The 51,763-nt window shown below is 35.1% G+C and carries 53 protein-coding genes and 1 riboswitch (1 of these 54 running past the window's edge); of the genes, 43 read left to right on the top strand and 10 right to left on the bottom strand.

The features are described 5' to 3' along the window. Positions 1 to 189: 189 nt before the first annotated feature. From aroA to FC97_RS08750, 12 genes are all read left to right on the top strand, one after another. Positions 190 to 1,497, top strand: a complete 1,308-nt coding sequence (aroA, locus tag FC97_RS08805; RefSeq protein WP_054642344.1) for a 3-phosphoshikimate 1-carboxyvinyltransferase — start codon at positions 190 to 192, stop codon at positions 1,495 to 1,497. Between the two features lie 219 nt (positions 1,498 to 1,716). Then, positions 1,717 to 2,538, top strand: coding sequence for a Cof-type HAD-IIB family hydrolase (locus FC97_RS13285; RefSeq protein WP_082397489.1), 822 nt, complete (start codon positions 1,717 to 1,719; stop codon positions 2,536 to 2,538). A gap of 244 nt (positions 2,539 to 2,782) precedes the next feature. Beyond that, positions 2,783 to 3,091 carry a PTS sugar transporter subunit IIB gene (locus tag FC97_RS08795; RefSeq protein WP_025085508.1) on the top strand — a complete coding sequence of 103 codons (309 nt, stop codon included), beginning with the start codon at positions 2,783 to 2,785 and terminating at the stop codon, positions 3,089 to 3,091. A 113-nt stretch (positions 3,092 to 3,204) separates the two neighbouring features. After that, positions 3,205 to 3,540, top strand: a complete 336-nt coding sequence (locus tag FC97_RS08790; RefSeq protein ID WP_002819703.1) for a PTS lactose/cellobiose transporter subunit IIA — start codon at positions 3,205 to 3,207, stop codon at positions 3,538 to 3,540. Positions 3,541 to 3,546: 6 nt separating this feature from the next. Continuing rightward, complete coding sequence (locus FC97_RS08785) at positions 3,547 to 4,992, top strand: 6-phospho-beta-glucosidase (RefSeq protein ID WP_054642343.1); 1,446 nt, start codon at positions 3,547 to 3,549, stop codon at positions 4,990 to 4,992. A gap of 17 nt (positions 4,993 to 5,009) precedes the next feature. Further along, on the top strand, positions 5,010 to 6,467 hold the full coding sequence (locus tag FC97_RS08780) for a 6-phospho-beta-glucosidase (protein WP_054642342.1): 1,458 nt from the start codon (positions 5,010 to 5,012) through the stop codon (positions 6,465 to 6,467). Positions 6,468 to 6,606: 139 nt separating this feature from the next. Continuing rightward, positions 6,607 to 7,380: a MurR/RpiR family transcriptional regulator gene (locus FC97_RS08775; protein WP_054642341.1), complete on the top strand. Its 774-nt coding sequence runs from the start codon at positions 6,607 to 6,609 to the stop codon at positions 7,378 to 7,380. A 141-nt stretch (positions 7,381 to 7,521) separates the two neighbouring features. After that, positions 7,522 to 8,823, top strand: coding sequence for a PTS cellobiose transporter subunit IIC (gene celB, locus FC97_RS08770; RefSeq protein WP_054642340.1), 1,302 nt, complete (start codon positions 7,522 to 7,524; stop codon positions 8,821 to 8,823). Positions 8,824 to 8,846: 23 nt separating this feature from the next. Further along, positions 8,847 to 9,932, top strand: a complete 1,086-nt coding sequence (locus FC97_RS08765) for a DUF871 domain-containing protein (RefSeq protein WP_054642339.1) — start codon at positions 8,847 to 8,849, stop codon at positions 9,930 to 9,932. Positions 9,933 to 9,984: 52 nt separating this feature from the next. Further along, on the top strand, positions 9,985 to 11,148 hold the full coding sequence (locus FC97_RS08760) for a GNAT family N-acetyltransferase (protein WP_054642338.1): 1,164 nt from the start codon (positions 9,985 to 9,987) through the stop codon (positions 11,146 to 11,148). 149 nt (positions 11,149 to 11,297) lie between these two features. Next, positions 11,298 to 12,425 (top strand): GGDEF domain-containing protein, encoded by a 1,128-nt coding sequence (locus FC97_RS08755; protein ID WP_056968095.1) that lies wholly within the window; start codon positions 11,298 to 11,300, stop codon positions 12,423 to 12,425. Between the two features lie 302 nt (positions 12,426 to 12,727). Further along, positions 12,728 to 13,687 (top strand): GGDEF domain-containing protein, encoded by a 960-nt coding sequence (locus FC97_RS08750; protein WP_225868681.1) that lies wholly within the window; start codon positions 12,728 to 12,730, stop codon positions 13,685 to 13,687. A gap of 66 nt (positions 13,688 to 13,753) precedes the next feature. Here the strand turns inward: FC97_RS08750 and FC97_RS08745 are convergent, their stop codons facing one another. Further along, a complete protein-coding gene (locus tag FC97_RS08745) occupies positions 13,754 to 15,103 on the bottom strand; it encodes a uracil-xanthine permease family protein (RefSeq protein ID WP_054642336.1) in 1,350 nt (449 codons plus the stop codon). Beyond that, on the bottom strand, positions 15,093 to 16,430 hold the full coding sequence (gene guaD / locus FC97_RS08740; RefSeq protein ID WP_054642335.1) for a guanine deaminase: 1,338 nt from the start codon (positions 16,428 to 16,430) through the stop codon (positions 15,093 to 15,095). The genes FC97_RS08745 and guaD overlap by 11 nt, the downstream gene beginning before the upstream one ends. 379 nt (positions 16,431 to 16,809) lie before the next feature. Between guaD and FC97_RS08735 the strand changes: the two genes are divergently transcribed. From FC97_RS08735 to ribH, 15 genes are all read left to right on the top strand, one after another. Next, on the top strand, positions 16,810 to 17,763 hold the full coding sequence (locus FC97_RS08735; RefSeq protein ID WP_056968093.1) for a glycosylasparaginase: 954 nt from the start codon (positions 16,810 to 16,812) through the stop codon (positions 17,761 to 17,763). A gap of 13 nt (positions 17,764 to 17,776) precedes the next feature. Continuing rightward, a complete protein-coding gene (locus FC97_RS08730) occupies positions 17,777 to 18,493 on the top strand; it encodes a GntR family transcriptional regulator, LSA1692 subfamily (protein ID WP_054642334.1) in 717 nt (238 codons plus the stop codon). Between the two features lie 16 nt (positions 18,494 to 18,509). Continuing rightward, on the top strand, positions 18,510 to 19,034 hold the full coding sequence (locus FC97_RS08725; RefSeq protein ID WP_054642333.1) for a GrdB-related putative oxidoreductase: 525 nt from the start codon (positions 18,510 to 18,512) through the stop codon (positions 19,032 to 19,034). Between the two features lie 15 nt (positions 19,035 to 19,049). Further along, complete coding sequence (locus FC97_RS08720) at positions 19,050 to 20,366, top strand: PTS sugar transporter subunit IIC (RefSeq protein ID WP_054642332.1); 1,317 nt, start codon at positions 19,050 to 19,052, stop codon at positions 20,364 to 20,366. 11 nt (positions 20,367 to 20,377) lie between these two features. Beyond that, a complete protein-coding gene (locus FC97_RS08715) occupies positions 20,378 to 21,688 on the top strand; it encodes a Sapep family Mn(2+)-dependent dipeptidase (protein WP_082397487.1) in 1,311 nt (436 codons plus the stop codon). A gap of 123 nt (positions 21,689 to 21,811) precedes the next feature. Beyond that, complete coding sequence (locus tag FC97_RS08710) at positions 21,812 to 22,573, top strand: Cof-type HAD-IIB family hydrolase (protein WP_054642331.1); 762 nt, start codon at positions 21,812 to 21,814, stop codon at positions 22,571 to 22,573. Positions 22,574 to 22,584: 11 nt separating this feature from the next. Then, a complete protein-coding gene (locus tag FC97_RS08705; protein WP_054642330.1) occupies positions 22,585 to 23,397 on the top strand; it encodes a Cof-type HAD-IIB family hydrolase in 813 nt (270 codons plus the stop codon). A gap of 99 nt (positions 23,398 to 23,496) precedes the next feature. Next, the gene (dhaK, locus tag FC97_RS08700; RefSeq protein ID WP_054642329.1) at positions 23,497 to 24,489 is read left to right on the top strand and encodes a dihydroxyacetone kinase subunit DhaK; all 993 of its coding nucleotides are present in this window, start codon (positions 23,497 to 23,499) and stop codon (positions 24,487 to 24,489) included. 15 nt (positions 24,490 to 24,504) lie between these two features. Next, positions 24,505 to 25,089, top strand: a complete 585-nt coding sequence (gene dhaL / locus FC97_RS08695) for a dihydroxyacetone kinase subunit DhaL (RefSeq protein WP_054642328.1) — start codon at positions 24,505 to 24,507, stop codon at positions 25,087 to 25,089. Between the two features lie 2 nt (positions 25,090 to 25,091). After that, the gene (dhaM, locus tag FC97_RS08690) at positions 25,092 to 25,460 is read left to right on the top strand and encodes a dihydroxyacetone kinase phosphoryl donor subunit DhaM (RefSeq protein ID WP_025086021.1); all 369 of its coding nucleotides are present in this window, start codon (positions 25,092 to 25,094) and stop codon (positions 25,458 to 25,460) included. A 273-nt stretch (positions 25,461 to 25,733) separates the two neighbouring features. Beyond that, the gene (locus tag FC97_RS08685) at positions 25,734 to 26,480 is read left to right on the top strand and encodes a gamma-glutamyl-gamma-aminobutyrate hydrolase family protein (RefSeq protein ID WP_054642327.1); all 747 of its coding nucleotides are present in this window, start codon (positions 25,734 to 25,736) and stop codon (positions 26,478 to 26,480) included. A 102-nt stretch (positions 26,481 to 26,582) separates the two neighbouring features. Beyond that, positions 26,583 to 26,717, top strand: a riboswitch (FMN riboswitch). 117 nt (positions 26,718 to 26,834) lie between these two features. Then, positions 26,835 to 27,866, top strand: a complete 1,032-nt coding sequence (gene ribD, locus FC97_RS08680) for a bifunctional diaminohydroxyphosphoribosylaminopyrimidine deaminase/5-amino-6-(5-phosphoribosylamino)uracil reductase RibD (protein WP_199800795.1) — start codon at positions 26,835 to 26,837, stop codon at positions 27,864 to 27,866. Continuing rightward, positions 27,866 to 28,465, top strand: coding sequence for a riboflavin synthase (gene ribE, locus FC97_RS08675; protein WP_054642326.1), 600 nt, complete (start codon positions 27,866 to 27,868; stop codon positions 28,463 to 28,465). Before ribD ends, ribE begins: the two co-directional genes overlap by 1 nt. Further along, the gene (locus FC97_RS08670; protein WP_054642325.1) at positions 28,455 to 29,657 is read left to right on the top strand and encodes a bifunctional 3,4-dihydroxy-2-butanone-4-phosphate synthase/GTP cyclohydrolase II; all 1,203 of its coding nucleotides are present in this window, start codon (positions 28,455 to 28,457) and stop codon (positions 29,655 to 29,657) included. Before ribE ends, FC97_RS08670 begins: the two co-directional genes overlap by 11 nt. 1 nt (position 29,658) lies before the next feature. Then, entirely contained in the window at positions 29,659 to 30,138 is a 480-nt protein-coding gene (gene ribH / locus FC97_RS08665; RefSeq protein ID WP_054642324.1) for a 6,7-dimethyl-8-ribityllumazine synthase, read from the top strand. An 18-nt stretch (positions 30,139 to 30,156) separates the two neighbouring features. Here ribH and FC97_RS08660 read toward each other — a convergent pair whose 3' ends face one another. The 3 genes from FC97_RS08660 to FC97_RS08650 form a co-directional block, all read right to left on the bottom strand. Next, positions 30,157 to 31,002 (bottom strand): aldo/keto reductase, encoded by an 846-nt coding sequence (locus tag FC97_RS08660; protein WP_054642323.1) that lies wholly within the window; start codon positions 31,000 to 31,002, stop codon positions 30,157 to 30,159. A 147-nt stretch (positions 31,003 to 31,149) separates the two neighbouring features. Further along, positions 31,150 to 31,875 carry an alpha/beta hydrolase gene (locus FC97_RS08655; RefSeq protein WP_054642322.1) on the bottom strand — a complete coding sequence of 242 codons (726 nt, stop codon included), beginning with the start codon at positions 31,873 to 31,875 and terminating at the stop codon, positions 31,150 to 31,152. Between the two features lie 93 nt (positions 31,876 to 31,968). Further along, positions 31,969 to 33,009: a CdaR family transcriptional regulator gene (locus tag FC97_RS08650; RefSeq protein WP_054642321.1), complete on the bottom strand. Its 1,041-nt coding sequence runs from the start codon at positions 33,007 to 33,009 to the stop codon at positions 31,969 to 31,971. A gap of 254 nt (positions 33,010 to 33,263) precedes the next feature. Between FC97_RS08650 and FC97_RS08645 the strand changes: the two genes are divergently transcribed. Next, positions 33,264 to 34,454 (top strand): GntP family permease, encoded by a 1,191-nt coding sequence (locus FC97_RS08645; protein ID WP_054642320.1) that lies wholly within the window; start codon positions 33,264 to 33,266, stop codon positions 34,452 to 34,454. A gap of 12 nt (positions 34,455 to 34,466) precedes the next feature. Further along, positions 34,467 to 35,606 (top strand): glycerate kinase family protein, encoded by a 1,140-nt coding sequence (locus tag FC97_RS08640; protein WP_056968103.1) that lies wholly within the window; start codon positions 34,467 to 34,469, stop codon positions 35,604 to 35,606. Positions 35,607 to 35,685: 79 nt separating this feature from the next. Here FC97_RS08640 and FC97_RS08635 read toward each other — a convergent pair whose 3' ends face one another. Then, positions 35,686 to 36,120, bottom strand: coding sequence for a GNAT family N-acetyltransferase (locus FC97_RS08635; RefSeq protein ID WP_056968091.1), 435 nt, complete (start codon positions 36,118 to 36,120; stop codon positions 35,686 to 35,688). An 84-nt stretch (positions 36,121 to 36,204) separates the two neighbouring features. Between FC97_RS08635 and FC97_RS08630 the strand changes: the two genes are divergently transcribed. The 5 genes from FC97_RS08630 to FC97_RS08610 all read left to right on the top strand — a co-directional run bounded on the left by FC97_RS08630 (position 36,205) and on the right by FC97_RS08610 (position 39,532). Next, entirely contained in the window at positions 36,205 to 37,056 is an 852-nt protein-coding gene (locus FC97_RS08630) for a fructosamine kinase family protein (protein WP_054642319.1), read from the top strand. Between the two features lie 82 nt (positions 37,057 to 37,138). Next, entirely contained in the window at positions 37,139 to 37,471 is a 333-nt protein-coding gene (locus FC97_RS08625; protein ID WP_054642318.1) for a hypothetical protein, read from the top strand. Between the two features lie 179 nt (positions 37,472 to 37,650). Then, positions 37,651 to 37,959 (top strand): PTS sugar transporter subunit IIB, encoded by a 309-nt coding sequence (locus FC97_RS08620; RefSeq protein ID WP_054642317.1) that lies wholly within the window; start codon positions 37,651 to 37,653, stop codon positions 37,957 to 37,959. 39 nt (positions 37,960 to 37,998) lie between these two features. Beyond that, entirely contained in the window at positions 37,999 to 39,204 is a 1,206-nt protein-coding gene (locus tag FC97_RS08615) for a PTS sugar transporter subunit IIC (RefSeq protein ID WP_235628561.1), read from the top strand. Position 39,205: 1 nt separating this feature from the next. Beyond that, positions 39,206 to 39,532 carry a PTS lactose/cellobiose transporter subunit IIA gene (locus FC97_RS08610; protein ID WP_056968087.1) on the top strand — a complete coding sequence of 109 codons (327 nt, stop codon included), beginning with the start codon at positions 39,206 to 39,208 and terminating at the stop codon, positions 39,530 to 39,532. 160 nt (positions 39,533 to 39,692) lie between these two features. On the opposite strand, the gene FC97_RS08605 is transcribed toward FC97_RS08610, so the two are convergent. Together FC97_RS08605 and FC97_RS08600 are read right to left on the bottom strand one after the other, a co-directional pair. Beyond that, positions 39,693 to 40,658, bottom strand: a complete 966-nt coding sequence (locus FC97_RS08605) for an AEC family transporter (RefSeq protein WP_054642316.1) — start codon at positions 40,656 to 40,658, stop codon at positions 39,693 to 39,695. A 34-nt stretch (positions 40,659 to 40,692) separates the two neighbouring features. Next, entirely contained in the window at positions 40,693 to 42,315 is a 1,623-nt protein-coding gene (locus FC97_RS08600; RefSeq protein WP_054642315.1) for a malolactic enzyme, read from the bottom strand. A 232-nt stretch (positions 42,316 to 42,547) separates the two neighbouring features. Here FC97_RS08600 and FC97_RS08595 point away from each other — a divergent pair, with 232 nt between their 5' ends. From FC97_RS08595 to FC97_RS08570, 6 genes are all read left to right on the top strand, one after another. Beyond that, on the top strand, positions 42,548 to 43,417 hold the full coding sequence (locus FC97_RS08595) for a LysR substrate-binding domain-containing protein (RefSeq protein WP_054642314.1): 870 nt from the start codon (positions 42,548 to 42,550) through the stop codon (positions 43,415 to 43,417). A 544-nt stretch (positions 43,418 to 43,961) separates the two neighbouring features. After that, complete coding sequence (locus FC97_RS08590; protein ID WP_054642313.1) at positions 43,962 to 44,243, top strand: helix-turn-helix domain-containing protein; 282 nt, start codon at positions 43,962 to 43,964, stop codon at positions 44,241 to 44,243. A gap of 2 nt (positions 44,244 to 44,245) precedes the next feature. Beyond that, on the top strand, positions 44,246 to 44,698 hold the full coding sequence (locus tag FC97_RS08585) for a low molecular weight protein-tyrosine-phosphatase (protein WP_054642312.1): 453 nt from the start codon (positions 44,246 to 44,248) through the stop codon (positions 44,696 to 44,698). Between the two features lie 47 nt (positions 44,699 to 44,745). Then, the gene (locus FC97_RS08580) at positions 44,746 to 45,330 is read left to right on the top strand and encodes a PTS sugar transporter subunit IIA (protein WP_082397483.1); all 585 of its coding nucleotides are present in this window, start codon (positions 44,746 to 44,748) and stop codon (positions 45,328 to 45,330) included. Between the two features lie 62 nt (positions 45,331 to 45,392). Beyond that, positions 45,393 to 46,094, top strand: coding sequence for an MgtC/SapB family protein (locus FC97_RS08575; RefSeq protein ID WP_054642310.1), 702 nt, complete (start codon positions 45,393 to 45,395; stop codon positions 46,092 to 46,094). Positions 46,095 to 46,232: 138 nt separating this feature from the next. Next, on the top strand, positions 46,233 to 46,742 hold the full coding sequence (locus FC97_RS08570) for a hypothetical protein (RefSeq protein ID WP_054642309.1): 510 nt from the start codon (positions 46,233 to 46,235) through the stop codon (positions 46,740 to 46,742). Positions 46,743 to 47,097: 355 nt separating this feature from the next. On the opposite strand, the gene FC97_RS13530 is transcribed toward FC97_RS08570, so the two are convergent. Both FC97_RS13530 and FC97_RS08565 read right to left on the bottom strand, forming a co-directional pair. Further along, the gene (locus FC97_RS13530) at positions 47,098 to 47,244 is read right to left on the bottom strand and encodes an SPJ_0845 family protein (protein ID WP_167593944.1); all 147 of its coding nucleotides are present in this window, start codon (positions 47,242 to 47,244) and stop codon (positions 47,098 to 47,100) included. Between the two features lie 86 nt (positions 47,245 to 47,330). Then, positions 47,331 to 47,891, bottom strand: coding sequence for a hypothetical protein (locus tag FC97_RS08565; RefSeq protein WP_082397482.1), 561 nt, complete (start codon positions 47,889 to 47,891; stop codon positions 47,331 to 47,333). A gap of 177 nt (positions 47,892 to 48,068) precedes the next feature. Here FC97_RS08565 and uvrC point away from each other — a divergent pair, with 177 nt between their 5' ends. The 3 genes from uvrC to FC97_RS08550 form a co-directional block, all read left to right on the top strand. Continuing rightward, positions 48,069 to 49,886, top strand: coding sequence for an excinuclease ABC subunit UvrC (gene uvrC / locus FC97_RS08560; RefSeq protein WP_054642308.1), 1,818 nt, complete (start codon positions 48,069 to 48,071; stop codon positions 49,884 to 49,886). 14 nt (positions 49,887 to 49,900) lie between these two features. Then, complete coding sequence (gene map / locus FC97_RS08555; protein WP_054642307.1) at positions 49,901 to 50,740, top strand: type I methionyl aminopeptidase; 840 nt, start codon at positions 49,901 to 49,903, stop codon at positions 50,738 to 50,740. A gap of 145 nt (positions 50,741 to 50,885) precedes the next feature. Next, positions 50,886 to 51,763, top strand: partial view of a magnesium transporter CorA family protein gene (locus tag FC97_RS08550; RefSeq protein WP_054642306.1) — the 5' portion only. 64 nt of this gene lie beyond the right edge of the window; only the first 878 of its 942 coding nucleotides appear in the window; its start codon is at positions 50,886 to 50,888; its stop codon lies off the right edge, out of view.

Genomic DNA, 51,763 nt, shown 5'->3' with positions numbered 1-51,763 from the left:
CAATCCATGATTTTTTAAAACCTATAAAAATGTCTAACTTTTTTATTGCACTTCATATGTTGTGGACTCTAGTAAGTGTCTTTTTTTATTTTTAGGACAAAAAAATTGTTTTATGTGGGAAAATTAGGTAGCGTAGCATTAAGAAGAGGTTATGAAAATAATCTTTAGACATATTGAGGTGTAATAAAAATGTTTGATTATAATACACGAGCAGCAAAGTTTAAATTTCAAGGTGAAGTTATCGTTCCAGGTGATAAAAGCATTGCTCATCGGGCGATTACTTTTGGTGCATTAGCAGACGGAGTTACACAGATTAGCAATTTTTCCTACTCTGATGATTTGGCCGTAACAACAAAAGTTTTTAAAGAACTTGGAGCCAAAATTCATACGGAGATGAGTAACAATGACATGATTATTAAAGGTGTCAATCACCAACTCAAGTCATTGGATCATCCATTAAATATTGAGAATGTTGGAACTCTGGAAAGTCTTTTATTGGGTGTTCTAACGACGAGTAATAATGAATATACAATTAATGGTGGCAACTATTTAAAGCAGCGTTCGATCGATAGACTGGTTGTTTTATTGCAACAGATGGGGGCCGACTTTCAAAAATTATCAGATGATTATTTACCAATCAAAATGCAGGGCAGTGATAAGTTGCAGGGAATTACTTATCAACAAGATATTTCCAGTGCTCAAATCAAAAGTGGTTTGGTAATGGCAGGTATTTATGCTAAAACGCCTACCACAATTATTCGAAAATTGCCTACAAGAGATCATACAGAAGTTTTGGCAAATTATTTTGGTGCGGATGTTGATGCTAAACCAGATATTATTACGATTGATCCCCAAAAAACTCATTTGACTGGACAAAGCTTGATGATACCGGGTGATTTCTCTTCAGCAGCACCATACATTGCTGGTGCTTTGCTATCTAAGGGTAGTGAGGTCAGACTACCTAAAGTGGGACTAAATTCTACAAGAATTGGTTTGTTGAACGTTGCTCAAGAAATGGGTGCCAATATTATGTTAGAGAGTCATTCGATAAATGTTGTAGAACCATATGGAGATTTAGTGATTAAATCTAAGAAATTACATGGAACGACAGTTACTGCTAAACAGGTTCCGTTTATTGTTGATGAAATCCCTTTGATTGCCTTGTTAGCCTCTCAGGCGGAAGGGCAAACCGTAATAGAGGGGATTCACGATGTGCATTTGCAACTAAGTGATCGTATTCGAAATATGCGAGTGGAATTAGCTAAATTGGGAATAATTATGCAGGTCAATGATGATTCAATTGTAATTAATGGTGGTCAATCAATTAAGGTTAAAGATGATGTTGATAGTCACAATGATCATCGGATAGCTATGATGCTTTGTGTAGCTTCGATCCTCACTGCAACTTCTTTTAAAATAAAAAATATTGAATCAATTGATATTTCGTATCCTAATTTTCTAGCCGATTTCAAAAAAGTATTAGTCGCATGTAATTAGTTTAGCTGGTTCTTATGTTTTGGGATTCTTAACCCTACAATAAGGCTGATTTTGAAGATCCATAAATTTGCTGAAAGTAAAATTATTAGCTTCAAGTCATGCTCATGGCGTTTCAACGCCTTTCCAAAAGGACTGTTTAGTGAGAAAGAGGCTTCTTTTTTATTAACTAGTGTCGTATGATTAGTGTAATTGAGATTTGTGTAAGGGGTTACTTAATTAATGATTAAATTTATTGGAACTGACTTAGACGGAACACTGTTGAATAGTTACAGTAAAATATCTACCCAAAATGTGCAGGCTATTCGCGATGCGGTCAATTCCGGAATTGTATTCGCAATCTGTTCGGGGAGAACTCTGCATTCCGTTAATAAATTTTTTGAAAGGGATTTAAAAATACCTGGTTATCGCGTAGTTTTGAATGGAGCGGTCGTAGTTAATTCTAAGGGGGAAAAAATTATTGATCAGCCTTTGGATCATAACGTGATTGCAGAGATTTTAAAACGTGCGGAGTTTAGTAAATTCAAGATTGTTTTAGATGGGCTCAATGATACTTATATCTATGATCCCAATCATCATTGGAATACTTACTTTGAGGGGATGGGACGACATCATTTTAAAGCCCATTCTGTAAATGAGTTGATGAAGTTGAATGATCAGAAGAATTTGGATATTTATAAAGTTTGTTTCAGTTGTCCACCCAAAAGACTGCATGAATTACAAAAGAAATTAGAGTCATTTACAGCACTACCGATAACAATCAGCCGTTCTGGTAGCGATTATTTTGAAATTAATGGTCAAGATGTAACAAAATTGTCGGCTCTGCAACATATTTCAGAATATGAAACAATTCCCATGACTAGTTTTATGTGTTTCGGCGATTATGGAAATGATTTGGACATGATCAAGGAAGCCGGGTATGGCGTAGCTATGGCTAATGCGATTGATAAAGTAAAAGATGTGGCTTGGAATGTTACCGATACTAATAATCAAGATGGCGTAGCGACAATGATTAGACGAGTCTTAAATAAAGAATTTAAATAATAATAGCGACTATTTTGGGAAAATATTTCTCAAGTAGTCGCTGTTTTATTTTTTGAAAAATTGATTATAGGGGGGTTCTATAAATGATTTGAGAGTATTTTTATAAATTCAAAATGTTTTTTGATAAAAACATCTTGATAAATGTTGAAACTAGTTATACAATCTAATTGTTCTATGAAAGCGTTTTAAGTAAACGTTTTAAATAAAAAACAAATAAATATTTTATTCAAAGGGGTATTTTATTATGGCTGAAAAAACAATTATGCTTTGCTGTGCTGCAGGTATGTCAACAAGTTTACTAGTATCAAAGATGCAAAAGGCTGCTGAAAGTGATGGTGTTGACGCTGAAATCTTCGCTACTGCCGCTGCTGATGCTGATGCAAAACTAGAAGAAAAACATCCTGATGTTTTGATGCTTGGACCTCAAGTTAGATATCTAGAGGGTCAATTCAAAGAGAAGTTGACAATTCCTGTTGAAGTTATCAACATGCAAGATTACGGAATGATGAACGGTGAAAAGGTTCTAAGAGAAGCTCTAAGCTTGATCAAATAATCATTCATTTATAAAACACAAAAAAGGGCGCATGTTAGCACCCTTTTCGTTTTTTAAAAATAAAGTAAGCGCTTAATAAAAATATAGAATTAAATAATGAGGAGAACAGAATAATGGCAGAAGAACAACATGATGAACAATTACAAACAGTTATGGGACTAATTATTAACGGGGGAAATGCTAAGAGTTCATCTTTTGAAGCTATCAATGCTGCTAAAAAAGGTCACTTTACAGTTGCTGATCAAAAATTGAAGGAAGCCGACAAGTTCTTAGTTGATGCGCACAATTCTCAAACAGATATGTTAACTAAAGAAGCAAATGGTGATCACGCTAAAGTTACTTTACTAATGGTACATTCACAAGATCATATCATGAATGCTATTACATTTAGAGATCTAGCCGGAGAAATTGTTGATCTATATAAGAAACTTGCTAAAGAAGGAGAATAATCTCAAATGAGTGAGGGAATTCAAATGCCCAAAGGTTTCCTTTGGGGAGGCGCTGTTGCAGCACACCAATTAGAAGGTGGCTGGAATGAGGGTGGCAAAGGCGTAAGTATCGCCGATGTTATGACAGCTGGTGCTAAAGGTGTTGCAAGAAGAGTTACAGATGGTGTCGAGGATGGAGAAATTTATCCTAATCATTGGGGTAATGATTTCTATCACAAGTATCCAGAAGATATTAAATTATTTGCTGAATTAGGTTTGAAATGTTTTAGAACATCGATTGCTTGGACAAGAATTTTCCCTAATGGTGATGAAACAGAGCCTAACGAAGCAGGCTTAAAGTTTTATGATGACATGTTTGATGAATGTTTAAAGTATGGTATTGAGCCAGTTATTACTTTGTCACATTTTGAAATGCCATATCATCTTGTTAAAGAGTATGGTGGTTGGAGCAATCGTAAGATGATTGAATTTTTCGATCGTTTTGCTGAAGTTTGTTTCAAACGTTACAAAGATAAAGTTAAATATTGGATGACGTTCAATGAAATCAATAATCAAACTGATTGGCAAGATCCACATCCATTGCTTCAGAATTCTGGCCTACAATTAGATAAGAATGACAATTGGGAAAAAGAAATGTTCCAAGCTGCTCATTACGAATTTGTTGCCAGTGCTGATGCGGTTCAAATTGCTCATCGAATTGATCCAAGTTTACAAGTTGGTTCCATGATTGCTATGTGTCCAATCTATCCATTGACATCTAAACCAGCTGATATTATGAAAGCTGAACGTGCTATGCAATATCGTTATTACTTTGGTGACGTTCAAGCTTTGGGATTCTATCCTGAATGGATTCAAAAATATTGGGCCCGTAAAGGTTATAACCTAGATATTACAGCTAGCGATTTGGCGACAATTAAGGCTGGAACAGTAGATTATGTCGGCTTCAGTTACTACATGTCCTTTGCAACAAAGGCACATGAAGGAGAAACCCACTTCGACTATGACGAACATGATGATTTGGTTTCAAATCCATACGTTGAAAAGTCAGATTGGGGTTGGCAAATTGATCCAATTGGATTGAGATATGCCATGAACTGGATGACAACACGCTGGCACAAACCTTTGTTCATCGTTGAAAATGGTTTTGGAGCTTACGATAAGGTTGAAGATGATGGTAGTATTCATGATCCTTACCGTATTCAATACTTCCATGATCATATTTTGCAAATGGAAAAGGCTGTTAAAGAAGATGGTGTTCAATTACTTGGTTACACTCCATGGGGTCATATTGACCTTGTGTCAGCAAGTACTGGTGAAATGAAGAAACGTTACGGAATGATTTATGTTGATGAAGATGACGAAGGTCACGGTAGCTTAAAACGTTCTAAGAAGGATTCCTTCTACTGGTATAAGAAAGTAATTGAATCAAATGGTAAAGATTTAGACATATAGTTGAGAGGGGCTTTTATATGACTGAAACAACAAAAAGTGGACTAAGAAAAGATTTTCTATGGGGAGGAGCCGTTGCAGCAAACCAACTTGAGGGAGCTTGGGATGTTGACGGTAAAGGTGTCAGTGTGTCAGATATTATGACAGCTGGTGCTTACCAAAAACCCCGTGAAATTACTGATGGCATAATTGCCGGTAAAAATTATCCTAATCATGAGGCTATTGATTTTTATCATCATTACAAAGATGATATTAAAATGTTTGCTGAAATGGGCTTTAAGTGTTTTAGAACATCTATCGCTTGGACAAGAATTTTTCCTAATGGTGATGAAGCTGAACCTAATGAAGCAGGTTTAAAATTTTATGATGATATGTTTGATGAATGTTTGAAGTATGGTATTGAACCAGTTATTACATTGTCACATTTTGAAATGCCATATCACTTAGTTACGGAATATGGTGGTTGGAGAAATCGTAAGGTAATTGATTTCTTTGTTAAGTTTGCGACTGTTTGTTTCAAACGTTACAAGGATAAAGTTAAGTATTGGATGACTTTCAATGAAATTAACAACCAAACAACTTTTACAAATGATTTCTCTATTGCAACTGATTCCGGTCTGATCTTTAGAAATAATGAATCAGAAGCAGAACGTGAAGCTTTGATGTATCAAGCATCACATTATGAAGTTGTTGCTAGTGCTTTGGCAGTAAAGATCGGTCATAAGATCAATCCTAATTTTGAAATTGGTAATATGGTTAACTTTACTCCAGTTTATCCAGCATCATCAGATCCTAAGGATATCTTATTAGCTGAAAAGGCTATGCAAAGACGTTACTGGTGGGCTGATGTTCAAGCCTTGGGTGAATATCCAGTTGGTATGGAAGCGTACTTCAAGAATCATGACTTGAGACCAGATATAACAGCTGAGGATCGCGTTGTTTTACGTGAAGGAACAGTCGATTATGTTGGTTTTAGTTATTATAATTCTATGACTGTTAAGTATAGTGATGATAATCCTGAATTTAAGTTTGTTGGTGATCGTGAAGCAGTTAAGAATCCTAACCTTAAGTATAATGATTGGGGTTGGCCTGTCGATCCTGTTGGTTTGAGATATTCAATGAACTGGTTGACGGAACATTATCACAAGCCAGTGATGATCGTTGAAAATGGTTTTGGTGCATATGATAAAGTCGAATCAGATGGCAGTATCCATGATGATTATCGTGTTGACTACTTGCGTGCCCACGTCAAACAAATGATTACAGCAGTTAATGAAGATGGCGTAGATCTTATGGGTTACACTCCATGGGGCTGCATTGATTTAGTTTCTGCTGGAACAGGTCAAATGTCCAAACGTTACGGATTCATTTATGTCGACAAAGACGATGAAGGTAACGGAACACTTGCACGTTCAAAGAAAGATTCATTCTACTGGTATCAAAAGGTAATCCGTTCAAACGGATCAGACTTAGACTGAATCTAACAAAAAAGCTGAGACAACGACTAAATCACTTGTCTCGGCTTTTTTTATCGCTAGAAAATGTAACTTGTTACATGTATACTGAAACTAGTTTAGTAAAAATGATATATACCAATAAGAAGGAGGGTGAAAAAACATGTTTCCTTATCAGAAAGTTCATGAGTTGAATCGATTAGAATTAATCGTCTATAAGTACATCATTGGGCATACCAGAGAAGTGCAAGATATGACTATTCGTGAGATGGCTAATGCCGCCCATGTTTCAACGACAACCATTTTGAGATTTCTTAAGAAAATGGATTACAGTGGTTTTTCAGAGTTCAAATTTGCTTTAAAACAGAGCTTAAAACAACCCTCTAAAGCTCAACAAGATCCTAGCATGGAGCCAATTAAGAACTTCTTTCAATTAGTTGCTGACGAAGAACCATTTGATAATAAGATCGAGCAGGCCGCCGATATGATCAACGCTGCTGACTTAGTATTGTTCTTTGGAGTAGGTAACAGTGGTCGTATCGCCCAGTATGGGGCTAGTATCTTATCTAGCTACGGCATTTATTCATTGCCGATCATTGACCCATTCCAGCCGGAACCATTTTCTAACCGTGATTTCAGTAAGACCTTACTAGTCTTAGTATCTATCTCAGGTGAAACCGATGAAGTATTGGAACAGGCTCGTTATTACAAGAAGAATGGAGCAGAAACAATAGCTTTAACAGCTAACTCATATTCTGTTTTAAATCAGGTAACAGACTTTGCAATTTCCTACGATACGCCTCAAAATCGTAAGGGACATATCAATGTTACGACTCAGGTACCTATCGTTTATACCCTAGAACAGATCTCTAATTGTGCTTACCATAAGATGGTAGACCAAGTAGACAATAGATTTTCGGAACATGTCACAGATTAGTGACATGTTTTTTAGATCAAAACATATTATTTTACTTATAAAAACATATACATTTTGATGAAAAGGTTTACAATGGTATTTGTAAGCGGATAACAGTGTTTCTGCTTAGTAACAAATTTTATTTTTGAGGGGGTTTTGCTCATGGCTGAAAAGAAACCAAACAGTTTTATCACCGACAAGGTTATTCCACTCGCTGGTAAACTTGCTTCTTCTCGTCATTTGATTGCATTGCGTGATGGTATGACATTAGCTGTTCCTATGATTATCATCGGATCAGTCTTCATGATCATCGCACAATTTCCAATTCAAGCCTATTTGGACTTTATGGCTAGTGTCTTTGGTAAGAATTGGGCAACTGTTTTACAATATCCAACTAACGCATCATTCCATATTATGGGTCTGATTGCTGTTATTGGTATTTCTTATAACTTGGCAAAGAGTTATAAGGTTGATCCAATTTCTGCTTCAATCGTTTCAATGGGTGCTTTCGTACTTACTATTCCTTTGAAGACAGATAAAGCTGGCGCATTGTGGATTCCATTGACACAATTTGATTCAGCTGGTCTATTTACAGCTATTATTGTTGGTTTATTCATTACCGACTTTTATGTATGGATGGTTCACAAGAACTGGACAATTAAGATGCCTGATACAGTTCCACCTGCAGTAAGTAACTCATTTGCTGCTTTGTTCCCAGGTTTCATCGTTTTAGCTCTTGTTTGGGTAATTCGTTTAGGTGTTGAAGCAACACCAATGCAAAGTATTCCAAATATCATTTCATTCTTCTTGGCTACACCACTAAGTCACTTGAGTAACACATTACCTGGTGCTCTAGTAGCTGAATTCCTTGTTTCATTCCTATGGGTATTCGGTATTCACGGTGCTAACGTTGTTTCTGGTGTTATGATGCCTATTTGGTTGACAGCTTTGAACCAAAACCACGCAGCCTTCACTGCTGGTAAAGCTCTACCAAACATCGTTACAACATCATTCTTTGATAACTTCGTTCACATGGGTGGTTCTGGTGCCACAATCGGTTTGGCTATGTTGCTAGCCTTCGCCGCAAAGAGTAAAGAACTTAAGACTTTAGGTAAGTTGGTTGCTGGACCTGCTTTGTTCAATATTAATGAACCTATTCTCTTCGGTCTACCAATTGTTATGAACTATAGAATGCTAGTTCCATTCATTCTTACACCTTTAATTAACGTAACAACAACATATATTGGTATGGCTACTAATTTGGTTGCAAGACCAATGGGTGTTTACATTCCTTGGACAACTCCACCAATTCTATCAGGATTTATTGCAACTGGACATATTTCTGGTTCTGTAATGCAAATTATCAATATCATTCTTGATACTTTGATGTACTGGTTCTTCTTCAAGTCAATGGATAAAGAAAAATTGGCTGAAGAATTAGATCCAAAGAGTGCTAAAGCTTAATACTAATTTTTGGAGGTTTCGTTTTGAGAAGACTTGGATTGTCACTATATCCTGAACATTCAACCCTAGAGGAAGATAAAAAATATCTCGATACAGCTAGTAAACTAGGTTATTCAAGAATATTTGCTTCATTATTAGAGTTGGGCGATGACAAGGATAAGACTATCAATCGTTTCAAAGAAACAATTGCTTATGGAAATAAGCTGGGATTTGTCACGATTGTAGATATGAATCCTAGGTTGTTCAAGGAATTGAACATCAGCTACGATGATTTATCATTTTTCCACGATCTTGGGGCTTATGGAATCAGACTAGACGAGGGCTTTTCCGGTATGGAAGAGGCTAAGATGACTCGTAATCCTTATAGATTGAAAATTGAAATAAATATGAGTTCTGGTACTCATTACTTGGACAATATCATTTCATATCATCCAGATACAAACAACTTACTTGGTTGTCATAATTTCTATCCTCAAAGATATACTGGTTTGGGAGAAGATTTCTTCATTAAGTGGTCAAACTTCTTTAAGGACCGTAACATCCATTCTGCTGCCTTTGTGAGTTCACACCACGCAACTTTTGGACCATGGCCAGTGCAGGATGGTTTACCAACTTTGGAAGATGATCGTGATTTGCCAATCGCAACTCAAGTTAAACACTTACTATTAAGTGGTGTAGTTGATGATGTGATTATTGGTAATACTTATGCATCTGATGAAGAATTAGAGGAAGCTTCAAAGGCTTTCTATGCACCATATCCAGTTTTGAAAGTGGATTTTTCTCAAAATGCTACTGAATTAGAAAAAGAAGTTATCTTGAAGTCTACTCACGTCTATCGTGGCGATGCATCAGATTACTTATTACGTAGTACGATGACTAGAGTGCATTATCGAGATCGTGACTTTCCTGCTCATGATACTGATGATATTAAACGAGGCGACATCATTATTGTTAACGAGAAATATGGACAATATAAAGGTGAAACTCAAATAGCACTGCGTGATATTAAGAATGATGGACGACGTAATGTTATCGGACATTTGAATTCTGATGAGGCCTTTTTGTTGAAATACATAGAGCCTTGGAGTAGTTTTAAGTTAACTGAATAAGACAAAGAATACTATTCTCAAAAGAATAGTATTTTTTTATAGGGAGAAAGTTATGAATAAATATTTGCTTGGAGAAAATGAATTCGATAAGTTTTATGATTTATATTTGTATTCCTTTAATCGTCAAGACTCGTTACAACGTAAGCGTGTCTTTAAAGAACGATATGATCATTCATTAGTCTATGGGATTATGAATGATTCGAAATTAGGTAGTGGCCTGTTTAGTATTCCGTTTGAAGTTAACTTTCATGGTATTGATTATAAGATGAATGGTATCGGAGACGTAATGAGTGCTCCTGAATTTGGTGGTCAAGGTGGTGCCGGTAAATTAATGAATGAGGCTCTGTTTGATATGTATAAAAATCATGTTACTTTGTCTTATTTGGCTCCATTTTCTTTTGGATACTATCGCCGTTTTGGATTTGAGCAGGTCTTTGACCATACACAAATTGAAATCAAGAGTGAAAATTTGCCTCGAATCAAGAATGCTGAGCATGGTTATGTTCAGAGGATTTCTATTAAAGATATTCCTGACGAATTAAAGAAGATGTATCTAGATCAGAATGATTTAGGTGGAGTAAATCGTGCAAAGTGGTGGTGGGACCATATGTTAGATAAACACTCTGACTACCAAGCTGCTTTAGCATATGACGACGATGATGTCTTGATTGGTTATTTGATTTATTACAATCAGGACCAAACCTTTCATATTCATGAGTGGATCAACCTCAATCCCTTAAGTCGTCAATTATTAGCAAAATTTGTTATTAAGCATCAATCAATTTTTTCAAAATTTGTCTATGAATCATCAGATCCAGATTTTAAATCAGATATTTTAGAGGATCCTTATGTAGCGAGATTAACAGTAACTCCTTATATGATGGCAAGAATTGTTAACCTAGAAGACTTTTTAAAACGTTATCCAATTCAAGTAAATTCTTTGGAAAAAATATATTTCAGAGTTAAAGATACTTTGGAATGGAATGACCATACTTGGGCTCTAGCTATCAATAATGGTGAAGTAGAATTAAGTGATGCTGACGGTGAAGGAGCCGATCTAGAATTAACAATTCAAACATTGACTAAAGCAATGTTTGGTTATCGTAAATTAAATTCTTTGGCTGATTACGGAATGGTTAAAGGAGATTTGAGCAAAATAAATAGTTTGTCACAAGTATTTGTTTCCGAAAAACCTCAGTTAATCGACTATTTCTAAAATTGGTAAGGACCAAAATATAATAAAATATATAGAATAAAATTCATAAAAAATATGTAATAAATAATGAAAAAACAAAAAAAGTATAGTACGCTTGTCATGGGGTTATAAGTTAATAGAAGGAAAATACTATTGGGAGGTTACATTCTTTGACATGGCATGTATGGCAAGTATCACCATTTATTACCAGCATCTTTTTCATTCTGGGTGTATTCACATTGTATCAAGTCCTATACGACTGGCTTAAGTCTATTTCTCACTATAAGAATCTGAGGATGACCGATGATCAGTTGAAAGATGTTTTTGGCATTCTCTACATGCTGATTTTTATTTTCAGTATGCAAGCTACAATTGTAGGAAAGTCTATTTCATGGGAATTCATGAATTTTCAAATAATGGCGATAATCTTCTGCGCTTATTTTTTAAATATTCGTATTCCGTACCGTTACTTTATTCCTATTATACTGGTCTACATGATCTTCAATTCTTCAATAGGCTATTGGGAATCGTGGTGCCATGCGTGGACCTTGATTATGAGTTATGAATCATTCAATCATATCAGACGAATGCAAGAGGAAGATCATCGTTTTGCAAGGTATATGATGGTCGGTGTTGTATATGGTGGTTTAATGTGGTTCTTCGTTATGGTTAAATTCAACCTGACGTTAGCAACGTTTTATGAAGAATGGTTCTACTTGGTTATTTTTGAAATTTTACTCTATAGTTATGTGAATATGATTTTACGTGATAGCAAATTAAAGATGCATTTGTTAGAATTTGCTAATCACGATGCTTTAACTAAAGCTGAAAATTATGCTGCTTATATGACTGAAATTCAATATGAATTTGAAGTTTGTCAACGAAATAAATTACATCTATCTATGATGATGTTTGATATCGATCATTTTAAAAAGGTGAATGATACCTATGGTCACCTAGCAGGAGATAAGGTTTTGCAGCACGTTGCGGATGTTGCACAGACAGTAATTAATGCAAACGATCCAAAAGTAAAATTTTATCGAACTGGTGGGGAGGAATTCAATGTTGTCTTTCCAGGATATGATATGGATTCGACTAAGGATATTGTAAATGAGATCTTCATGGCTTTAAATCATCTAGAAATTGATATTAATGGTAAAAAGATTTATATTACTATTTCGATGGGAGTTTCTACTGTTACAGCAAAAGATGTTCAACCTAACGATTTATACAGTCGAGTAGATGACAATCTTTATCACTCTAAGAACAACGGTCGTATGCAAATCACGGCTTTCTAAAAAAATCCGCTATTTCTATCTTTGTAATGAAATAACGGTTTTTTTTATGCTAAAATTAACTAGCATGAATATATATATTTTTAAAATTAAATAAATTATTGAATAAAATTGAATTTGAGGAGGGTTATGCGTCTTTGACATGGTCTGTGTGGCACGTATCACCATTTATAACAAGTGTTTTTTTTATTTTAGGGATCTTTACGTTATATCAAGTTCTCTACGATGGACTAAAAACGTTGCTACATTCTAAAAATATTAAGATAGATGACGATTCACTAAATTCCATATTTGGGGTTTTGTATATGTTGATCTTTATTTTTAGTATGCAGGCCACCTTAGTGGGAACTCCCATATCGTGGCAATTTATGAATTTTCAATTAATAGGATTAATTTTCTGTGCCTATTTCTTGAATATAAAAGTTCCAACGTATTACTTCTTCCCAATTATGGTGTTGTATATGATTTTCAATGGTTCAATCGGTTATTGGGAATCGTGGCTTCACGGAATTATTTTAATGATTTTCTATATTTCGTTGAATAAATTACGTCGTCGTCAGAAATATCGTCACCCATTTGTGTGTTATATGTTAATGGGAACTGTTTTTGGAGGGATGTTGTGGTTATGTATGAAGATCAAGTTTGCATTGCCAATGGCAACATTCTTTGAAGAATGGTTTTACTTAGTTATTTTTGAAGCACTGCTCTTTAGTTATGTAGGAATGATCTTGCGTGATAGTCAATTAAAAATAAAGCTATTACAATTTGCTAATCATGATGCGTTAACTAAAACTGAAAATTATGCCGCTTATACGGCAGAAATTAATAATCTATTTGACAGTAGTTCAAGAAATAAGCTGGATTTATCAATGATGATGTTTGATATTGATCATTTTAAACAAGTAAATGATACCTATGGTCATTTAGCTGGTGATAAGGTGTTGCAACACGTTGCTGACGTAGTTCACACAGTTATCAATGCTAATGATCCTAAGGTTAAGTTGTATCGTACTGGTGGCGAAGAGTTCAATGTGATTTTTCCAGGATATGACTTAGATTCTACGGAACCGATCGTTAAGGAAATTTTTGCAGCTTTGAATCACTTAGACGTCAATATTGATGGTGAGGATATTTCAATAACAATTTCTGTTGGTGTTTCAATGATATCGAAAAAAGATACAGAACCTAATGATTTCTATACACGGGTTGATAGTAACTTGTATCGTTCTAAAAGAAATGGTCGTATGAGAATTACGGTAGCTTAAAATTAAATTAAAAAATGGCATCTATATTGGATTTTTTATAAATCTAACATAGATGCCATTTATTTTTTACGCAGCAGTTTCTACTTTTGAAACTTTATTACTTTTAGGCATAACCAGATTTAAGATAATAGCGGCAATAGCTGCTACAGCGATTGGTGATCCTAGTAAGTATTGAAGAATTTGTGGAGCATTCTTAGTTACATTAGCGGGTAAGAGTACTAAAGCCAATGTTAAAACAATTGGTAAACCGATAATGTAAAGATCACGGTCAGTTGTTTCAAGACCACGGATAACGTTTAAACCATTTAACATAATAGTAACGGTAATAATAGCGAAGACACCACCGATAACTGGTGCAGGGATAGCGGCTAGGAAAGCAGATAACTTACTGAAGAATCCTAGAATGGAGAACCAAATTCCGGCGAAAAGGAAAACTCGTTTACTAGCAACACCGGTAATGGAGATCACCCCAGCGTTAGTTGAGTAACCTGTAACAGGCGTTGTACCGAGAAGAGCAGCAACTAAACAACTTAACCCTTCACCGATAATACCGTGGTTCCATTGTTTGTCAGTGATTTCATGATTAGTAACGGCACCCATAGCGAACCAAGTACCAGTTGTTTCAGTAGTAATTACAGCATAGATGATAATGAAGGTAATGATAGCTGAAGGTGAGAAGTTGATACCCCAGTGGAAAATAGTTCTTTGAGGAAGGCCAAACCAAGCAGCATCAGCAACAGTTTTCCAATCGAACATGCCCATCATACTTGATACTAAAGTACCAACACCTAGTGCCAAAATAATTGAGCTAGTTCTGAAGAAGCGACGAACTTTAGGAAATTTTAAGCTAATTCCCACAGAGACGACTAAAGTCAAAGCGGTAATAGAAGCTAAGATAATATTTTTATCAATATTTCCGGGAGCATTGAAGATATTACTGTTTAAAGCTGTAGGAATCAATGAAAGACCAACACAGGTGATGATAGTACCACCAACCATAGCTGGCACTAATTTATTAATAATTTTTTGAAAAACACCTGTAGCTCCTAAGATAATTAAAATAATGGAACCTATCAATAAAGCACCAATTAAGGTTCCCATTCCGTTTCCTTTAAGACCACCAGAGGCTAAAACAACTCCGGCTGCGGCACCTAGTGGAACAAATGAAGGACCCTGAGAAACAGGCATTTTCATGAAGACAAAGGTTTGTAAGATTGTACCAATACCAGCGGCTAAGAAAGTTGACTGTAAAAGTCCCATTTGGTCTCCTAAGCCCATAGCCATCATTCCTGCAAGAATGATAGGGGGTACGTAAATATCCATCGCTAGGACGTGTTGAAGTCCTAAGAATCCAGCTTCACCTAGACCAATTTTATCGTCTGGGCCAACTAATAAATTACTCTTATTATTTTCCATTTTCTTCTCCTAGATTATCGTGAACTAATTTTCCGGATACATAAACCTGCTTGATGTTCTCTTTGTTAGTGTGATAAATCAGTCTTTCAAAGATTTCTTGCGGTTGATTGGATGATAGTTCGTAGTATTGATCTTCAACAATTTGTAAGTCAGCTTTGAAACCAGGCTTGATTTGCCCAGTTTGGAGATGGAGAGCTAAAGCACCGCCAACAGTTGCTAAATAAAAGACATTTGCAGCTGTTAAACGACTATTCTGTTTAGTTTCATCTTGTAAGGTTTGAGATGACATAATTGCTTGTTGCATATTTCGATAAAGGCTTGGAGAGAACCCTCCAGAGATGTCAGTTCCTAAACCAATTTTTACTTTCTGTTGGTAAGCTTCTTTGACACGCATAATGTTATTGCCAAAATAAACGTTAGAAATTGGACAATGAGCTAAAGCAGTTTGTTTATTGCGAAGCAGTTGTAAGTCACTGTCACTTAGTTGAGTGCCATGTGCTAAAACTGTTTTGTCAGTTAGTAAACCAAATTGATCCAGTACTTCAGCATCTCTTTTGTGAAAACGATTGATAGCATACTGATCTTCCCAGATGCTTTCACTACAATGAGTTTGGATAGGGAGGTTGTATTCAGCTGCTAATCTTCCTAGACCAGCCAGAGTATTGTCAGTACAACTAGGAACGAAACGAGGTGTGATAACAGGAGTTACTTCAGCTTTAGTTTGTTTTTGTAGTTGAAGAACTTCCTCAATGAAACGTTTAATTTCGTTAAGTGCTTCCTGAGAAGAATTATCACGGTAAAAATCAGGTGTTTGTTCTGGATTGTCCATTGCAACTTTCCCAATAAAGGCTCTCTGTCCCAATTGAGCAGATATTTTTGCAAGGATTATATTAGCATCAGTATCAACTGAACCGAAGAAAAGACCAGTTGTTGTTCCGTTCGCTAATAGTTCAGAAATGAGGTTTCGGTATACTTTTTCAGCATAAGCCAAGTCTTTAAACTTAGCTTCTAGAGGAAAAGTGTACGTATTGAGCCATTCTTGAAGCGGCCGATCCAAAGCCAAACCAGCTTGAGGCCATTGTGGTGCATGAATATGTAAATCAGTGAATCCTGGTAGTAAATAATTACCAGGCGGTAAGATACGGAGAATCTTTTGTTGCTCAGCAAGTTGTTTGACAGATTGGTAATCAGAATCTTCAACGGAAATTACACGGTCAATAATGCCTGACTGGTCTACACATATAAGTACTTTTGGTGTAAAATCCGCCTTGTCAAACGTTGCTGAAGAAATAATAGGTCCTTCAAAAACAATTTGATAGGTGATAATCTAACACTTCCTTAAAATTTATTGTTCTTAGAATAACATGAATGATTGTGTAAATAAATAGTAAAATGTTCGTGTTTTACTTAAATAAGGAAATAGCACGCTTCCATCTTTTTGGAAACGCGCTATTTTTGAATATAAAAATAATTTTGAAATAGGTTGTAGTTACTTTTAGATTAGGATATTTAGGCTTAATAAAGATTTCTTTTGAAAATTATTTTTATTAAAAGTATGTGGAATTTATTTTATAAAAATATTTTATTTTAATTAAATGGACTGATTGTAATTATTTCTTTACAAAGTTAGTAAAAAAAAATCTTGATTGTATATACAATCCTGACTATACTAAAAAATGAAATCGATTACAAAAAGGAGCGATAAAATGACTTATGCAATGATTGGTACTTGGAGAATGGCCTATGAAGGTTTATGTAAAGGAATGAATCTTTTAAAGACTAATGGGAAAAGTTCAGATGCTGTAGAAGAAGCTATTAAAGAAGTTGAAGATTATCCTTTTTTTAAATCAGTTGGATATGGTGGATTGCCTAATGCTAATGGCTTGGTAGAAATGGATTCTGCTTTTATGAATGGTGATACTTTTGAAGTCGGAGCCGTGATGGGAATCAGTGATATTAAAAATCCAATTTCAGTAGCCAAGAAATTAAGTCATGAGCATTTTAATAGCGTCATGGTAGGAGAGGGTGCTACTCAATATGCAGCACAGAATGGCTTTGAACGAAAAAATATGTTAACTGACAGGGCTAAAAAAATTTGGGAAAAAAGAAAAAGAGAGATAGCCGAAAAAAATCTATCACCTTATGATGGTCACGATACTGTAGGAATGGTAAGCCTTGATCAAAACGGATCAGTTTCGGTGGGTACCTCTACATCAGGATTATTTATGAAGAAGCCTGGTAGGACTGGAGATTCAGCTTTAGTGGGAGATGGTTTTTACGCTGATAGTGAAATTGGCGGTGCAGCTGCAACTGGATTAGGAGAGGATATCATGAAAGGGTGTCTCTGCTATGAAATTGTTAGTTTGATGGGAAGCGGATTAAGTCCACAGGATGCATGTGATCAAGCAGTTTATCCTTTTGTTGAGAAATTAAAGAAGCGCTATGGCAAAGCAGGTGAGTTCTCGTTGGTTGCTCTTAATAAAGAAGGCCAATGGGGTGTAGCGACAAATGTTGAATTTACTTTTGCTGTAGGAACAGAAACTAAGGAGCCTAAGATTTATATTGCCTATCCAGAAGACGGTAATAATACTAAGGTTAATCCAATTACTCAAGAGTGGTTAGATGCTTATGAGAAAAGAATTAAGGCTCCAATAGATTAAGAGGAAGTTTTTTATGAAGTATTTATATAGTGAAATAGCCGATAAGTTAGAACAGGATATCAAGGATGGTGAATTTGGAATTCATCAAAAATTACCAGCAGAAAATGAGTTATCGTTTCGTTTTGAAACCTCACGTTTAACAATTAGAAAGGCTATAGAAGAGTTACAAAGACGTGATTTGGTTGTAAAGGATCGAAATCGTGGAACCTTTATTTTGCCACCAGAAACAAAGAAAATTTCCAGTGGATTAAATGGTCTATATAGTTTTAGTGAAGTAGCCAAAAGACAGCATATGAAACCAGAAACCATTGTTTTGAATTTAGAGACAGCTCAGGAAGTGCCGTCTTTGATAAAAAAGCAACTTCAATTACAAGGTGATGAACCACTTTGGAAATTAGAACGGTTAAGACTGGGTAATGGTGAACCATTGACACATGAGGAAATATATTTACAAAAACGTTTTGTACCTGATTTAACAAAGGAGATGGCGTCTGCTTCGTTGTTCAAGATGATTGAAAGAAATGTTTCAATTGCTTATGCCAGTCAAGAGTTAGAGGCAGTCATTCTTGAAGGCAGGATTAGTAAACTTTTACAAAATAGATCAGGAGAACCTACCTTTTTAGTTCATACGACATCATATTCAGCTGATGGATATCCAATTTTACATGATGAATCGTACTATCGATCTGATAAATACAGTTTTCATAATATTTTGTATCGTCATCATTAGTTAGGAGGCTAGGAAAATGAAAGTAATTATATTGTTAGATCAAATTCAAGCTGGTCTAGGTGGCAAGGAAAAGGCCAGTACTGAATTAGGCGGTAAAAAATTGGCGATGGGTGCAGCTGATACGATTGATAAAACTTTAAAAAAGAAGGATTCTTCAATTATGGCTACTTTCTTCTGTGGGACAGAGTTTTATGAAGCTAATAAGGATATTGTTCAAGGAAAGATCACTCGTATGTGCCAAAAGATGCAGCCAGATGTTTTGTTAGTTGGACCAACTTATGATTATAGTGACTTTGCAAGAATGGCCTGCGAGGTAGGATATGCAGTAGAAAGTAACTCCGAGATCCCGGTCGTAGCAATGGTGGCCCAAGAAAAAAACGCCGATATTATTTCTGAGTATAAAGATAAATTGAATATCGTTAAAATGCCTAAAAAAGGTGGCACTGGTTTATCAGACTCGATTGATAGAGGGATTGAATTGTGTGCTAAAAAAGTGAAGAAAGAAGATACAACTGAGTTTGTGACTAAATATTGTTTTTAGAAGGGAATGATCTTCATGCAAAAGAAATTTGAGCAAATATTAATGCCTGTGGCGACAAAGTTAGCCAACAACGTAGTTCTACGTTCCTTACGTGATGGTTTTCTAATTATTACTCCTTTAATTATTGTTACTTCAATTTTCTTACTGATTGGTAACTTTCCAATTCCAGGCTGGGCAGATTTTTGGACGGGGATTCTTGGTCCTCAATGGACAGAATGGTTTAGTGCCGTTTCTGATTCTGTGTTCAGTTTTACTGGTCTTTTAGCATGTTTTGGTATTTCTTATGCATATGGTAAAAACCGTGGTTTGCGCGCGGTCCACGCCAGTGCTGTAGCAATTGTTTCATTCTTGATTATGACTCCAACCACAGTTGAAGTTGGTAAAAAGACCGTTGGTGCTGTACAAACGATTTATTTAGGTCCTAATGGTATTTTCTTAGGATTATTTACAGCTTTGGTCAGTGTTGAATTGTTCCGTTTTGCTATTAAACGTAATTGGACTATAAAAATGCCCGATGGTGTTCCACCAGCAGTAAGCGAATCTTTTGATGCTTTGTTACCAAGTGGCTTTGTGATTTTGGCATTCTTTTTAGTTAGAATTATTTTTAGCTTGACTGATTTTGGTACAGCTTATAACTTTATTTATACAATGTTACAAGCACCATTAAAGAACGTTGGTAATTCATTGCCATCAGTACTGCTTTACAATTTCTTAGCATCATTACTTTGGTGCTTTGGTATCAATGGACCAACTATTACAAATAGCGTTTGGTCACCAATTTTCTTTGTTTTGACTCAAGATAATCTTAAAGCCTTCCAAAGTGGGCATGCCTTACCTCATATCTATACACAACAATTTATTGATATTTTCACAACTTACGGTGGCGGTGGTAGTACATTGTCACTTCTGATTGTAATGTTATTCGTTTGCAGGTCAAAACGAATTAAAGAACTTGGTAAGTTAGCTATTGTACCGGGAATATTTGGTATTAATGAACCTTTGATCTTTGGTTTACCAGTTGTTTTAAATCCTATTATTGCTATTCCATTTATTATTGTGCCTGTTGTTAATACATTAATTTCCGGGATTGTCTTTAGTTTACATTGGATTCCTTATACTAATGGAGTTATGTTGCCATGGACAACACCACCATTGATTTCTGGATGGCTTTCGACAGGAAGCTGGCTGGCTTCTTTATTGCAATTATTTGAATTAGTACTTGGGGTTCTAATTTACTATCCATTTGTTAAAATGCTGGATAAGCAGTATTTGAACGAAGAAGCTGCTGCTGAAGAGGCAGAAGATGTGGATATTGATTTTAGTAATATTTAAGGAGAATAGAATTGAAAGAGATTAGAACAGATTTTCAAAAATTATTTGAAGAATCCAAAGATGAATTTCTAACTTATTTCAAGGACCTGATTAGAATTCCTAGTGTGAATGGTCATAGAACTTATCAAGCCCCATTTGGAATAGGACCCAAACGTGCTTTGGAATATATGTTGAGTTTATCCCAAGAATTAGGCTTTAGAACTGGTCAAGTCGGTGATTGTGTAGGCTGGGCTGAGTATGGACCAGAAACTGAAGATTATTTCGGAGTTCTGGGTCATCTTGATGTGGTTGACGTTGTAGATGATTGGAATTACCTTCCCTTTGACCTTACCTTGAAAGATGGATACTTCTATGGTCGTGGGGTGTTAGATAATAAAGGACCATTGTTATCAACTTTATTTGCATTATATTTAATTAAAAAGCAACAAATGCCTCTAAATAAAAGGATTCGGGTTATGTTTGGAACTGATGAAGAGATGGGAAGTCGTGATATCCCTTACTTTTTAAAGGAACAGAAGCCACCATATGCCGGTTTTACGCCTGATTGCAAATTCCCAATTGTTTATGGAGAAAGAGGTATCGTTGATTTAACCATTACTTTGCCAATTACGGATGGATCGTTGGAACAAATTGATTCACTTGAAGGTGTGTTTGATCATAGTTTTTTACCTGATTATGCGGCCATTACTGTTAATGGTAAAAAGAGTGAATATCATGGCGAAAAAGCACCTAGTAATGCCCCAGATATGGCTAAAAATGTTTTACCAGAATTGATTGAGAGCAATCAGGATTTGGTTGGACAGACCGGCGATTTATTTCAATGGCTTAATGAGAAAATAGGTAACCAGTATAATGGTGAGAGTCTAGGCTTAAATTACCGGGATGAAGATTCGGGAGAGCTTCAATTATCATTTTATGATTTAGAAAAGGGTACTGATGAATTGAATTTTAGTATTTCAATGCGTTATCCCGTTACTATTGCCGAAGAAAAGATTTTGAGTCAACTTAAGAGTCAATTTTTAAAGGGGATGGAGTTGAAAATTAATCGAAGTTTTCCATCTACCGTAAAGGATAAGAATTTATCCTATATGCAAGAGTTTTCAAGAATTTATGAGAAAGATACTGGTTTAAATGGTGAACCAGTGACAACTACTGGTGCAACTTATGCACGAGAGATGCCTAATATTATTGCTTTTGGGCCTTCCTTTCCTGGTCAAAAAGGAATTGCGCATAAGGGTGACGAATGGTTGAAATATAGTGATTGGTTAATGATGATGCAAATTTATTATGATTGCTTTATTAATGAATTGGTTGATGAATAAAGATAAAAGCAGATATTTATTAGAGATAGTAATTTTTCTTTAAATAAGTATCTGCTTTTTTAAATCATTTTATTCGTGTAAAGGGTTACAATGATAGATAGATATTATTGCAAGGAGAACATCATGGACTATAAATTAATTGCACTTGATATGGATGGTACATTATTAAATAGTAAAAAGGAAATTACGGAACAAAATAAAGTAGCCATTTCAAAGGCCATGGCTCAAGGAGTTAAAATAGTTCTCAATTCTGGAAGAGCTTATGATGGCATTGCGTATGCCTATAAAGAACTGGGTATTTCTGGAGCTGACCAATATATGATTAATTCTGGCGGGAATATTATCGAGAGTTTGGATAAAAAGGTTATTTATAAAAAAGTAATGGAGAATAATGCTTGTGAGGCCATTGCTCGTAATTTGAAGTTCGAAAAGATTAATTATGTATTGATTGATACTGAAGGCAATAGTTATGACTCCTATCAAGAATGGATGGAGAAACGTATGCTGAATACGGATTTGGCAATCACCAAGTTCATGGTTCACACTCATAAACGTAATTTAGAAGAGACAGCAGAAAAGCTTCATCAAGAGTATGATGCCAAATTTTTTGTCGTCATCACAAGTAAACGTGATATTGAGATTTTTCCTAAAGAAGTTAATAAGGGTAAGGCTCTGGAAAAACTCGCTAAGCGTTTAAAAATAAAACCTGAGCAAGTTATGGCTATTGGAGATTTAGACAATGATATTCCAATGATCAAATTTGCTGGATTAGGAATTGCTATGGATAATTCGCCAGAAAATGTAAAGGCCATTAGTAATGAGATTACAGCTGATGATAATCATAGCGGTGTTGGTCAAGCGATTGAGAAATATGTTTTAAAATAAGGAGGCTTTTGATGAATTACAAACTGATTGCTTTGGATATGGATGATACACTATTAACCACTGAAAAAACGATATCTGCCAAGAATCAAGAAACAATTAAACAAGCTCTAGAGCAAGGTATCAAGGTTGTCTTATGTTCCGGCAGAACACATAACGCGATTACAGGATACGCTAAAACATTAGGTATTAGTGGTGAGAATCAGTATATGATCACTAATGGTGGTGGAATGATTGAGAATATGGCTGGGAAAGTTATTTTTTCAAGAACGATGAGTAACCAATTCTATCGTGAGTTTGTCGATTTCATTAAGAGAAATCAATTACATTACAACGTAGTTGACGATAAGGGAAATACTTATACTAGTCATGTCGAGAAACTTGATAAATATACTATTACACAAGCTTTCGAAAATGATAATGGTCTCTATATTCGTGAACCAGAAGAATTACCAGATGATTTCGAAATTGTTAAAGCAATTATCAATGGACCTGAGCAACAATTGGATGAAATTTCAGAAATGGTTCATCAACATTTTGATCAAGACTATTTTGTTGTACGGACGGGTGTTGGTTTCTTAGAGATTTTTCCTCAGGACGTCAATAAAGGTGAAGCTGTTAAACAGTTAGCTGCTCAGTTGAAAATTGATTTAAGTCAGGTCATGGCTATGGGAGATCGTGATAATGATATCTCTATGTTAAAAGTGGCTGGCAAGGGAGTTGCTATGGAAAACGCTACTAGTGGTGCCAAGGCCGTTAGTGATTATGTGACTGCTGATAATAATCATGATGGTGTTGGATTAGCCATTGAAAAATTTGCTTTGTAGAGGAGTCTGGAATTAATTTCTAGGCTCCTTTGTTTTTGCCAGGATTTACGGAAAAGTAATATAATGAAGAAGTATTGAAAACGCTAACGGGAGGCAATTATGAAAAAAATCATTAATAAAACTGAGGACATTGTACCTGAAATGATCTCAGGACTTGTAAAAGCTAATAGTGATTTAGTGAAACAGATTGAAGGTACAACTGCGGTTGTGAGAAATGATTCCAAATTTGCTGAAGAAAAACAAGTCGGTGTTGTATCTGGCGGTGGTAGTGGTCACGAACCTTTACATGCTGGATACGTCGGTGATGGGATGTTGAGTGCCGCCGTTGCTGGTGAGGTCTTTACTTCACCAACTCCTGATCAAATTTATGAGGCTATTAAGGCTGTTGATCAGGGTTTAGGTGTTTTGTTGATTGTGAAGAATTATTCCGGTGATGTCATGAATTTTGATATGGCTAAAGAAATGGCTGAAGCCGATGATATCAAGATTAAGTCAATCGTTGTGGATGATGATATTTCAGTAGAAAATAGTGAATTCACTCAAGGAAAACGTGGAGTAGCAGGAACAGTTTTAGTTGAAAAGATTGTCGGTGCCGCTGCCCGTTCAGGCATGAATTTAGATGATTTGGCTGCCTTGGGACAAAAGGTGATCGACAGTACTAAAACAGTTGGAATTGCCTTACATGCTGCTACAGTACCAGCTGTCGGTCATCCTGGTTTTGAATTGGGTGATGATGAAATTGAATATGGTATTGGTATTCATAATGAACGTGGTTATTCAGTTGAGAAGATTCAACCGTCAAAGGAGTTGGCTCATGAATTAATTAAAAAAATTATGAGTGAATTTTCTGAACAAACAGGTCACTATGCCGTGTTAATTAATGGTATGGGTGCTACACCATTGATGGAACAATATATTTTTGCTAATGATGTTTTAAATGAATTAGCAGCTGATAATATTTCTGTTGATTTCAGTAAAGTTGGCAATCAAGTGACATCTTTAGATATGCAAGGTATTTCCTTGACAATAATGAGGGCTGACGATGATTGGATCAAAATGTTAAAAGAGCCTGTAACAACAATTGGTTGGTAGAAAGGAAGCAAACTAATGGAATTAAATTTAGCAGATACAAAAAAATGGATCGAATTATTTGTTGAAAAAGTTGAGGATAATACATCTGAGCTAAATGAACTCGATACAGCTATTGGTGATGGTGATCATGGTAGCAATATGGCTCGAGGGATGGCAGCAGTTACTGATGCACTTGCTAAGAAAGAACCGTCTGATTTAGCTGAGCTATATAAAACCGTTGCATTTGCAATGATTCAAAAAGTTGGTGGAGCTTCTGGTCCCTTGTATGGAACAGCTTTCTTGGATATGTCGAAGAAGGTTAAGGAAACGACTGATTTAGCTGAATTGGTTCAGGTAGGTTGTGATGGTCTGAAACGTCGTGGGCAATCTGACGTTGGTATGAAAACTATGATTGATGTTTGGCAACCGGTTGCAGAGTCATTGAAATCTGACAATTTTTCTAAGAGCATAGTAGAGAATGCCTTAAATGCTACAAAGGATATGGTTGCAACTAAAGGTCGTGCTAGTTACTTGGAAGAAAAATCTAAAGGCCATTTGGATCCTGGTTCACAATCAAGTGCCTATCTATTTGAAGCCTTACTCGAAGTGTTAGGAGAATAAAAATGAAATACGGAATAGTGATTGTATCGCATTCATTTGAAATTGCTGAGGGTGTAAAAAAATTAATTTCTCAGGCCGCACCAGATTTATCAATTACTACAGCCGGGGGAACTGATGATAATGAGATAGGTTCATCTTTAGAAAAAATTCAAAAAGCAGTTGATGATAATACTGGTGATGAAATTTTGGCATTTTATGATTTAGGAAGTTCAAAGATGAATCTTGAAATGTTGATGGAAATGACTGATAAAAAGATTCATAAGTATGATGTTGCCTTGGTAGAAGGCGCCTATACAGCTGCCACCTTAGCTGAAGTTGAATCACCATTAGCTACAATTGAGACTAATTTGGAACCATTAAAAATAAAATAAATTCGATAAAAGTCTGATAATTTAATTTTAAATTGTTGGATTTTTATTTTTTTATCGATTTTCATTAGAAAATAGTAGTAATTCTGTCCAAAATGTCTATAAGATTAGAGAGTCTTTAATATTGATTGTATGAATCAGCTTTATTATACTAAATAATAGATGAGATTATTAGACTTTTATTAGTATTTATTTAATATTATTAATAAAATATTTGACAGATTAATTTAGAGTGCTAATCTTACAATTAAAATTATAAAAAGGGGGTTCAACTCTATGGGTAAATTAATTGGTATTACTGCAGATGTTTATTTAGGGGCGACTGACGTAATAAACCAAAAATTGATGGATTTCATACCACGACCAATTGTTGATGGGGTGTTAATGGCAGGTGGTATTCCTGTGGGATTACCGATTCTACCAGTTGATAAAGTAAACCAATTAATTGAGAGAATGGATGGAATTATTTTTTCCGGTGGACCAGATATTGACCCCAGTTTCATGGGAGAAGAACCTATTCCTAAGTTAGGCGTGACTAATCGGAATCGTGATCGTTTCGAAATTGCGATGATTAGGACTGCTGTCGCTAAAAAAATCCCCATTTTTGGAATCTGCCGTGGTGCACAAATGATCGATGTAGCATTAGGTGGAACGATTTATCAAGATTTGGGAACTCAGTACTCAGGTAAACTGATTAAACATAAGCAACAAGCTCCGGGAGATCAACCCACTCATTTTGTAAGAGTAGACTATAACTCTAAACTGTATAAAACTATTGGTGATAATGTCTTTGTTAATTCTCGACATCATCAAGCTATTAAAGAAGTACCTGATTTTTTAAAGGTTGTGGCGACAGCTTCTGATGGGGTAATTGAAGCTATTGAAAATGATGATGCTAGTATTCAGGCAGTCCAGTGGCATCCGGAAAATTTGTGGCGTCATGATTCACAAGAATTGGCCTTATTTAGTGATTTCATTTCCCGCATTGGTAATCCGAACAGGATAGAAAACGGTTCGATTTGATTAATCTCAGTAATCTTATTTTTAATTTATTAAATAAAATATAATAAAACTATATTTGTCAAAATAATTTTTTTATAGTATTATCATTTTTGAAAACTGAATAGATTTCTTCGGGGCAGGGTGTAATTCCCGACCGACGGTAACAATTCTTAGGAATTGAAGTCCGTGACCCGCGTAAGCGGTGGATCTAGTGAAAGTCTAGAACCGACTGTAAAGTCAGGATGGTAGAAGAAAATAATATTTCATGCTATTGATAAGTCTTTTTTGGACTGCTCTCGTATGAGGTCTTATTTAGCTTATCTTGAAAGCCTCGCAAACATAATTGCGGGGCTTTTTTTGTGGGGTGAATAAGAATTGAAAGATTTTATGAAATTGGCTTTTTTAGAAGCTAGAAAGGGACAAAACACGTGGACAAATCCACAAGTTGGTGCTGTCTTGGTCAAGAATAACCAAGTATTGAGTCAAAGCCATCATGAGACTTTTGGTGAGGCTCACGCTGAAGTTAATGCTTTAAAAAATTTGAGCGATATAACTAAGGCTAGAGGAGCGACATTATACGTTACTTTGGAGCCATGTTCACATTTTGGCAAGACGCCACCTTGCGTTCAAAAAATTGTGGAGGTGGGAATTAAAAAAGTGGTGGTTGGTCAAGTTGATCCTAATCCGATTGTTAGTGGAAGAGGAATCAAATACTTGCGGGACCATGGTGTCATAGTTGAAAATCTTGAAGCTTCGACAAATTTGAATACTGCTTACAATTTTTTTTACAAAAATAAGCGACCACTGATTACAGTAAAGTATGCGATGACCTTGGATGGAAAAATTAATCAAGATAAAAAAGTTAGATCTTTGATTTCTAATCAAAAGGCATATGAAGACTCTCAACAATTACGTAGCCAGAATCAAGTGATTTTAATTGGTGAAAATACATTAAAAATTGACAATCCAAGACTAACCGTTCGCAGTCAAAACTTAATGTTTCCTCCGATTCGGGCGGTGATGGTACGAGATGTCAATATAGTTGATTTAAATAGTCGGCTATTTAAATCTCAGGAACCAATTTGGTTTTTCAGTGCAACTAAAAATCAGCACAAACTGCCTAAGAACGTGCAAGTGTTTGTTGGTGAATGGAATCCACAGAAAGTTATCAAACTGTTTGCTAAGAAAGGTTTGGAGTCAGTATTGATTGAAGGTGGAAGTCATCTTCAGGCTGATTTTGTAGAGCAAGGTCTGGTGGATAAAGTTGTAGTTTATTTGGCTAATAAGATCTTTGGTCGTGGATTACCAGCTATATGGGATAAAAAAATACCCTCCATGCAATTTAGTGATTTAGACGTGGAAAAATTGGATTCAAATCTAAAAATAACAACGTGGAGGATAGGTTGATGTTTACAGGCATAGTAAAAGATATTGGTCGAGTGATAGCGATAAAGGAATCTAAGGATAACTTTATTTTGACAATTGAACATCACTTGGATTCAGTTCATTTGGGAGACAGTATTTCGATAGACGGTATCTGTTTAACGGTTACGAATCGAGAAGCACAGCAATTTCAAGTTGAAGTTATGCCAGAGACGGTTAAAAGAACCAATATTGCGGACTTCACTCCTGATGAGAAGGTCAATTTGGAGCCAGCATTGAAGCCTGCTGACGAAATGGGTGGTCATTTTGTCTTAGGACATGTTGATACAACAGGTAAATTAATTCAGAAAGAAATTGCTGGAAATTCAACTTTACTAACTTTTTCGATCGCACCAGAATACATACCAGATTTAGTTGAAAAGGGTTCAATTGCCATCAACGGTGTCAGTTTGACTTTGATAAAAGTAACTGAACATGATTTCCAAGTTGGTATTATTCCTTATACCAGTAAAGAAACTGTCCTAGGTGCTTTAAGTATTGGACAAACGGTCAATTTGGAAACGGATATTTTAGGAAAATACATTAATCAAGCATTTCAACGGGGGTATCAAAATGACAATTAAAGCAACCATTCAAAAAGTAGAACATGCTATTGAGGAATTAAAGCAAGGCAAGTTGATTATTGTAGCAGATTCAACAGAACGTGAAGCCGAGGGTGATATGATCGGTTTAGCCGATTTTGTAACTCCTGAAACAGTTAATTTTATGATTAAACATGCTAGAGGTTTGCTGTGCGCGCCAATGAGTGCTGATCGTGCTAAAAAGTTAGGTCTACATTTGATGACTAATTCGCATGATGCTTTTAATACAGCCTTTACAATCAGTACAGATGCCAAAACAACGACGACTGGTATTTCAGCTTTTGATCGTGCGAAGACCCTTAAAGAGTTGGCGACTTCCAATGATCCTGAAGATTTCTATCATCCAGGGCATATTTTCCCCTTAATTGCGAAAGACGATGGTGTATTAGAACGTGATGGACATACTGAAGCGGCAGTGGATTTGGCTAAATTAGCTCAAGGGTCGCCAGTTGCTTATATCTGTGAAGTTGTTAAAGAAGACGGCAAAATGGCTCGTAGACCAGAATTAAAGACTTTTGCCCAGGAGCATGAGATGTCTCTAATCACGATTGCGGATATTGTTAATTATCGTTTTGCATGTGATGACAATGTTTTGACTGAAGTTTCAGATGTTGATTTGCCAACTAAGTATGGTCATTTTCGTTTGAAGTCATTTACTTTCAAAGATGAACCGGTATTAGTAATTTATAAAGGTCAAATTACACAGCAGAAGTCTGTTTTGATGAGAATTCATTCAGAGTGTTTCACTGGTGATGTCTTAGGTTCAGAACGCTGTGATTGTGGTGAACAGTTAGCAAGTGCTTTGCGAAGAATTGAAGAGAACGGTTCTGGAGCATTGATTTATTTGAATCAAGAGGGCCGAGGAATCGGGTTAATAAATAAATTACGAGCTTATCAACTGCAGGATCAAGGGTTAGATACAGTTGAAGCCAATGAAAAATTAGGTTTTCCAGCTGATCAACGAAATTATCGGATTGCAGCGGCTGTGTTGGGAAAGTTGAAAATCAAGTCCGTTTCACTGTTAACTAATAATCCCGATAAAATTGAGCAACTACAACAAATGGGAATTGATGTTAATCGCGTGCCGTTGGAAATGATACCTAATGTTCATGATCAACATTATCTAGAAACTAAGAAACAAAAATTTCATCATTTATTAAGTGAGGTTAAATAAAATGCCAGAAATTACAGGACAATTAAATGGCGAGAAGCTAAAGATAGCTATCGTGGTTGCCAAATTCAATGAAATTGTGACAAGCAAGTTATTAAAAGGAGCTCAGGAAAAATTATGGCAATTGAATGTTGCTAAACAGAATATTACCGTAATCAAAGTTCCTGGAGCAATGGAAATTCCTCGAATTGTTAAGTTACTATCTGAAAGTGGTCGATTTGATGGAATTATTGCTTTAGGAGCAGTTGTGAAGGGCGAAACGGCACACTTTGATTATGTTTGTGCTGAATCGGCTGCAGGTGTCAGTCAGGTTTCCCTAAATGGTTCAGTACCAGTAATGTACGGTATTTTGACCACTGAAAATATGGCTCAAGCACTGAACCGAGCTGGAGGTAAAGCTGGGAATAAAGGTTCTGAGTGTGCCGTTGATGTTGTAGAAATGGCTAACTTAGAGTTAGAAATAAAAAATAACGTGAGAAGATGATTTTCTCACGTTAAGGATTTAAATAGTTTCAAGCGATGGTTCTTGAGTAGGTTTAGGATAATTTTTGTCTAAAAGTTTTAATTCATCTGCTGTGAATTGAACATCTATCGCAGCTAGATTACTTTGCATATGTGTTACTGATCCGGTTTTAGGGATGCTGAGAAGGTCGTGATTTCGAATAACCCAAGCTAAAAGTAATTGGTGAACAGAAATATTTTTAGATTGAGCCATTTCTTTGATAACTGGTTTGATGTTTAAGTATTCACTACCATCAGAGCCAAATGGTGAATATCCAATAAAAGACATATTGTGCTTTTGTTGCCAAGGTAAAATTGAATATTCGATTCCACGACTGCCAATGTTATAGAGGTCTTCGTTGATACGACAATTTTGACCATTTTCCAGACTAGTCAGCTCTTTTAAGTCATTCAAGTCAAAGTTAGAAACACCCCAGTTTTTAATAAGACCAGTCTGAACCATTTGCTCTAATCCAAAAATTGTTTCAGAAAGTGGGGTGTCACCACGCCAGTGAAGCAGGTAGAGATCTAAGTAATCAGTTTGTAGCCGTTTAAGACTTGCCTTGAGACTTGCTTCAATTAATTTTGGCGTAGCATGGAAAGGATAGAATTTAGAAATTAATTGTAGATCTTCGCGGTGATAATCTTTCATAACGTTACCAACTAAGGATTCAGATAGACCTTCACCATACATTTCGGCGGTATCAATTAGGTTAATACCATGATCTAAACCGTATCTGATGGCCTGCATTTCTGCTTCAGTTTGAGCCTGATTGCCTTCGCCAAGATGCCAAGTGCCAATACCGATAGCGGAAGTGTTTTGATGATTAAACGTAATGTATTTCATAAAAAAGCCTCACTTTCTAATAGCCTTTATTATATTAATTATAGAACAATAGTTGCATATTATATAAAAATACCAACCAATAATTAGGCAAATTGGTTGGTATTTTGTTATCAATTATTTTAAGAATTTTAATGTTATCTTGTTCTACTATGATAACCAGTCAAAAATATTTTGAATATTTTTACTCCAAACCTTCCAAGAGTGATCACCCTCAACTGGCATCCAAGTATAATGACCTTTGGCATGAATAAATAGGAAGTTTTTAAACATGACATTATCTTCATGCATAAAATCAATATCGCCACAGAGAGTTAAAATAGGTAATTTGGGTTGACGATTGTTATAGATATTGATCAGTTGATTTTTAGCGATATTTTCGGAACTATCAAAAATTGCGTTAAAAGTATCTTTTGCCATAGGACACTTAGGATTATCCCGGAAATGTTCAATATCGGTAATAGGAGATAGAGCGGCGACTTTACCAAATTTATCTGGATTTCTAAAAGCAAATTTTAAAGCACCATAGCCACCCATACTCGAACCGACTATATAATTTTTAGCTGGATCTTTAGAAATAGGTAGAATACTCTGCATTTTAGGCATAAATTCATCCATAAAGAAAGAATAATAAGGAATAAATTTAGAATCAGAGTAAAAAGAATTTAAACCATCAGGCATGATGATAGCCATATTATATTTACGAGCAATTTCTTCGATGTAAACATGTTTACTCCAGGCTGTACTGTCACCAGTATAGCCATGTAGTAACCAGACAGTTGTGTAATCTTGTTCATTAGTATCAGGAATAACCACAGAAGTCTTAAAGTATGTATGTAAGTAATTTGTACGATAACTAAGGTTCATTAACACCATTATCAAGCCTCTCAATATTAATTATTAGTATTCGTGAAAATGGTAAGCATAATCCTTGAAAAAGTCTAGTTATGGGATAAATAGTAAGAAAATTTAATGCTCATAAAGGTATTTTTTAAAATGTAAGTAGTTAGTATACAGTTCAAGCATGTCAGTGATATCGTGCAAATCAAGATTGAAGTAGTCGGAGATCTTGTTTAACCGATAATTGGTCGTGTTTCGATGAACATTTAATCTAGTTGAAGTGTCGGTCACATTACCATTTGATCTGAAATAACAATCGAGGGTATCAATTAATTCATTACCAGCTCTTGTTTTAAGTAAATTTTTAAAAGTGTTAATAATTTTATCTGAGTAGAGTTGGCTTTGAAGTAATTTATTTAGAAAGCTGATTTGGTGATAATAATAAATATCGGTTAGTTGTAATTCATAAACGACTTTAATAGTATCAATTGCTTGTTGAACGGCCCTTTTCAAATTGGTACTTTGATTACTGATACCGATCACGATTTGATTTAACTGACTGAATTCTAAGTACTTTTCTAAATTTTCAGTATTACGAGTGATGATCAATTGTTGATGTGGCGTCTTACTGAAGTAGAAGTCGCCTTCAAAAATCGTTGGTTGATTATTTGTTTCGAGGATAACAGCGTAGCGCTTTAATTCTAGGTTAATGTTCAAGGCTTGAGCCCGAGACTTTAATTCAGTATTTTCAGAAATGTTGTCGATTGTGGTCCATTGATAGAGAAAATGATTCAGCGATTCTTTACGTTGATTCTCAGCCTTGGAGCTATTGATTTGAGTAATTAATAATTCCGTTGATACTTTGAGTAGAGAAGCTAAAGGAGTAACCTTTTCGGGATCACCAGTGATACCGATAACGCCGATTGTTTTGCCTTGAAATTCAACTGGGATGTTCACGCCAGGTTGACCAAATTTACCAAATGATTCAACCATGGGTTTGGTCTTGCCGCTTTCAATGGTTTCAATGGCACCGATATGGAGAGTGTTGATACGATCTTTATTACCACTAGCAATGATATAACCTTTTTCGTTCATCATATTTATATTATAAGGGATGCTTTCCATCATTCGATCAACAATGGATTGAGCTAATTTGGGGTCTAATTTCATAATTTTGTCCTTGTTAAAGATTAAGCAAAGTTGCATAAAAGCTTAAATTCGTTATTTGTGCATATAAATATTTTACATTATTTTAAATTTTAAAAACATTGATTTATCAAGAAAATACATTATTTTTTAATATATTATCCAATTATTTTTGTGCAAATGTACATTGATTTAGAAAATTTATCAAGGTATTATACAAAAGTTAATAATTGTTCAGTATTTAACAATTACCGTGTTTTTGAGGAGGATATTTAAAAATGGTTATTGCTTGGTGGGCAGCCTTGTTAGGCTTGCTTTTAGCAATTGGGTTGATCTTATTCAGAGTTAATCCTATTTATGCGTTAATTTTGGGGGCAATTGTTGGTTGTTTAATTGGAGGAATGAATCTTTCACAGACAACTGATGTGATTGTCAAAGGTAGTTCTGGCGTTATGGGAACAATTATCCGTGTTATTGCGGCGGGTGTTCTAGCTGGAGTAATGATGGAATCAGGTGCAGCAAATGTAATTGCATCTAATATTGTCAATCATTTCAGTGATAAGCTGGCTATTTTAGCGCTGGCGTTATCGACAATGGTTTTAACAGGTGTGGGAATTTTTATTCCTGTGGCTGTGTTGATAGTAGCACCGATTGCTCTAGAAGTAGGGCAGAAGATGCATTACAGTAAACTTTCATTATTAGTAGCTCTTTCTGGTGGTGGTAAGGCTGGAAATATCATTTCACCTAATCCCAATACGATTGCAGCCGCTAAAGGTTTTAACGTTGAGCTTTCACAAGTCATGATTGCAGATTTTGTACCGGCAATTGTTGGTTTAATCGTAACAGTGCTTTTAGCAACATTGATCAAGAATAGAGGAACCTTCGTGTCTGCGGATCACAAGTTTGAGACTAAAGAGGATAAAGATTTACCAAGTTTGAAGGCAGCAATTGTGACGCCTTTGGTGGCTGTCATTCTACTTTTGATCACTCCTGTAGGTGATATCTTGGGAATCAAAGCTTTAGCTTCATTCAATTTAGATGCAATGTATATTTTACCAATCGCCGGTTTAATTGGAACTTTAGCAATGGGACAACGTAAAAAGTTTTTGAAATATATGACTGGTGGATTGGCACGAATGACCGATGTAGTGTTGATTTTGATTGGTGCCGGTGCGATTGCCGGATTAGTTTCAGCATCTGATTTACCACAAAAGGTAGTTGAGATCGTAAAAGTCTCTGGAATCTCCGGAACCTTCTTAGCCCCAATTGCAGGTATCTTAATGGCCGCAGCGATGGTTCATACTGGGGCAACAGTTATCGATCAATTGCCACATGGTAACTATTTCCACGTGACAGCCAAGGCCGTTGATATGCACTTTAAAGAAAGAATGAGTGTTGTTTTGTGGGAAATGCTAGTTGGACTTTCAATGACGATTGTAGCAACATTAATGTATGGAAATTTGTTCTAGAGGTGGATTATGATGAAAATAGTTTTGGCTCCAGATTCATATAAAAATTCATTAACAGCTAAGGAAGTCGCTACTGCGATGCACAAAGGATTCGCTAAAGTTTATCCAGAGGCAGATTTTGTTGATGTGCCAATGGCCGATGGCGGTGAGGGAACCGTTCAATCTTTAGTAGATGCTAAAAATGGACAAATCATTACTGAAAAGGTGACTAATCCTTTGGGGTATAAGACAGAAGCTCACTATGGTTTGATTGATGATGGCAAAGTAGCCGTGATTGAAATGGCTGAAGCTAGTGGAATCCAATATATTAACCAATTTACTCAAAATCCCTATATTACAACGACTTTTGGAACTGGTGAATTGATTAAATCAGCCATTAAAAAAGGTGCTAAAACCATTATTATTGGAATTGGTGGTTCCGCTACTAATGATGGTGGAGCTGGTATGGCTCAGGCATTGGGTGCTCATTTATTGGATGAAAAAGGTCAAGAACTTCAATATGGTGGAGCCATGTTGGAAAAATTAGATAAGATTGATACATCAGCTATGCTACCGGAACTATCTGATGTGAAAGTTATTATTGCATCCGACGTAACAAATCCGTTAACTGGTCCTAATGGTGCTAGTCATGTCTTTGGCCCACAAAAGGGCGCTAATGAAGAAATGGTCGAATTCTTGGATAAAGCTTTGTCGCATTATGCTGAAATTTTAAAGAGAGATCTTGGAAAAGATTTAGAACAGGTCCCGGGTGCTGGCGCTGCTGGTGGATTAGGAGCTGGACTATTAGCCTTCACCCATTCAGAAATGCGTTCGGGAGTTGATATAGTAGTCGACTATACAGGTTTAAAAGATAAAGTAAAAGATGCTGATGTGGTAGTGACTGGTGAAGGTCAAATTGATTTTCAAACTAAATTTGGTAAAACACCAATTGGTGTCGCTAAGGCAACTAAGGCTATTAATCCTCAAGCCACCGTTATTGCAATTGCCGGTTCTGTCGGTGAAAAAATATCGGAGCTTTATCCTCTAGGAATCGATGCGATTTTTACTTGCGTACCTGGTGTAGAGGAATTGTCAAAGGCTATTCAGGATACTGATAAGAATTTGCAACAAGTTTCGGAAAATATTGCTCGCTTAATTAAGAATTTTAAATAAAAATTAAAACGGCATCTGTCTAGAATGAACGTAATTACGTCCTTCTAAACGGGTGCCGTTTTTGGTTGCAAATTATTTTCTATTTCTTCATATACAGAATAGGGTAGGGATTGCCCATATCGTCAGTCTCAGTTCTCCGGTAAGTTTCAAATCCAAGATGTTGGTAGAAACCAATAGCCTGTGGATTCTGTTCGTTAACTGTCAATTTATTTACATCAAAATTTTTAATACCATAGTTGATTAATTGCTTACCTAAACCGTGTCCACGAAATTCCGGAGCAACGAAAAGCATTTCGAGTTCTTGATGAGAGATTCCCATAAAGGCTACAGGTTTTTCGTCCTCTACGATGATTAAATTAGGGATTTGTTGTAGAATTTTTGGTAAAGATGTTTTGATTTCTTGAATTGATGATTCGGACAAAAAGGAATGAGTGGCTCTAACAGATGCCTCCCAGATATTTGTCAGTTGATTTATTAAATCGTCGGATCTTTTAGAAATGATTTTTATTTTCAAAAACGTACCTCGTAATGAATTTTCTTATTAATACAGTAATTGATTATCATTATATCAGAAGCTAAAAGAATAAGAGGGATATTAATGCTGATAGATGAAAGTTGGTATAAAGAACTAGATTTGGGCAAAATTGAGGATGTCCAAGCTGTTTCTGGGGGCGATATAAATTTAGCTTTTAAGATAATTGCTGATACGGGTGAGTATTTTTTAAAAGTTCAGCCTGATAATAACGAGAGCTTCTTTGATCATGAAGTTGAGAGTCTTAACTTGATCAATTCGGTTGCCAATGCTCCTAAGGTTGTTCGAAGTGGAACTTTCCGTGATAGCGGTTATCTTGTTTTGAACTATATTCATTTTGGAACTGGTTCACAATATAATTTGGGCCAGTTAGTGGCTAAGATGCATCAACGTCATTCGCTACGTTTTGGCTTGGGACATGACGTTTTGAATGCTAAGAATCCTAAAATTAATACTTGGCGCGCTAACTGGGGAGATTTCTATATTCAGCAACGATTAAACGTTTTGATAAATGAAGTGCAAAAAAAAGGCCTGTGGAACGATCAACGGGATAAAATGATGCGTCGATTTGAGGAAAAATTAATGGAGTATTACCAAGTTCATCCGATTGTACCGAGTTTGATGCATGGAGATTTGTGGAATGGTAATGTCGGTTTCCAACAGAATCAGCAACCGATTTTATTTGATCCGGATGTTTTCTTTGGTAATCGCGAAATGGATATTGCCATGACTCTTTTGTTTGGAGGATTTGATGAGGAGTTTTATCGGGGTTATCAGGAGCTATATCCGTTAGATAAAGGGTGGCAGAAAAGGATGCCTTGGCATCAGACTTATTACTTATTGGCTCACTTAAATCTTTTTGGTGAAACTTATGGAGCTAGTTTTGATAATATTTTGAAACAAAGTGTTGAGAATTAAGCCTAACATCCTTGTCAATTTATGGAAATAAGAGAGATACTATAAGTAAAGACAGTTTCATTTTAATGGGAGTGGATTAAGTATGAATAATGAAATCAAATATATCTTGGATGAATTAACGGTTATTTATGGTTTCTATCAAGATAAATTTAGTTTAAAGAGAATTAAGAGCTATATCTTGAGCATGCCAGAGGGTTCAAAGATAGTTAAAGTCGAAGAAGGGCTTATTCCAATGTATGATCATAATGTGAACCTACCAATTGGACAATTTAATGATGATACTGATTCGGTCAGTTTATTGTTAGTAACACATACTATGGTCAAAGAAAGAGATATGGCAGCGATTGCTAGTGATTCCAAGCGAGTTGTGGATTTAGTTAATCGTTTGATTAGTTTGATATCACCTAAAAAATAGTATATTTTACCGATATTTTGGTCGATGATTGTCGAAATTTTATGACAATCATTGGCTTTTTTTGTTGGTTTAAAGCGGTTTTGGAGTAATTAAATAATTAAAGGTAAATTTGACTTTTATTTTTGACTTCTTTAAATTGAATAATTGTATTAAATAAATCAATTAATTAAGGAGAAATTATGAGTTTAAAAGTGTTATTGGTTTGTGGTACCGGTGCATCTTCAGGTTTTATGGCCGTTAGTATGCGTAAAGCTGCTAAAAAGCAGGGCTTAGATTATCAGATTCAAGCGCGTAGTGAGGCTGAATTAGAAAATTATTTAGATGAGACCGACGTTATCATGATTGGACCACACTTAGCCTTTATGGAGGCAGAGATTAAACAAACAGTGTCCGGTACAAATAAAAAGGTAATTTTAATGAATCCTGATTATTATGCAATGTTAGATGGAAAGCAGGCTTTGGAGCATCTTCAGAGTGTACTCAACTAAAAACAGAGAAAAGGATTTGGAATAATAATGAATAGTTTTATGGCAATCTTTAAAGGAAAAGTAGCACCCAAAATGGATCGAATCAGTCGTAATATTTGGATCAATGTTCTAAAAGATTCAATCCTTCAAACTTTACCATTTATTTTGGTTAGTTCAGTAATTACCTTTTTAGGTTTATTCGCTAATATTTGGAAATGGTGGCCTGATTTATCGGGTATTAGTAATTTTACTTTTGGTATTATTTCGATTTTTGTGGCATTTCTAATTCCATTCAATATGATGGAGAAAAAGAGATTGCCTAAGCAAAGAATTATTTCCGGATTAACATCATTAGGTTTGTTCTTATTATTAATCAATCCAGTGATGTCTAAAGATGGTGGCGCTACTTTTGAATTCAGTCACTTTGGGGCTGGTGGAATGTTTGTCGCTATTATCTGTGGTGTTTTTACAGCCTTAATTATGGAATTCTTTGGTAAATTTAGTTTTTTCGCAGAAGATACGGTGATTCCTGATTTTGTAACAGCTTGGTTTGATTCAATGCTACCAATAGGTATTGTGATTACTGTTGGTTTCGTATTAGTTAATGTTTTAAAAATAAATATCTATCAATTGATTATTCAAATGTTTTCGCCATTGGCTAGTATTGTAGAGACTTTGCCTGGTTTTGTTTTAGTCATGTTGATCAATTGTTTGATCTATTCGATGGGAATTTCTACTTGGATTTTGACACCAATTACAACACCGGTTTATTTAGCTGCTATTCAAGCCAATCAGATTCACGGGGCACAGAATATTGTTACCGGGGAGACAATGTTTTCAACATACTTATGGATTGGTGGGGTCGGATGTACGATGCCATTAGTATTAATGATGTTGTTCTTAGCCAAATCCCAGCGTCTAAAAGTTTTGGGTAAAGCTTTTATTGTTCCCAGTATTTTTAACATCAATGAACCGGTAGTCTTTGGATCAATTGTTTGGAATCCTTATTTGATGATCCCAATGTGGATTCAAGGAGTTATTTTACCAATTATCGTTTGGTTAGGATTGAAAACGGGCATAGGTAGAATTCCTGATGCTGTCTTCCAAATGTGGTATGTGCCATTTCCAATCAATACCTGGATCAACGGACATACGATTGGTTCAATCATTTTAGTAGTAATTATCTTCTTAGTAGCAGCTTTGATTTGGTATCCCTTTTTCAAAGCATACGATCGTGAATTAGTAAAAAAGGAAACAGGTAAATAAAATGATAGATGAAACAGAGAACAATAGTGATTTACGCCAAACAATGCAGATGATAATTTTTTCTGGTGATGCTAGAAAATTTATTATGCAAGCTCTAGATTTAGTTGGAGAGGCAAAATATGATGAGTCTGAGCAATTATTAAAGCAGGCTCATGAAAAGCTCTTGACGGCACATGCATTGCAAACAGATAAGATTCAGAAAGAAGCTGAAGGCGAGCAATTAGAATATTCAGTTTTATTTACTCATGCTCAAGATACGATGATGTCAGTTAATACCGAATATAATTTGGTAAAACATTTAATTGAAGTATTTAAAAAACGTGGGTAGCAAAAAAGCTTCTTAACTCGGATTATTCCAGGTTAAGAAGCTTTTTTTGTTATGTGTTAGATATAAAAATCAGTTGAAAGAGTGAACACGGAAAGTTCAATCTTTAAATGAATGTGAAAAGGTATTTATAGGAGGTTTTAAATGTGTGAATGGTTCTTAATTAGATCAAGTTTGCTACTTGCATCAAGATTGGAACAACGATAACGAATAGAACGGTTGAAGTTGTAACAAGGTTTGTTGCATAGTCGACATCACCATGTGATTGGTCAACCAAGATAGGTAGAACAGCAAGTCCAGGAGCAGCAGATTGAATGATGAATGAGCTACTTTCTAGAGCAGGTAAGTTAGTACCCATCATTGATTTACCTAACAAGATGATACTGATCATCAAAGCAGGAGCAACGATAAATCTACCAACTAAGGCAAGAATTGTATCACGGTCGAATTTGATAGATTTCAAACCGGCATCAGCTAAGATAATACCAATGTAGATAAGAGACATTGGTGTAACGATACCACCGACCATGTCCAAAGTCTTATTGATCCATTCTGGAACAGGAATAGCTAGTAGTAAGAAGACTAATGAAACTAAGAAACCAACAAGTGGAGCAGGTAGAAGTTTCTTCCAGTTAAAGTCTTTCTTAGCACCTTTTTCAACTGTTGGATCATCACTTGAGATGAAGAAGATACCAACGGCCCAAGTAGAAATTGTGTTCATAACATAGTAAACAAGGAAGTAAGGTAAACTCTTTGTACCAAATAGCGCCATGTTCAATGGTAAGCCAATGAAGATAGTATTAGCATTAACGAACATGTTAATAAAAGTACCACGACGACCTTTTCTGATACGGAATACTTTAGTTAAGATCCAAGCTACGATGTAGCCTAAAGTAAAACTAGCAAAGGTAAAGATCAAACCACCAGATAAACTGGCTAATTTATCTCTGTTTAAGTATTTAAGAACAGAAACAAAGATAGAAGCAGGTAAGGCAATCTTCATGATAATGAATGAAATATTACCCTTGAATTCATCACCTAGTCGACCTGATCCTCTTAACCAGTATCCTAAGGCGATAACAATAACGATTTCAGCAACACTTTCTAGTGAAGTGATAAATGCAGCCATAAAAATAATTCCCCTTTATTGATAAATTTATATATTAATATTTAGGTTCCCACTTAAGATCAGCAACAGCCTTCTTAGCATCAGAAGCAGATGATAATTTTTCATCAATAGCTTCTTGTGCAACACCCTCAGCAACTGTAATACTGAATTTATCTAATTTTGAAACAGGAGGCAATACTGCAGCACCTGGTTCTGTAGGATCAACGATACCACCCAATGAGTGAGCAGCTTTATTGATCATACCATCGCTAAGCAATTTAGCGTTAACAGCCATTGAACCAAGACCAAGACCAGGATATACCAAGGCATTGTTAGCTTGTCCAATATTGTAAGTTACGCCATTGTATTCGATTGGATCAACAGGAATACCTGTAGCAATAAGAGCCTTACCATCAGTCCACTTCAAAAGATCTTCAGCCTTAGCTTCAGCAAGTTTTGTAGGATTTGATAATGGGAAGATAATTGGACGTTCAGTATGAGCAGCCATTTCTTTAATAACTGCTTCAGTGAAAGTACCAGGTTGTGTTGATGTACCAACAAGAATTGTAGGATGAACAGCCTTAACAACTGCTTCCAAGTTTGTTAGTTCATCAGCGTTAGCAAATTCGCTACGTTTTCTAGTAAATGGTTTTTGTTCTGGTGTTAGATCTTCAGTATCATCGAACAATAGACCTTGCTTATCAACTAAGTAGAAATGTTTCTTAGCTTCTTCTTCAGATAGGCCTTCTTCAACCATTGAATCAAAGATTCTCTTTGTAATACCAGCACCAGCAGTACCAGCACCAAATGATAGGTAAACTTGATCAGTCAGCTTTTGTTTAGAAATATTCAAAGCACCAAGGATACCAGCAAGGGTGATAATACCTGTACCCTGAATATCATCATTAAATGTAAGAATTTGATCTTTGTATTTGTTTAAGATATTGGCAGCATTGCTACGACCAAAGTCTTCAAAGTGAAGATACATGTTAGGGAAAAGATTCTCAGCAGTTTCAACAAATTGGTCAACAAAGTTGTAATACTTATCGCCAGTAACACGTTCGTGACGGTTACCCATGTATAGATCATCATCAAGCAATTCTTTTCTGTTTGTACCTACATCAAGAACAACAGGAAGAACTGATTTAGGATCAACACCAGCAGCAGCTGTATAAACCATCAATTTACCAACAGAGATGTCAACACCTTGGACACCCCAGTCACCAATACCAAGGATACCCTCACCATCAGTAACAACGATAAGTTTGATGTCACGACCCTTAGCAGCATTCTTTAATGATGCTTCGATGTCATCAGGATCATCGATTGATAGGAAAGCGGCATTTTGTGGATCTAAGAAGAAATGACTGTAGTTTTCAATTGTGTCAGCAATTGTTGGATCATAAACAACAGGCATGAATTCGTAAACGTGTTTGCTAAATAGTTTGTAGAACAAAGTAATGTTTTCATTGAATAAATCCATCAAATACATTCTCTTATCAAGAAATGTGCTCTTATTTGAATAGTTTTCGTAAGCTTGTTCAACTTGTTGATCCAAAGTTTGAACGAATGGTGGAAGCAAGCCTTCAAGATGATTTTCTTTTCTTTCTTCTTTAGTAAAGGCAGTACCTTTATTTAAGAAGTGATTATTTAATAAATCTAAACCCTCATATTTCATAGAATTAATTCCTCCTAATTAATTTTTTGTACAAGTAAACACTATAATAATTGATATACGTTTATATATCGGATTATATAAAATAAATTTACGGATAATGAAATTTATATATAGCCCACATGGCATATTTATTATTGGTGTTCGTAAATAACTTTCGTATGGTACTATAAAACATAATAAAAAATATAGTCAAATATATCATCTTTGATAAATAAAATTTATAGGTATGAACATGAATATAAAAGATTACCAATACTTCAAAAAATTGTCAGAATCGAAGAGCTTTTCAGATACAGCCAATTTCTTTGGCGTTAGTCAACCAACTATTACTTATTCTCTAAAAAGATTGGAGGATACTTATGGGATTTCTCTAGTAAAGCGAAAGAGTTATGCTAATTCGTTGTCGCTGACCTATGCTGGAGAACAATTATTAGCTCATATAAATAAGATCTTGTTAGAAAATGATTTGATTAGTGATGATATGAATAGAATCAAACGAAAAAAAATTATTATGGGATGGCCACCAATTATCAGCAATTATGTTATTCCTAAAGTATTTGATCAGTTACGGGATGCTGATTTATTGAATAGCATCATGCCTGAGGGGGCTAGTTCTCGTCAATTATTGTCGGAATTAAAAAGTGGCAAAATTGATTTATCCTTGTTAGGATCTACCATTCTGCCACAAGAGAAACAGTTAGATTATCAGTTAATTAAGGAACATCATTTTAAATTTATTGCTTCATCCAATCGGGACGTGTCTAATATTACTTCAGTTAAAAAATTATTTGACGAAGATTTTATTTCACTAGATGAAAAATCTGTTCACAGTCAAGTACTGGAAAGAATTATTGAACGATATAACGTTAAACCTCATACGATGTTCAAAACGAACGATTATCGTTTAATGTTGAGCTTAGTTAAACAGGATAAGGGTTTTAGCTTTGTTACTGAAACGGCCATTCAGGATGTTCCCGGAATTCAAGAAATTCATATTGACGATTTAGATTTGCCGTCTTTCTATATTTTGTTTGTTTATCGGCACAATATGATTAGCAGTACGGTCCTAAATCAATTGATGAAAATTTTTAAGAATATTTAGATAATAATTTTTAGTTATGAATAAAGTATGGTATACAGGTCTAGCCCATTCTAGTAAAATATAATTGCCAATTGATATTAATGAATTGGTTATTGGGGAAGTGGATTAATTATATTAAGGAATTAAGATACTATACTTCATCAATATAGTGTTTAATTTTGTGAATATATTGTGTAATTATCACTTTTTATAATTAAAATGGATTAGAATCTTGTGGGATAGTCATGTTTAAATAATCCACTTATAAAAAAGGGCTGTGTAGAGAGCTCTTTTTTTAGTGAGAAACTGATTTATAAAAAGTTGTCGACTTTTGTAAACTTACTTATTATTATGTATAATTATGTTAGTATTATTTGTGAGCAAAGGTTCGTGCTAAATCTTTGTTAGATGATTTTATGATTACATAAGAATATAAGATTGATGGTAGTTCCTCCCTGAGCTGCCATTTTTTTGTGGTCTCAATTTGCTAAACTTTGTTCTATCAATAATGGTGTTGCGTTCTATGGTATAATTTTTTGTAATAAGCTATTTAGGAGTTTTTAGTATGAATTACAATGTTAGTCAACAAAAAGAAATTGCCCAATATGCAGTAGAGCATGATAACAACTACAAAGCTACTGGTGAAAAGTACGGAATTTCATACCAACAAGTAGCTGCATGGGTAAGAAAGTATAAGAAATCACAGACAAAGCCAGTGAAAAAGGCTGAAAAGACTTCTCAAGCACAACAAGGGTCACGACCCAACATGCTAGATGTCTTGAGCCGTAAGGATCCTGTTTTAGAAGCTCAACTACATGAAGTTAAGAAGAGATTAGGACTGTTATAATTATGAAGAAAATCATTTTTGTCTGTTTAGGAAATATCTGTCGTTCGCCGATGGCAGAAATGATGATGAAACAATTAGTTGACGAACAGAATTTGAATTCATCAATTAAAGTTGAATCACGGTCTACATCAACTTATGAAATTGGTAATGCGCCTCATCCTGGTGCTATTGCTGAACTGAAGAAAAGAAATGTTCCTATTATTAAGCATGTTGCTAAGCAAATAACTGCTCAGGATTTTGATGAGGCTGATTTAATTATCGGTATGGATGACCAGAATATTATTGATTTGAAACAAATGGCGCCTATCTCTGATAAAGATAAAATCCATATGGCCTATGAGGCTTTAAATAGTAACGCGGTAATTGAAGATCCTTGGTATGATCACAAGTTTAATCGGACTTATCATCAGTTAGCAGAAGTTTTGCCTGTTTGGCTAGAAGAATTAAGTTCCTAAAAGTCAAACTCTATTTGAGATTTTGACTTTTTTGTTATGGAGGTTGTATGATGCATCAATCATTGTGGAACCAGTTAAGAAATGCTTTTACCAAGAAAGAAAAAGATAATAATACTATTTTAACTAATGATATTAATGATCCTCAAAATAAGGCACGAAGTAAGGACGAAGAGACGAGTGATTTTTCACAGATCTTAAAGCCACAAAATGTCAGAGTGGATGTCTCTGTTTCTTCGAAAAATGAGTTATTACACTATTTGGCCAAATTTTCCTGTGAACAACAGTCAGGTTTGGATGAAGAAGAGATATATGGTCGGTTCTTACTGCGTGAACAACAGGCATCAACTAATTTAGGCGATGGTATTGTTTTACCCCATGTTATTGATGATTCAATTAAAGACCTGACCATGTTGGTTATAAAACTTAATAATCCAATTATGTGGGATGATGAAAAAATTGATATGGCTATCAGTTTGTTAATTCCTAAGAGCGAGCCTGATTTTTTGCATGTAAAATATTTGGCCAGTATTTCAATTTTGTTACTAAAACCAAATTTCCGTTATGCATTAAGTGAAACTACGAGTCCCGAACAAATAGTCAATATGTTTATTAATAGTAATAATCAAAATTAAAAAAACAGATAATAATGTTATAATAATTGAGTTATTTATTGAGAATATTGGAGGGATTATTTTTGAGCCAGTTAAGTGTGTTAAATGTTGTAATTCGACTCCTATTGGCCGTGATATTTTCAGGTGTTATTGGATTGGATCGGGCGTATAAACATCGTCCTGCCGGTTTAAGAACACATATTTTAGTCTGTTTAGGTGCCTGTATTATTGCGATGATTCAAAAAAATATTGGTTTTGATGCTTTGGAAATGGCACGCCAGTATCCACAATATAAAGGTGTTTTACGGGCCGATGATGCTCGTTTAATAGCTCAGGTAGTTAGTGGTATCGGATTTTTAGGTGCTGGAACAATTATTGTAGAACATCACTCGATTCGTGGTTTAACAACTGCCGCCAGTCTTTGGGTAGTTGCTTGTCTAGGAATTGCTATTGGTATGGGTGATTACATTATTGCTATAGTTGGTTTCTTAGTTGTTTATGCAGTATTGGGCTTCTTGAAAAAGATTATCAAAATCAGTCCAGTGCGAAAACTGAAGATTGAGTATAAACACAAATTAGATACTAAGAAGTTTATTGATGAGTATTTTCAAAGACATGATATAACAGTTGAAGGTGTAAGATTTAGCGTATCTAACTTTAATGATACAAAGATTTATACTAATGTTTATTCAATTGATTTCGGAAAAAATATCGATTATGTTGACATCGTTGAAGGATTGTCAATGAATGAAAATGTTATTAAGGTAGAAACGATTAATGTTTAAAGTAAGAATATCCCTAAATTAACTTAGAGATATTTTTTTATGCTTATTTTTAATGATGACTTATTTAAATATTTTAGTCTGGATAATTCGTTGTAATTTGTCTAGACCTTTGCTATCTTTTGTAGTTGGGGGAATTAAATGATAAGAATTTTACGATCCAAATTGTTAATTGCTTTTTTATGTACGCTATTGATACTAATAGGTTATTTGTTGTTATCAAAAAATAAAGTAATTGGCAGTAACCGTGAAAATATTATTTTAGTAGGTGAATCGAAGCAAAAGCAGCAGAGTATTTCGGAATTTAGTGATGAGAGTAAGAAATACTCTTATGTTTCTTTTGACAATTTATATGAGAATACAACTTTATATTTTGGATCGAAGATTTTTCAATTTGGACATATTAAAAAATTAGATCCAGAAGATAAGTATATGTTAGTCGCGTTAGATGGCAACGACGCTTCAAGGGTTTGCAAAGTGAGATACACTGATTCAAATTTTGCTAGAAATATTAGCAGTTTGCAGGAAGATGATGCCGTGAAATTTTATGGTGAAGTTCTTTCAGTCGACAATTATATCAATGAAAAGGGTCGTCAAATTAGACGTCCGGTGATAAGTGCTAATTTCATACAACTAAAAATAAATGAATAAGGGGAAATTATGAAATTATATAATAGTATCTTAGATGATAATTTTGAATATTTGATGTTTCAAGAGTTAATTGATTTAAGAAAAATGGAATCAGAAGTTCTACCAGACTAGTTCAAAATCTAAATTGTCAGGAAACAGTTAATGCAAACCGAAATAAAACAATAGCCTCAATGAACCCAAAGTCGGGTTTGTTGAGGCTATTATTTTTAGAATACAAAAACCCTCCAAACTTTGGATGGCAAATATCCAAAATGGAGGGCACACATTTATGTCAAAAGGGTTCTTAAAGAAATAGTAAAAATTAAATGGCATTTCACTTATGAGAAGTGACATCAAACAAGAGAAGTTTTAATTACTACTTTTTAGATTCCTTTTTATTCTTAGCAGATTTTTTATCTGCGGAATCTACGCGTTTTTCGTTTTCTTTTACATCATCGGGAAGAGAGGCAAACTTATCAAACAAACTGCCAAAATCACTTTCGCGTTTCACTGTTAAGCCCATCGGTATCAGCCCCTTTCAAGTTTCTTTATATCTACTGCTATTATATAGCCTTTCAAAAAGAATAACAATTATTTAGATAAATTAAATTAGTTAACTTTTTTAATTTTTCCCGTAGCAATTGGTAAAGTAGTGTGAGCATCATATTCGCCGACAGCTCCTGCAACACTAGTAGGTAATTCTAGACTATCAGGAACACCATGAATATAAATAACACGCTTATCTAATTCTAGATCATCAGTGCCAAAGACTTCTTTGAACTTCTTTTGTAAGTCTCTTAATGGAACGTCAATTTCGTAAGCAAAATGTCCGTTTTTATCAGAGGTAGGGTAATTGTCATTAGGAACGTTCATGTTTTGAGGAGCATCGTCGAAAGGAACCATCGTCGTACCAGAAACGGCTTCGGTTTCAGGTAAATCAACTAGACCATCGTGATTGGAATCTTGATCCATAGTGGCAATTTGAGCTGCTTTACCGTCTGGGAAACCATGAAAGTGTTCCCAATGTTGAGTATTCTTTGGTGTATCAAACATTTCTATTTTAATATGTAAGTTATCTTCGGTTTCGGTAAAAAAAGCATTTCCGTGAGCTTTCGTACCAATGAAATCATCGTTAAGTGGAACAATTTCTGCTTTATATTCTTTGATCATAATATTATCTCCTAACTAAATTGTGCACAAATCTATTTTACAAAATTTATTTTATTCTTAAATTATATAAATGCAAATAAAAGCAATTGGAATTGGAAAATGTAACACTTCATTTGACAATTATTCAGATTAACTTAAGATTAAATAAGTTCGGACTATAAGAGGGAGGGATATTTATTGGCAACTGAATATCTTGAACATAAATTAAGCCTCTTACCACCACGTCCTGGATGTTATTTAATGAAGGACATTAATTCTAAAATTATTTATGTGGGTAAGGCTAAAAATTTACGTAATCGGGTACGTTCTTATTTTAAAAGTTCACACGAAGGTAAGACTGCTCGTCTAGTATCAGAGATTCGTGATTTTGAAACAATTATTACTTCCAATGATAAGGAAGCTTTTTTGTTAGAAATTACTTTAATTCAAAAGCATCAACCATATTACAATATTAAATTGAAACGTGGTACAGGTTATCCGTACATTAAAATTACTAATGAGCGCGATCCTAAGATGGAGATTACGGGTTTAGTTAAAAAGGATGGTGCTTACTATTTTGGGCCTTATCCAAATGTTTGGGCCGCCTCTAATACCCTAAACTTTTTACAAAAGGTCTATCCATTACGCAGATGTCAGGGAAATTTAGGACGGCCTTGTTTGTACTATCATATGGGTCAGTGTTTAGGAGCTTGTTTCCAAACAGTTCCTAAGGAAAAGTATGATCAGCAAATTGAAAAAATTAAAAAGTTTTTAGGTGGTAACGTTGGTGAAATCAAGCATCAATTGGAAGATCGCATGGAAACAGCTTCAGAAAAATTGGAATTTGAAAGAGCTGCTGAATTAAGAGACCAAATCAAATATATTGAAACTACAGTTGAGAAACAAAAAATTATTTCCAATGATAGTACGCCTAGGGATATCTTTAATTATTATGTTGAAAAAGGTTGGATTTCAATTCAAATATTCTTTATTCGTCAAGCTCGTTTAATGAAGCGCGAGAAAAAAGTTTTTGCTTGTATCAACACACCAGAAGAGGAACTATCAACTTTTATCCTGCAATTCTATAATCGTCGAAATCAGGTTCTACCTAAAGAAATTTTGGTACCTGATAATTTGGATAAAGATACCTTGTCTCAGGTTTTAAATATTCCATTTAGAACACCACAACGTGGGCAGAAGCGAGATTTGATGGATATGGCGGCTGAAAACTCCAAATTAGTTTTACAAGAGAAGTTCCGATTAATGGAGTTGGATAATCGTCAAACCTATGGAGCTCAGAAACAAATTTTTGAGGCACTTGATTTGCCATATGGTCATATCATTGAATCATTTGACCACTCACATATACAGGGAACCAGCCCAGTTTCAGCAATGATTATGTTTAAAGATGGTCGTCCAGAAAAGAGTGGCTATCGTAAATATAAAATTAAAGGTGAGGTTGAACATCAGTCAGGTGCTGACGAAGCAGCTAATACACGTGAAGTTATTTATCGTCGTTATTCAAGATTGATTAAAGAAGATGATCCATTACCTGATTTGATTTTGATGGATGGTGGTATCATTGAATTGCGTGCTGTAATGGATGTTCTTACTAATGAGTTGGGAATTAACATACCTGTAGCAGGAATGGTCAAGGATGATCACCATAACACCTCACATTTAATTGTTGGTGAAGAGGGAATTGAGGTACCATTGGACCGTAAGAGCCAAGGGTTCTACTTGTTACAAAGAATTCAAGATGAAGTGCACCGTTTTGCAATTACTTTCCATCGGAAGACTCGAAGTAAGAATGCTTTATCCTCACAGCTTGATAATATTCAAGGTGTAGGTCCGAAGACGAGAACTAAACTATTGAAAAAGTTTGGGTCAGTTAAAAAGATGAAGGAAGCCTCAGTTGAACAGTTAACTGACTTGGGAATTCCTAAAACAACGGCACAAACAATTAAAATAACGTTAGCAAGTACAGATTTTCATAAGAAGTATCATAAAGGTTAAAAGGGAGAGATTTGATGATTACATTGAAGTCAGAACGAGAAATTGAAGGTATGCGTGAATCAGGTAAAATATTAGCCGGAGTCCATTTAGGCTTACGTGATATGATCAAACCTGGTATTTCAGCATACTCAATTGAGGAATTTGCTAATGATTATATTGTTAGTCATGGTGCTGTTCCTTCTGAAAAGGGATTTGAAGGTTATAAATATGCTACTTGTGTGGATGTAAATGATGAAGTTGCACATGGTACGCCACGTAAGGATTTGATTTTAAAAGAGGGCGACCTAGTTAAAGTAGATATGACTGTTAGTTATAAAGGTTATCAAAGTGACTCTTGCTGGAGTTATGCCGTTGGTTCAGTTAGTCAAGAAACATCTGATTTGATGGAAGTTACTAAGAAATCATTATATTTAGGAATTGCTCAAAGTATTGAGGGCAATCGCTTAGGTGATATTGGATATGCTATTCAACATTACACTGAGGATGAACATGGCTATGGAGATGTCAGAGAACTCTGTGGACATGGTATTCAACCAACAATGCATGAACAACCTGATGTTTTACATTATGGTGAACCAGGCAAGGGATTACGCCTTAAGAACGGTATGACAATTACAATTGAACCTATGATCAATGAAGGAACATGGGAAATTGTTGATCGTTCGTTGGATGACCCTAATGATGATTGGATCTATTACGCTAGTGCTGATGGTTCATGGTCTGCACAATATGAACATACTTTGGCTATTACAGAGGATGGTCCCAAAATTTTAACTTCACAAGATGCTGCTGAAGATGCAAAATATATGAAATGGGCTCAAGAGTATTTAAAAGAACATAAGCAAACAAAATAATTAATAAACATAAGAATTGCCGTCTAATATTGGATTGAAATATACCAATATGGACGGCATTTTTTTATTTAAGACATTTCTTTACATGTTAACTTTTTAACAATATAATTGCTTTACTTTTAAATGAACACAAGGAGTGAGGGAAATGTCATATTATCGTGTAACTTCCAATGGAGTAGAACCAAGTGATAAAGTTGAGGGCAATTGGTTGGTCTTAGAAGAAGATAAATTTTCTAAAGCTACTTTGTTAAAAATGGTTGATGAGTTTTCGCTACCAAAAGAATTGTTCAGTGCTCGTAATGCTGCGGAGGAAGTTTCTAGATTGGAATATCTACGTGATACTAGGTTGAATGATCCAATTTCATTAGTACTAGTAGATTTAAAAGCTGATACAAAGAGAACAATTGAAGAACGATTGGAGCCCGTTACCATTGTGAAATCAAACGAGTTATTAATAACACATGTATGTCAAGGTTCTTCTTTAATTGATCACCTGTTACAAAGGGAACAAAATAATATCAAAAATTTTGAGCAAGTCATCGCGCATTTGGCCTATACAACTTATAATCATTTCATCGCTGAATTGGCGAATATTAAAAGGACTATTGATGATTTAGATCAAGCGGCTCGAGGAAAATCTGGTAAAGATGAATTAGTTCGTTTGACTGATACGCAGAGGAAAATAGTCTATATTGATCAGACACTTCAAGATCAAAGGGAAACATTAGATGAATTGATGAAAAATGAAACTTTTCTACGAAAATTGGCAGACGAGAAAATTAGTTATGATATTAAATTACGTCAACGTCATGCAGAAAAAATGATAGGGGTCTATCGTGACCTTTTAGATAGTATTAGTGATTTATTTGTTAGCATAATGGATCGCAGTTTGAATAACTTGATGAAATATTTAGATTCAGCTGCTTTGATTATTTCCATACCATCACTCTTTGCGGGTATTTGGGGGATGAACGTAGGAGGATTACCCGGAACCAAATCTAAACTGGCCTTTTTACTAGTAAT

The organism is Companilactobacillus kimchii DSM 13961 = JCM 10707, from assembly GCF_001435445.1.
Lineage (GTDB): Bacteria > Bacillota > Bacilli > Lactobacillales > Lactobacillaceae > Companilactobacillus > Companilactobacillus kimchii.
Note: the sequence above shows the minus strand (reverse complement) of the source record. Positions and strands in the feature narration are given on the sequence as shown.

Excerpts from the sequence above, each read along its gene's own strand:
- FC97_RS08760 (WP_054642338.1), top strand. The coding sequence starts at position 9,985 with ATGAATAAATATTTGCTTGGAGAAAATGAATTCGATAAGTTTTATGAT.
- FC97_RS08735 (WP_056968093.1), top strand. The coding sequence starts at position 16,810 with ATGACTTATGCAATGATTGGTACTTGGAGAATGGCCTATGAAGGTTTA.
- FC97_RS08710 (WP_054642331.1), top strand. The coding sequence starts at position 21,812 with ATGGACTATAAATTAATTGCACTTGATATGGATGGTACATTATTAAAT.
- FC97_RS08785 (WP_054642343.1), top strand. The coding sequence starts at position 3,547 with ATGAGTGAGGGAATTCAAATGCCCAAAGGTTTCCTTTGGGGAGGCGCT.
- FC97_RS08640 (WP_056968103.1), top strand. The coding sequence starts at position 34,467 with ATGAAAATAGTTTTGGCTCCAGATTCATATAAAAATTCATTAACAGCT.
- FC97_RS08790 (WP_002819703.1), top strand. The coding sequence starts at position 3,205 with ATGGCAGAAGAACAACATGATGAACAATTACAAACAGTTATGGGACTA.
- dhaM (WP_025086021.1), top strand. The coding sequence starts at position 25,092 with ATGAAATACGGAATAGTGATTGTATCGCATTCATTTGAAATTGCTGAG.
- FC97_RS08580 (WP_082397483.1), top strand. The coding sequence starts at position 44,746 with ATGATGCATCAATCATTGTGGAACCAGTTAAGAAATGCTTTTACCAAG.
- celB (WP_054642340.1), top strand. The coding sequence starts at position 7,522 with ATGGCTGAAAAGAAACCAAACAGTTTTATCACCGACAAGGTTATTCCA.
- FC97_RS08725 (WP_054642333.1), top strand. The coding sequence starts at position 18,510 with ATGAAAGTAATTATATTGTTAGATCAAATTCAAGCTGGTCTAGGTGGC.
- FC97_RS08625 (WP_054642318.1), top strand. The coding sequence starts at position 37,139 with ATGAATAATGAAATCAAATATATCTTGGATGAATTAACGGTTATTTAT.
- FC97_RS08610 (WP_056968087.1), top strand. The coding sequence starts at position 39,206 with ATGATAGATGAAACAGAGAACAATAGTGATTTACGCCAAACAATGCAG.
- FC97_RS08775 (WP_054642341.1), top strand. The coding sequence starts at position 6,607 with ATGTTTCCTTATCAGAAAGTTCATGAGTTGAATCGATTAGAATTAATC.
- FC97_RS08750 (WP_225868681.1), top strand. The coding sequence starts at position 12,728 with ATGTTGATCTTTATTTTTAGTATGCAGGCCACCTTAGTGGGAACTCCC.
- FC97_RS08605 (WP_054642316.1), bottom strand. The coding sequence starts at position 40,658 with ATGGCTGCATTTATCACTTCACTAGAAAGTGTTGCTGAAATCGTTATT.
- FC97_RS08590 (WP_054642313.1), top strand. The coding sequence starts at position 43,962 with ATGAATTACAATGTTAGTCAACAAAAAGAAATTGCCCAATATGCAGTA.
- FC97_RS08620 (WP_054642317.1), top strand. The coding sequence starts at position 37,651 with ATGAGTTTAAAAGTGTTATTGGTTTGTGGTACCGGTGCATCTTCAGGT.
- FC97_RS08685 (WP_054642327.1), top strand. The coding sequence starts at position 25,734 with ATGGGTAAATTAATTGGTATTACTGCAGATGTTTATTTAGGGGCGACT.
- FC97_RS08720 (WP_054642332.1), top strand. The coding sequence starts at position 19,050 with ATGCAAAAGAAATTTGAGCAAATATTAATGCCTGTGGCGACAAAGTTA.
- FC97_RS08565 (WP_082397482.1), bottom strand. The coding sequence starts at position 47,891 with ATGATCAAAGAATATAAAGCAGAAATTGTTCCACTTAACGATGATTTC.
- FC97_RS08745 (WP_054642336.1), bottom strand. The coding sequence starts at position 15,103 with ATGGAAAATAATAAGAGTAATTTATTAGTTGGCCCAGACGATAAAATT.
- dhaK (WP_054642329.1), top strand. The coding sequence starts at position 23,497 with ATGAAAAAAATCATTAATAAAACTGAGGACATTGTACCTGAAATGATC.
- FC97_RS13285 (WP_082397489.1), top strand. The coding sequence starts at position 1,717 with ATGATTAAATTTATTGGAACTGACTTAGACGGAACACTGTTGAATAGT.
- aroA (WP_054642344.1), top strand. The coding sequence starts at position 190 with ATGTTTGATTATAATACACGAGCAGCAAAGTTTAAATTTCAAGGTGAA.
- FC97_RS08655 (WP_054642322.1), bottom strand. The coding sequence starts at position 31,875 with ATGGTGTTAATGAACCTTAGTTATCGTACAAATTACTTACATACATAC.
- ribH (WP_054642324.1), top strand. The coding sequence starts at position 29,659 with ATGCCAGAAATTACAGGACAATTAAATGGCGAGAAGCTAAAGATAGCT.
- FC97_RS08570 (WP_054642309.1), top strand. The coding sequence starts at position 46,233 with ATGATAAGAATTTTACGATCCAAATTGTTAATTGCTTTTTTATGTACG.
- ribE (WP_054642326.1), top strand. The coding sequence starts at position 27,866 with ATGTTTACAGGCATAGTAAAAGATATTGGTCGAGTGATAGCGATAAAG.
- FC97_RS08730 (WP_054642334.1), top strand. The coding sequence starts at position 17,777 with ATGAAGTATTTATATAGTGAAATAGCCGATAAGTTAGAACAGGATATC.
- FC97_RS08600 (WP_054642315.1), bottom strand. The coding sequence starts at position 42,315 with ATGAAATATGAGGGTTTAGATTTATTAAATAATCACTTCTTAAATAAA.
- FC97_RS08630 (WP_054642319.1), top strand. The coding sequence starts at position 36,205 with ATGCTGATAGATGAAAGTTGGTATAAAGAACTAGATTTGGGCAAAATT.
- map (WP_054642307.1), top strand. The coding sequence starts at position 49,901 with ATGATTACATTGAAGTCAGAACGAGAAATTGAAGGTATGCGTGAATCA.
- dhaL (WP_054642328.1), top strand. The coding sequence starts at position 24,505 with ATGGAATTAAATTTAGCAGATACAAAAAAATGGATCGAATTATTTGTT.
- FC97_RS08650 (WP_054642321.1), bottom strand. The coding sequence starts at position 33,009 with ATGAAATTAGACCCCAAATTAGCTCAATCCATTGTTGATCGAATGATG.
- FC97_RS08615 (WP_235628561.1), top strand. The coding sequence starts at position 37,999 with ATGGCAATCTTTAAAGGAAAAGTAGCACCCAAAATGGATCGAATCAGT.
- FC97_RS08780 (WP_054642342.1), top strand. The coding sequence starts at position 5,010 with ATGACTGAAACAACAAAAAGTGGACTAAGAAAAGATTTTCTATGGGGA.
- FC97_RS08595 (WP_054642314.1), top strand. The coding sequence starts at position 42,548 with ATGAATATAAAAGATTACCAATACTTCAAAAAATTGTCAGAATCGAAG.
- FC97_RS13530 (WP_167593944.1), bottom strand. The coding sequence starts at position 47,244 with ATGGGCTTAACAGTGAAACGCGAAAGTGATTTTGGCAGTTTGTTTGAT.
- FC97_RS08660 (WP_054642323.1), bottom strand. The coding sequence starts at position 31,002 with ATGAAATACATTACGTTTAATCATCAAAACACTTCCGCTATCGGTATT.
- FC97_RS08585 (WP_054642312.1), top strand. The coding sequence starts at position 44,246 with ATGAAGAAAATCATTTTTGTCTGTTTAGGAAATATCTGTCGTTCGCCG.
- FC97_RS08670 (WP_054642325.1), top strand. The coding sequence starts at position 28,455 with ATGACAATTAAAGCAACCATTCAAAAAGTAGAACATGCTATTGAGGAA.
- FC97_RS08795 (WP_025085508.1), top strand. The coding sequence starts at position 2,783 with ATGGCTGAAAAAACAATTATGCTTTGCTGTGCTGCAGGTATGTCAACA.
- FC97_RS08705 (WP_054642330.1), top strand. The coding sequence starts at position 22,585 with ATGAATTACAAACTGATTGCTTTGGATATGGATGATACACTATTAACC.
- FC97_RS08645 (WP_054642320.1), top strand. The coding sequence starts at position 33,264 with ATGGTTATTGCTTGGTGGGCAGCCTTGTTAGGCTTGCTTTTAGCAATT.